At 70.1% G+C, this 57671-nt stretch carries 42 protein-coding genes (1 of these 42 only partly in view); 24 read left to right on the forward strand and 18 right to left on the reverse strand.

Features of this window, described 5'->3' with window-relative positions; all coding sequences use genetic code 11:
* The first annotated feature begins 65 nt into the window (after positions 1-65).
* Positions 66-1829 (forward strand): TIGR03767 family metallophosphoesterase, encoded by a 1764-nt coding sequence (locus VET29_RS02035; RefSeq protein WP_324913750.1) that lies wholly within the window; start codon positions 66-68, stop codon positions 1827-1829.
* Positions 1830-1895: 66 nt separating this feature from the next.
* Here the strand turns inward: VET29_RS02035 and VET29_RS02040 are convergent, their stop codons facing one another.
* Positions 1896-2735, reverse strand: a complete 840-nt coding sequence (locus VET29_RS02040) for an oxidoreductase (RefSeq protein WP_324913752.1) — start codon at positions 2733-2735, stop codon at positions 1896-1898.
* Between the two features lie 116 nt (positions 2736-2851).
* On the opposite strand from VET29_RS02040, the gene VET29_RS02045 reads away from it, so the two are divergent.
* Together VET29_RS02045 and VET29_RS02050 are read left to right on the forward strand one after the other, a co-directional pair.
* Positions 2852-3748, forward strand: coding sequence for a LysR family transcriptional regulator (locus VET29_RS02045; protein WP_324913864.1), 897 nt, complete (start codon positions 2852-2854; stop codon positions 3746-3748).
* A gap of 62 nt (positions 3749-3810) precedes the next feature.
* Positions 3811-4452 (forward strand): trimeric intracellular cation channel family protein, encoded by a 642-nt coding sequence (locus VET29_RS02050; RefSeq protein ID WP_324913754.1) that lies wholly within the window; start codon positions 3811-3813, stop codon positions 4450-4452.
* Between the two features lie 74 nt (positions 4453-4526).
* Here VET29_RS02050 and VET29_RS02055 read toward each other — a convergent pair whose 3' ends face one another.
* The 3 genes from VET29_RS02055 to VET29_RS02065 form a co-directional block, all read right to left on the reverse strand.
* The gene (locus VET29_RS02055; RefSeq protein WP_324913756.1) at positions 4527-5291 is read right to left on the reverse strand and encodes a sigma 54 modulation/S30EA ribosomal C-terminal domain-containing protein; all 765 of its coding nucleotides are present in this window, start codon (positions 5289-5291) and stop codon (positions 4527-4529) included.
* Between the two features lie 181 nt (positions 5292-5472).
* Positions 5473-5910, reverse strand: coding sequence for a CPBP family intramembrane glutamic endopeptidase (locus VET29_RS02060; RefSeq protein WP_324913866.1), 438 nt, complete (start codon positions 5908-5910; stop codon positions 5473-5475).
* Positions 5801-6403: a hypothetical protein gene (locus VET29_RS02065; RefSeq protein ID WP_324913869.1), complete on the reverse strand. Its 603-nt coding sequence runs from the start codon at positions 6401-6403 to the stop codon at positions 5801-5803. Before VET29_RS02065 ends, VET29_RS02060 begins: the two co-directional genes overlap by 110 nt.
* A gap of 162 nt (positions 6404-6565) precedes the next feature.
* Here VET29_RS02065 and VET29_RS02070 point away from each other — a divergent pair, with 162 nt between their 5' ends.
* The 6 genes from VET29_RS02070 (at position 6566) to VET29_RS02095 (ending at position 16032) form a co-directional block, all read left to right on the forward strand.
* Entirely contained in the window at positions 6566-7324 is a 759-nt protein-coding gene (locus VET29_RS02070) for an MBL fold metallo-hydrolase (RefSeq protein ID WP_324913758.1), read from the forward strand.
* 794 nt (positions 7325-8118) lie between these two features.
* Entirely contained in the window at positions 8119-9330 is a 1212-nt protein-coding gene (locus VET29_RS02075; protein ID WP_324913760.1) for a helix-turn-helix transcriptional regulator, read from the forward strand.
* Positions 9331-9681: 351 nt separating this feature from the next.
* Positions 9682-11760, forward strand: coding sequence for an ABC transporter substrate-binding protein (locus VET29_RS02080; protein ID WP_324913762.1), 2079 nt, complete (start codon positions 9682-9684; stop codon positions 11758-11760).
* Between the two features lie 10 nt (positions 11761-11770).
* Positions 11771-12757, forward strand: a complete 987-nt coding sequence (locus VET29_RS02085; RefSeq protein ID WP_324913764.1) for an ABC transporter permease — start codon at positions 11771-11773, stop codon at positions 12755-12757.
* Positions 12747-13859, forward strand: a complete 1113-nt coding sequence (locus tag VET29_RS02090; protein ID WP_324913766.1) for an ABC transporter permease — start codon at positions 12747-12749, stop codon at positions 13857-13859. The genes VET29_RS02085 and VET29_RS02090 overlap by 11 nt, the downstream gene beginning before the upstream one ends.
* Before the next feature lie 22 nt (positions 13860-13881).
* On the forward strand, positions 13882-16032 hold the full coding sequence (locus tag VET29_RS02095; RefSeq protein ID WP_324913769.1) for an ABC transporter ATP-binding protein: 2151 nt from the start codon (positions 13882-13884) through the stop codon (positions 16030-16032).
* Positions 16033-16102: 70 nt separating this feature from the next.
* On the opposite strand, the gene VET29_RS02100 is transcribed toward VET29_RS02095, so the two are convergent.
* The 3 genes from VET29_RS02100 to VET29_RS02110 all read right to left on the reverse strand — a co-directional run bounded on the left by VET29_RS02100 (position 16103) and on the right by VET29_RS02110 (position 22748).
* Complete coding sequence (locus VET29_RS02100) at positions 16103-16822, reverse strand: YcnI family protein (protein WP_324913771.1); 720 nt, start codon at positions 16820-16822, stop codon at positions 16103-16105.
* A gap of 22 nt (positions 16823-16844) precedes the next feature.
* Entirely contained in the window at positions 16845-21974 is a 5130-nt protein-coding gene (locus VET29_RS02105) for a hypothetical protein (RefSeq protein ID WP_324913773.1), read from the reverse strand.
* Positions 21975-22187: 213 nt separating this feature from the next.
* The gene (locus tag VET29_RS02110; protein WP_324913775.1) at positions 22188-22748 is read right to left on the reverse strand and encodes a DUF4352 domain-containing protein; all 561 of its coding nucleotides are present in this window, start codon (positions 22746-22748) and stop codon (positions 22188-22190) included.
* A 230-nt stretch (positions 22749-22978) separates the two neighbouring features.
* On the opposite strand from VET29_RS02110, the gene VET29_RS02115 reads away from it, so the two are divergent.
* Positions 22979-24166: an MFS transporter gene (locus VET29_RS02115; protein WP_324913777.1), complete on the forward strand. Its 1188-nt coding sequence runs from the start codon at positions 22979-22981 to the stop codon at positions 24164-24166.
* A gap of 8 nt (positions 24167-24174) precedes the next feature.
* On the opposite strand, the gene VET29_RS02120 is transcribed toward VET29_RS02115, so the two are convergent.
* The 3 genes from VET29_RS02120 to VET29_RS02130 all read right to left on the reverse strand — a co-directional run bounded on the left by VET29_RS02120 (position 24175) and on the right by VET29_RS02130 (position 27373).
* Positions 24175-24945, reverse strand: coding sequence for a hypothetical protein (locus VET29_RS02120; RefSeq protein ID WP_324913779.1), 771 nt, complete (start codon positions 24943-24945; stop codon positions 24175-24177).
* Between the two features lie 18 nt (positions 24946-24963).
* Positions 24964-26073 carry an LLM class flavin-dependent oxidoreductase gene (locus VET29_RS02125; protein ID WP_324913781.1) on the reverse strand — a complete coding sequence of 370 codons (1110 nt, stop codon included), beginning with the start codon at positions 26071-26073 and terminating at the stop codon, positions 24964-24966.
* Between the two features lie 586 nt (positions 26074-26659).
* The gene (locus VET29_RS02130; protein ID WP_324913784.1) at positions 26660-27373 is read right to left on the reverse strand and encodes a nitroreductase; all 714 of its coding nucleotides are present in this window, start codon (positions 27371-27373) and stop codon (positions 26660-26662) included.
* Positions 27374-27456: 83 nt separating this feature from the next.
* On the opposite strand from VET29_RS02130, the gene VET29_RS02135 reads away from it, so the two are divergent.
* Both VET29_RS02135 and VET29_RS02140 read left to right on the forward strand, forming a co-directional pair.
* On the forward strand, positions 27457-28929 hold the full coding sequence (locus tag VET29_RS02135; protein ID WP_324913786.1) for a type I 3-dehydroquinate dehydratase: 1473 nt from the start codon (positions 27457-27459) through the stop codon (positions 28927-28929).
* Positions 28926-30116 carry an acyl-CoA dehydrogenase family protein gene (locus VET29_RS02140; protein ID WP_324913788.1) on the forward strand — a complete coding sequence of 397 codons (1191 nt, stop codon included), beginning with the start codon at positions 28926-28928 and terminating at the stop codon, positions 30114-30116. The genes VET29_RS02135 and VET29_RS02140 overlap by 4 nt, the downstream gene beginning before the upstream one ends.
* A 362-nt stretch (positions 30117-30478) precedes the next feature.
* Here the strand turns inward: VET29_RS02140 and VET29_RS02145 are convergent, their stop codons facing one another.
* Both VET29_RS02145 and VET29_RS02150 read right to left on the reverse strand, forming a co-directional pair.
* Positions 30479-32173 carry a copper resistance CopC/CopD family protein gene (locus tag VET29_RS02145; protein WP_324913789.1) on the reverse strand — a complete coding sequence of 565 codons (1695 nt, stop codon included), beginning with the start codon at positions 32171-32173 and terminating at the stop codon, positions 30479-30481.
* A 16-nt stretch (positions 32174-32189) separates the two neighbouring features.
* On the reverse strand, positions 32190-33458 hold the full coding sequence (locus VET29_RS02150) for a LuxR C-terminal-related transcriptional regulator (RefSeq protein WP_324913791.1): 1269 nt from the start codon (positions 33456-33458) through the stop codon (positions 32190-32192).
* Positions 33459-34056: 598 nt separating this feature from the next.
* Here VET29_RS02150 and VET29_RS02155 point away from each other — a divergent pair.
* Both VET29_RS02155 and VET29_RS02160 read left to right on the forward strand, forming a co-directional pair.
* A complete protein-coding gene (locus VET29_RS02155; protein WP_324913793.1) occupies positions 34057-34503 on the forward strand; it encodes a hypothetical protein in 447 nt (148 codons plus the stop codon).
* Positions 34493-35218 (forward strand): cytochrome b/b6 domain-containing protein, encoded by a 726-nt coding sequence (locus VET29_RS02160; RefSeq protein WP_324913795.1) that lies wholly within the window; start codon positions 34493-34495, stop codon positions 35216-35218. The genes VET29_RS02155 and VET29_RS02160 overlap by 11 nt, the downstream gene beginning before the upstream one ends.
* A 204-nt stretch (positions 35219-35422) precedes the next feature.
* Here the strand turns inward: VET29_RS02160 and VET29_RS02165 are convergent, their stop codons facing one another.
* The 3 genes from VET29_RS02165 to VET29_RS02175 form a co-directional block, all read right to left on the reverse strand.
* Positions 35423-35965 carry a cupin domain-containing protein gene (locus tag VET29_RS02165; RefSeq protein ID WP_324913797.1) on the reverse strand — a complete coding sequence of 181 codons (543 nt, stop codon included), beginning with the start codon at positions 35963-35965 and terminating at the stop codon, positions 35423-35425.
* A gap of 23 nt (positions 35966-35988) precedes the next feature.
* A complete protein-coding gene (locus tag VET29_RS02170) occupies positions 35989-37620 on the reverse strand; it encodes a long-chain fatty acid--CoA ligase (protein ID WP_324913799.1) in 1632 nt (543 codons plus the stop codon).
* Between the two features lie 112 nt (positions 37621-37732).
* Positions 37733-38401 carry a TetR/AcrR family transcriptional regulator gene (locus tag VET29_RS02175; protein WP_324913801.1) on the reverse strand — a complete coding sequence of 223 codons (669 nt, stop codon included), beginning with the start codon at positions 38399-38401 and terminating at the stop codon, positions 37733-37735.
* A 134-nt stretch (positions 38402-38535) separates the two neighbouring features.
* Here VET29_RS02175 and VET29_RS02180 point away from each other — a divergent pair, with 134 nt between their 5' ends.
* Positions 38536-39576, forward strand: coding sequence for an LLM class flavin-dependent oxidoreductase (locus VET29_RS02180; RefSeq protein ID WP_324913803.1), 1041 nt, complete (start codon positions 38536-38538; stop codon positions 39574-39576).
* Between the two features lie 61 nt (positions 39577-39637).
* Here VET29_RS02180 and VET29_RS02185 read toward each other — a convergent pair whose 3' ends face one another.
* Complete coding sequence (locus tag VET29_RS02185) at positions 39638-40321, reverse strand: TetR/AcrR family transcriptional regulator (RefSeq protein ID WP_324913805.1); 684 nt, start codon at positions 40319-40321, stop codon at positions 39638-39640.
* Between the two features lie 101 nt (positions 40322-40422).
* Here VET29_RS02185 and VET29_RS02190 point away from each other — a divergent pair, with 101 nt between their 5' ends.
* The 7 genes from VET29_RS02190 to VET29_RS02220 all read left to right on the forward strand — a co-directional run bounded on the left by VET29_RS02190 (position 40423) and on the right by VET29_RS02220 (position 52239).
* Positions 40423-41445 carry a sugar ABC transporter substrate-binding protein gene (locus VET29_RS02190; protein WP_324913807.1) on the forward strand — a complete coding sequence of 341 codons (1023 nt, stop codon included), beginning with the start codon at positions 40423-40425 and terminating at the stop codon, positions 41443-41445.
* Positions 41442-42965, forward strand: coding sequence for a sugar ABC transporter ATP-binding protein (locus VET29_RS02195; protein ID WP_324913809.1), 1524 nt, complete (start codon positions 41442-41444; stop codon positions 42963-42965). The genes VET29_RS02190 and VET29_RS02195 overlap by 4 nt, the downstream gene beginning before the upstream one ends.
* Positions 42962-43987, forward strand: coding sequence for an ABC transporter permease (locus tag VET29_RS02200; protein WP_324913811.1), 1026 nt, complete (start codon positions 42962-42964; stop codon positions 43985-43987). Before VET29_RS02195 ends, VET29_RS02200 begins: the two co-directional genes overlap by 4 nt.
* Positions 43988-44019: 32 nt before the next feature.
* Entirely contained in the window at positions 44020-44994 is a 975-nt protein-coding gene (locus tag VET29_RS02205; RefSeq protein WP_324913813.1) for an ABC transporter permease, read from the forward strand.
* A 219-nt stretch (positions 44995-45213) separates the two neighbouring features.
* Positions 45214-48708, forward strand: a complete 3495-nt coding sequence (locus tag VET29_RS02210) for a S8 family serine peptidase (RefSeq protein WP_324913815.1) — start codon at positions 45214-45216, stop codon at positions 48706-48708.
* A 178-nt stretch (positions 48709-48886) separates the two neighbouring features.
* A complete protein-coding gene (locus tag VET29_RS02215) occupies positions 48887-49837 on the forward strand; it encodes an NADP-dependent oxidoreductase (RefSeq protein ID WP_324913817.1) in 951 nt (316 codons plus the stop codon).
* A gap of 287 nt (positions 49838-50124) precedes the next feature.
* Positions 50125-52239, forward strand: coding sequence for a putative bifunctional diguanylate cyclase/phosphodiesterase (locus VET29_RS02220; RefSeq protein WP_324913819.1), 2115 nt, complete (start codon positions 50125-50127; stop codon positions 52237-52239).
* 41 nt (positions 52240-52280) lie between these two features.
* Here the strand turns inward: VET29_RS02220 and VET29_RS02225 are convergent, their stop codons facing one another.
* A complete protein-coding gene (locus tag VET29_RS02225; protein ID WP_324913821.1) occupies positions 52281-54302 on the reverse strand; it encodes an EAL domain-containing protein in 2022 nt (673 codons plus the stop codon).
* A gap of 281 nt (positions 54303-54583) precedes the next feature.
* Positions 54584-55549, reverse strand: coding sequence for a pentapeptide repeat-containing protein (locus VET29_RS02230; RefSeq protein WP_324913823.1), 966 nt, complete (start codon positions 55547-55549; stop codon positions 54584-54586).
* Between the two features lie 271 nt (positions 55550-55820).
* Here VET29_RS02230 and VET29_RS02235 point away from each other — a divergent pair, with 271 nt between their 5' ends.
* Both VET29_RS02235 and VET29_RS02240 read left to right on the forward strand, forming a co-directional pair.
* Complete coding sequence (locus VET29_RS02235; RefSeq protein WP_324913825.1) at positions 55821-56606, forward strand: helix-turn-helix transcriptional regulator; 786 nt, start codon at positions 55821-55823, stop codon at positions 56604-56606.
* A gap of 136 nt (positions 56607-56742) precedes the next feature.
* Positions 56743-57671, forward strand: the 5' portion of a protein-coding gene (locus tag VET29_RS02240; protein WP_324913827.1) for a 4-hydroxybenzoate 3-monooxygenase. 223 nt of this gene lie beyond the right edge of the window; the window shows 929 of its 1152 coding nt (coding positions 1-929); it begins with the start codon at positions 56743-56745; its stop codon lies off the right edge, out of view.

Genomic DNA, 57671 nt, shown 5'->3' on the forward strand with positions numbered 1-57671 from the left:
ACCGGGCGCCCTTCCGGGGCGTTCAATGCTCGGCATTCGTGACTCCTGTCCGGGCGGAGTGGGCAATGGTGCTGAATCGACGGGATGCTCTGCGTGCGGGCGCGCTCGGGGCCGCCGTGGCGGCGACGGGTGGGCTGGCCGGGACGGCGTACGCGGACCCCCGGCGACCACATCCGGAGCACACCACCCTGGACCGGACGCTCCTGCTCGGGACACCCGGCGCGGGTGGCTACCGGCCGATCGTGAGCGGGGCGGGCGAACCGCACCTGGTGCGGGACGAGCTGCTGGTCACCAAGGCCGACCGCCACGGCGGACACCAGGGACGAGGCCGCGCGCTGCTCGCGTTCGGCCAGCTCACCGACATCCACGCGATGGACACCCAGTCGCCGGCCAGGGTGGAGTTCCTCGACCGGTACAACGATCCCGACTCGCCGTTCGCCGGGCTGTTGCCGTTCGAGTCGTCCTACCGCGCGCACGAGTTCCTGTCCGCTCAGATCAGCGACGCGATGGTGCGCGCGGTCAACCGGGTCGGCCGTGGCCCTGCCACGGGGCGGCGGCTGTCGTTCACCATCGCCACCGGCGACAACGTGGACAACGTCCAGCACAACGAGCTGCGGTGGTACATCGACCTGCTCGACGGCCGGCGCGTGCGACCGGACTCCGGTGACCTGACGCGGTACGAGGGCGTCGCCGACCACGCGGCCTACGACGTCCGCTACTGGCACCCGGACGGCACGCCGGCGGGGCAGGCCGACGACCTGCCGCGTGCGCGGTTCGGCTTCCCCGTCGTGCCCGGCCTGCTCGACGCGGCACGCCGCCCGTTCCGCGCCGCCGGCCTGGACATGCCGTGGCTCACCGCGTACGGCAACCACGACGGTCTGATCCAGGGCAACCTGCCGCCGATCCCCGCGCTGGCGCCGCTGGCGGTCGGCGACCGCAAGATCGTCGGCCTGCCGCCGGGGACCGACATCATCACGCTCGCACAGCAGCTTCAGACGCTGGATCCCCGCGGTATCGCCACCCTGTTGTCCGGCCCGGTGCGCACCGTCACGCCCGACCCGGACCGGCGGTTCGTCAGCCGGGTCGAGACCATCCGCGAACACTTCACCACGACGTCCTCGCCGAGGGGACACGGCTTCGGCCGCTGGAACCTGGCGACCGGCAACGCCTACTACGCGTTCGACCAGGGTGTGGTGCGTGGCATCGTGCTCGACACGGTCAACCCCAACGGCGGCTCCGAGGGCTCGATCGACGCCGCGCAGTACGCCTGGCTCGAGCGTGAGCTGACCGCCGGCAGCAGCCGCTACCGCGACGCGTCGGGCCGCCGGTGCCGGGACCGGCTCTTCGTCGTGTTCAGCCACCACACCATCGGCTCGATGGACAACGTCGTCGGCGAGCCGGGCCGCGTCGACGGCGCCGGCGTCCGCGACCTGCTGCTGCGCTTCCCGAACGTCGTGCTGTGGGTGAACGGCCACACGCACCGCAACACCGTGCTGCCGCACCGAGCACCTGGCGGCGGCGGTTTCTGGGAGGTCAACACCGCGGCACACATCGACTGGCCGCAACAGTCCCGAGTCCTCGAACTGGTCGACAACGCCGACGGCACCCTGTCGATCTTCGCGACGATCCTGGACATGGCCGCCCCGGCCACGAGCGGCGGCCGGCTCGACTCCCCGACGGCACTCGCCGCACTGGCCCGCGAACTGGCCGGCAACGACTGGCAGTCCCGCGCCCGCCCCGTCCCGGGCGAGGACGGCCGCCGAGGCGCGGTCGCGGACCGCAACGTCGAGTTGCTCCTGCCGTCCCCGTTCCGCGTCGGCGCGGCCTAGCCGCCGGTCGGCAAAGGGCGTCGAGACGCCGGTGGCTCGACGACCCACCGGCCGCGAGAGTAGGGCTCAGTGCTCCAGCTCCAGGGAGCGGCTGAGCTTCTCCCAACGGGTCAGGTCGGCGCGCAGCAGCTCGTGATGGGCGGCGATGCTGTCGACGGCGTCGTTGCCCATCGCCAGTCGCAGCGGCGGGTCGGGGCTGTCGAGGACCGTCAGCACGGCCTGGGCCGCCTTGCGCGGGTCGCCCGGCTGGGTGCCGTCCATGGCGTCCACCGCGGCGCGGGTCGTGCCGGTCGAGACCGCGTACGCGTCGATGGTCCGCGACCGGTGCATCCGCTCCCCGCCGAACCCGGTGCGGAACGCCCCGGGCTCCGCGATCAACACCCGGATGCCGAACGGCGCGACCTCCGCGGCGAGTGCTTCGGACAGACCTTCCAGCGCGAACTTCGCCGCGCAGTACGCCCCGAAGCCCGGCATGCTCAGCTGGCCGCCCATCGAGCTGATCTGGACGATCGCCCCGCCGCCCTGTGCGCGCAGGTGCGGCAGGACGGCCTTGGTCACCGCGACGGCACCGAAGAACATGACGTCCATCAGTGCCCGCAGGTCCGCGAGTTCGAGCTCCTCGACGGCGCCGACGCTGCCGTGCCCGGCGTTGTTGACCGCCACGTCCACCCGGCCGAACTCGGCGAGCGTCCGCGCGACCGCGGCGGACACCTGCTCCGGGTCGGTGACGTCCAACGGCGCGGTCCGCACCCGCTCTCCGCCCGCCGCGACGAGCTCGGCGAGCTGGTGCGGCCGCCGGGCGGTCGCCATCACCCGGTCGCCGGCGGCCAACGCCGCCAGCGCCAGCTCCCGACCGAACCCCGCCGAACAACCGGTGATCAACCACACCCGGCCAGTCCCTGTCATCGTCGCTCGCACTTCCGTTCCGCGTCCCTCGTGAGCAGTGCCCCCACCCTGACCGATCACGTCGGGACCAGGCCAACACAGGCTTTCTCCCGCGGTTACAGTCTGAGGCTGTGACCATGGAGCTGCGTCAGCTGCGGTACTTCGTCGCTGTCGCCGAGCACCTCGGCTTCAGCCGTGCCGCCAGGCATCTGCACCTCGCCCAGCAGTCGCTGTCGCAGCAGATCGGCGCGCTCGAACGCGGTCTCGGGGTCCGGCTGTTCGACCGCGACACTCGCGGCACCCGTCTCACCGGCGCGGGACAGGAGTTCCTGCCGGCGGCGCGCGCCGTCCTCGCCAGTGCCGACGACGCCGTCGCCGTCGTGCAGCGCGCCGGCCGCGGCGAGATCGGCCACCTCGACCTGGCGTTTCTCGCCTCCACGGCCAACTACATGCTGCCGCCGGTGGTGCGCGCCCTGCGGGAACGCCTCCCCGGCATCGAGGTCACGACCCACAACGAGCAGATCGGCGAGCTGGTCGCCGGGCTGCGAGACGGGCGGTTCGACGCGGCGTTCACCCGGCCACCCCTGGTCGCCGACCTGGCCACCCGGACGCTGGCCACGGAACCGGTGTGCGCGGTACTGCCAGCCGGACACCCGCTCGCCACCCGGACCCAGCTCCGCCTCGCCGACCTGGCCGGCGAGGACTGGGTACTCACCCCGCGGGAGTCGTGGCCGCCATGGCACGAGAAGTACGACCGGGACTTCACCGCCGCCGGCTTCACGCCGAGGGTCGTCCAGCGGGCCGGCGGGGTTTCGAACCTGCTCGGCCTCGTCGCCGCCGGCGTCGGCGTGACCCGCCTCGCCCACTCGGCGAGCAGCATCCGCCGCACCGGCGTGGTGTTCGTTCCGCTGGCCGGCGACCAGGCCGAGACCGTCGTCGCGTGGCTGCCGGGCCGCGACGAACCGGTACTGCGCAACCTGCTCGACCTCGCCGCCGGCCTCGCCGTCGCCCCCGACCTCACCCGCTGGGGCTGACATCGAGCCGCACTCGGCACGGCCGGCCCGCCGCGCGGCGGGCGAGGGGTAGACAGGCCGCCATGACGACGACCGAGCAGCCATTGTTGTTGCTGGTGCTGGATCTCATCGGCACCTTCGCGTTCGGACTCAACGGCGCGCTGACGGCGGTCCGGGCCGTCCGGCTCGACATCGTCGGGGTGGTCACGCTCGGGGTGATCACCGCGCTGGGTGGGGGCATCATCCGTGACGTCCTGATCGGTGACGTGCCGCCGGCCGCCTTCCGTGACTGGCGCTACCTGGCGTTGGCCATCGGCGGTGGGCTGCTGGCGTTCGCGCTCAGCCAGCGGCTGGACCGGCTGGAGCTGCCGATCAACGTGCTGGACGCGGTCGGGTTGAGCGTCTTCGCGGTGATCGGCGCCAGCAAGGCCGTCGCGTTCGGTCTCGGGGTGGGGCCGGCGATCATCCTGGGCGCCGTGACCGGGGTCGGCGGGGGCACGATCCGCGACACTCTCGTGCGGCAGGTTCCCTCGGTGCTGCACAGCAACCTGTACGCGATCCCGGCCCTGACCGCCGCCGCGCTCACGGTGCTGGCCGTCCAGGTCGGCATCTACGGCCTGCCCGCCGCGCTGGGTGCGGCCGCGATCTGCTTCGCCATCCGGATGCTCGGCGTCATCCTCGGGCTCAACGCGCCGCGTCCGCCCGGCGTGCCGGAGGACCGCTGAGCCCGACCGGAAGTGCGTCCCGGAACCGTGAACGGGTTACCCGGTGGGGCGCAACTGTGTGTCCCAGGTGTGGCTCATCGGCCACCCGTGGTCGGCGTGATCAACCCGTAGTGGCCGTCGTGGCGCCGGTACAACACCGTGCCCCGGCCGGAGGTCCGGTCGCGGAAGAACCGGTAGGGCATCTCCGTCGCGTCCAGCCGCGCCACCGCCTCCTCGGCGGTGAGCTCCGGCGTCGGACGCGGGTCGATCGTCAGCGGTGTCACCGAAGCGGGTGGAGGCGGGAGGGGCCGCATGCGGGAGAGCCGGTACCCGGTGGGGCCGACGCGATAGATGAGGCTGTCCTGCCCGCTGCCGGCGTCGACGAACAGGTGGCAGTCGTAGTCCATGACATCCATCGTCAGCGCCGCGCGGTCCGGCGTGGTGCGGGCCAACGGGTAGGACTTGTGACGCACGATCCTGCGTGCGCCCGCCGGGACGGCCACCGGTTCCGGTGCCCGTCTCGCCGTGGGCCACGGGCGGGGTTGGTCCGGGTTGGTCAGCCGCGCCACCTGCTCGGCCAGCCGCGCCCGCAGCGACTGGCTGGCCTCGTGCACGAACGCCGCGGCCACCTGCGCGCGGATGAGGGCCTCGCCGATGTCCAGGTTCGCCTGCGCGAGCACCGGACAGCGCCCGCTCGACCGCGTTGCCACGGTGAGTTTGACCCGGGCGGACCGCACCTGTGACCGCGCGGGAAGCCGAGACTGGAGTCGCTGCACGACGTCGGTGACCTGCCGGCGCGCGTACTCGCGTGCACCGTCCACGATCTCCCCCACGGTCTGCACCACCACACCGTCGAACATGGGGGAGATTTTCAACCGGGCCGGCCGGGCCGGCACAGGGACGAAGGTCCCGGTCGACCAGAGCCTTCCGTAACGCGAGCGAGCCGGGCCGTGGTACGTCCGCGGTTGTGCCACCGTCCGGTGGGCAGGCGCCGCGGCGGAAGCGGATGCGGGCGAAACACGCGGAACGCGGTCAATCGGGTTACGAGATGACAATGGTGAGGGTGATCGCGGCGAAGGTGATGCTCTGGGCGGAGTGCACGATGATTCCCATCCATGCGGATCGGAAGCGTCGGGTTGGATAGGCGAAGAGGAAGACGCCGGCCAGCACGCCCGAGGGGATGGACCATGGTTGGTGCAGGTGGTAGAGGCCCATGAGGGCACCGTTGACGATCCAGTCTGCTCTGCCGAAGGCGCCCCGCATCCGGGGCAGCAGCAGCCCGCGGGAGAGCAGTTCCTCACCGAGCACGGTGTTGAACAGGAACAAGATCAGGATCAGGGCGAACAGCCACCAGTTGCCGTGCAGGGTGTCATGGCCGCCGGCCGAGGTGAGGAACTTTGCCGAAGTCGTGACTGGACGGTCCGGACAGACCGAACGGGATGAGTTGAAGCACGGCGAAGCCGAGGATGAACGGCACAGCCCACAACCACAACCGGCCGCCGCGCCGCCCGGTCGAGTCTGATGGCGGTGTGAGCCACAACGCGCCACGCACCACGGGCCGGCGCGGGGTTCGCTGTTCGCGGGCGACCAGTACCAGCACCAGCACACACTGCCAGATCACCCCACCGGTCAGGGCAGCGATCAGGGTCACCGTGAACCGCGCTTCGGTGGCGCCACGACCGGCCACGGCCGGGGTCACCTTCCAGGCAAGTACTCCCATCGGCACCGCCGCCGCCAGCCAGATGCCCAGGACCGCCGCGCGGGAATACTGGCGAACGGCGACGCCGGTTCCGTCGACAGGTGCAGCGCCCACGTCCGTCTCCCTCGAATGCGCGCTCAGACAGCGTCGATGATGACCGCGCCGCCCATCATGTTCGCTCCGGCAGAGCCCCGGAAAACAGGTGAGGCCAGCCCTACCGCCCAACACTGGCGCCACGGCATCGACCACCCGATCGTCGCGGGCGTTGACCATCGCCGGTGGTTCTCCCCGGATCGGCGGCCGCCGCGACGCTCCGGCAGTCCAGGCCTGGCGGGTTGGCAACAGCCACGGTTCACACACCCGCCACGACGGCGCACCTGATCAGCCTGAACCCGCCGAGCCGCCCGTGTCGGAGAGGCCTGACATAGTGGGCCGATGTTGCGTCAGGTGGCCGATGGTGTGTGGGTTCGGCAGAGCGAGTGGGTCTGGAGCAATGCGATCGTGGTGCGGGGGGAGGGTGGGCTGGTCCTGGTCGATCCCGGTATCGGCGGTTCGGAGCTGAGCGGGCTCGCCGATGACGTGGACCGGCTCGGGGTTCCGGTGGTGGCCGGGTTCGCCACCCACCCGCACTGGGACCATCTGCTCTGGCACTCCCGGTTCGGTGACGTGCCGCGCTACGCCACGGCCGCCTGTGCGCAGGTTGCCGGGGAGGCCCGGGAACGGGCACAACGGATGGCGGCGGAGAGCGCGTCGGGCGTCCCCCTCGAACTGGTCGGGCTCCTCACCCCGCTGCCCGCGGACGGGGGACCGGTGCCGGGTGAGATCGTCGAGCACGACGCGCACGCCGTCGGTCACGCCGCGGTCCTGCTCGCGGATCGTGGTGTCCTGCTCGCCGGGGACATGCTCTCCGACGTCCTGATCCCGCTCCTCGACGCTCGCCGCCCGGGGCAGGTGGATGCCTACGATTCGGCGCTCGACCGGCTGGCTGAGGGTGCCCGGCACGTCGATGTCCTGGTTCCCGGCCATGGTGCGGTCGCCGAGGGTCCCGAGGTGGCGGCCCGTCTCGCCGCCGACCGTGCCTACCTCGACGCGCTGCGGCGCGGCGTGGAACCGGTCGACGCGCGGCTGGATCAGGACTGGCTTTCCGGCCCCCACCAGTCGAACCAGGCGCAGGCCCGGCACTCGGCCGGATGACTCGGGCGCCATCGCCACCGGTGCGCCGGCGATCGAGGCCGGACTGTCCGGGCGCGACCGGAGCCAGAGTGGTTCAACCGGACAGTTCCTCGACGCGGGTGTGGCAGGCCGAAAATCCCCGTGCCCAAATTGACGGAAGGCCCGATAGTAGTTGCCTAATCAATTAGGTAGTTGCCTGCTCAATCTCTTTCGCGTCAGGCGGGTCATTCTCCTTGTTGGGGTATACAGTATTCGCGTCCACCGGAACCCCCAAGGCCGCGCCCGCCAGGCTGTTCGCCCACGAGAGTCCATCTCGTTTGTGCAGCTGACGATAGGTGTTCGTGAACGCTACTTCATCGGGAGTCGGTCTCCGTCTGGGATTCACCGCGTCCACTCCTAGTGCAGAGATACTGGGTTGATTCGAGCCGGTTACCCTATTCGGGCTACCGTCGCCCCCGGACCAGCAGGGTTGCCCCTGATGGGTATGGAGTCCGAGTCGGGTAGGTCAGAGCGCCGCTACCATATTCAGCTGCTTCGGCCAGTCGTAACACCAGTCATACTACGACCGGCGGATCCTGTCGACTACAACAATCCGCCGCACTATCGAAATTCTATCCGCCTACCACGGCGATCATGATTCCTGCCCGGACGGACCGGACCCGGTTCCCGGTGGTGAAGCCGCTCCCCCGCGGAGTCCGTGCCGGTACGGGCCCCGACGCGGCGGCCGCGCGGGCTTGCCGGTCTCCGGCGCGCGGTTACGCCGGACGGGCGGGAAAACATAACATGGGCGTACTCACTGTGCAGCGAGGTGCGACATGACGACGACAGAGGCCGGTTTACCGCCAGGTGAGCGAATTCGATTATTCCGCAGACGGATGGGGCTGACCCAGGAACAGTGTGCGCAGCTGAAGGGCTGCACGGTGTCGGCGTGGCGCAAGTGGGAGTCGGGGGAGCGGCAGGTCGCGTCGTTCTCGGACTGGATCGAGATCGCCAGGATCCTGCGGGTGCGCGACCTGTACAACCTGACCGGACTGCCGGTCGGCGAGATGCCGGAAGGTCCGGGGGAGCACGACACGGTGCCCGCGATCCGCGCGGCGATGGTGTCGTTCAACCCGCGGCTGACCGACGAGCCCAACGTGCGTCAGCTGTGCACCGCGGTGGAGACCGCCTGGGACATCTGGCAGGAGCGCAGGCCGTTCCAACAGGTCGGCATGATGCTGCCCGGGTTGATCACCGAGACGCGGGCGACCATCCCGCTGGTCGACGGGCCGGAACGCGGCGAGCTGTTGCGTACCGCGTCCATGCTGTACTTCCTCACCAGGGCGTTCACCACGCGGGTCGGCGCGCACGACGTGTCGATGCTGTCCGCCGACCGCGCGATGGCCGCGGCCATCAAGGCGGACGACCTGGACTACCGCGCGGCCGCGGCGTGGAACGTGGGCATGATCCTCACCGGACAGGGGCACACCGAGGTGGTGGCCGAGCTCGCGGCCGACGCCGCGGCCATGCTGGAGCCGACACTGGCCGACGCGACGCCGCAACGGATGAGCGTCTACGGCGCCCTGCACCTGTTGCGCGCCACGCAGTTCGCCCGGATGGGGGATGAGCACGGCGCCGCGAGGGCGTTGGAGACAGCCGAGCAGGTCGCCGCGAAGGTGGGCGAGCGCAACGACTTCCGCACGGTGTTCGGGCCGACGAACGTCGGCATCTACCGGGTGTGGCTCGCTGTTGAACTGTCCAAGCCGGGCGAGGCGATCCGCGCGGCGCAGCACTGCGAGGTCAGCGGGCTGCCCAGTGTGGAGCGGCGGTTCTCCTACTTCGTCGAGCTGGCCAGGGCATACAGCATACGAGGCGAGGATGTCGCCGCGGTGCACATGTTGCAGAGGGCCGAGCGGGAGTCGGCCGAGGAGCTGCGGTTGAACGTGGAGAGTCGGGCCGTCGTGTGTGAGCAGCTCCGCAGGGAGAACTCGCTGACCCGCTCGGAACTTCGTCCGCTCGCCGACCGGATGGGTGTGCTGAGCCACTAGGAGGGTCGCGTCGTGGTTCGGCGCGGGTCTACATCGGCCGGGTGACACTCGGGGGGACGGTGCCACACGTGGTGGTGCTTGGGCGTACCACGGCTCGTGGCGGCTGCTCCTAGGTGTGTCGTCTATATTCGGTCCTGCCGATCATCTCAGGGGGATTTAGCTGGTTGGCAACCGTTTACACGGGTGAAAGGGACGATCGGCGGCTCGTCGCTCGGTAAGCGTGTGCACGGTGTTTCTTTTGGTCGGGGCCGAACGGAAAAGACCGGTTTCGCGCGATCAGCGCACCGAACCAATGCGACCTGTGTGGGACTCCGCTTCCCGACTTCGCCCGATGTGAGGAAAGGTCAGGTAATGACCGGCAGCGATTACACGCGACGGCGTTTTCTGCGCGATGCCGTTCTGGCGAGCGGCGGCACCTGGTTACTCGGCGCGTGTTCGTCGACACCGGTAGTGTCGACGGACACGGCCGCCGCCGGCGGCCGCGGTGGTGCGGCACAGGCGGGCCTGCCCGCCATCGAGGGCGCCCAGCTGGTCACCGATCCGGCGCGGATGCCCAAGAAGTTCCGGGAAGCGCCCGAGTTCGCCAAGCTCGTGTCGGAAGGAAAGCTGCCACCGGTCGCCGAGCGCGTCGGGTCCGCGCCGCTGGTGCTCAAGCCGGTCCACTCGGCCGGCGGCTACGGCGGCGAGATTCGCCGCGGCTTCGTCGGACAGGGCGACTTCCAGAACGCCGTGCGGTTCTGTTCCGGACCGGACAGCCTGCTGTACTGGGACTTCCGGTTCGAGAAGGTAGTGCCCAACGTCGCCGCCGCGTACGAGCTGAGCGACAACGACCGGGTCCTCACCCTGCACCTGCGCAAGGGGATGCGGTGGTCGGACGGCAGTCCGTTCACCGCGGACGATCTCCTGTTCTGGCGCGAGGACGTCAGTCTGTCCCCCGAGCTCGGCAGCGGCTCGTCGTCGATGCGGATCGGCGGTGTGGAGGTCGAGCTGGAGAAGGTCGACGACCTCACCGTGCGCTATGTGTCCAAGACACCCAACCCGACACTGCCCGAACGGCTCGCCGGGTGGACCGATCTGGCCGGAATGGCCGCCAACGCGCATCTCGGCGGGGGCGGGTTCCTGCCCAAACACTACCTTTCGCAGTTCCATCCCAAGTACACCTCGGTGGACGCGGCCAACAAGCTCGCCACCGACGCCGGGTTCAAGGGATGGGCGGCGCACTTCCGCAGTCTGGCCTCCTGGCACCAGAACCCGAAGCTGCCGACGGTCACGCCGTGGGTGCTCACCCGTCCGATCAACAACCCGCCGTGGGAGTTCGGACCGAACCCGTACAGCATCTGGGTGGACGACAAGGGAAACCAGCTCCCGTACATCGGCCGGATCACGATGGGCAACGTGGAGAACACCGAGGTGCTCGCGTTGCGTGCGGCCGCGGGCGAGTACGACGTGCAGGACCGCCACCTCGTCGTGACGAACCTGCCCGTGCTCATCAAGAACGAGAAGCGCGGCTCGTACAAGATCCACCGGGCGCCGAACACCGAAGTGGACTGTGGCATCCGGCTGAACCTGGCCTACGACACCGACCACGAGCTCGGTGAGCTGATCCGCACCGTCGAGTTCCGCCGGGCGCTGTCGCTGGGCATCGACCGGGGCCAGATCAACGAGGCGTTCTTCCTCGGCACCTGTACGCCGACGGCGACGATGGCCGCCAGGGGCAGCATCTACGACCCGGGCCCGGAGTGGCACACCAAGTGGGCGACGCACGACCCGGCGAAGGCCAACAAGCTGCTCGACCGGATCGGACTGACCACGAAGGACAGTGCCGGCTATCGCATGCGAAAGGACGGCGCCGGCCGGATCATCCTCGACTACCAGGCGTTTCCGAGCATCGCCGACTTCATCGGGATCGGCGAGATGGTCAAGCGGCAGTGGCAGCGGATCGGCATCGACGTCAACGTCGCGTCCGCCGAGGCCAACCTGCTCACCCAGCGAGCCACGGCCAACCAGCTGATGCTGTCCGGCCAGTCCGTCGGCACCGACGACCCGTTCCTCAAGGCCGACACGTTCCTGCCGACGGTCACCAACAACTACCCCGGGATGATCGGCATCCCCTACGCCAAGTGGTTCGCCTCCGGGGGAAAGCAGGGCACCGAGCCACCGGACTCGCTCAAGCTCCTCAAGGACGCGATGGCGCTCTACGCGAAGGGGCTGTCCGAACCGGACGACGACGAGCGGGTGCGCATGGGCAAGAAGCTCTACATGATGCACGCCGACCAGGTGTGGTCGATCGGCATCGCCGGGTTCGGTCTCGCGGTCAACGGCGTCTACCTGACCAACAACCGGTTGCGCAACGTGCCGGCCAGGGTCGTGAACTCGTTGCAGATGAAGAGCATGAACAACACCTATCCGATCACGTTCTACTACGAGTGACGGTGACGCCGTGCTGAGCTACGTCGGCAGGCGGCTCGCGCTCGGACTGTTCACGGTCTGGGCGGTGTCGGTGCTGAGCTTCCTCATCATCCAGCTCCCGCAGGGGGACTTCGTCACGACGCACATGACCGAGCTCGCCGACAGCGGAAACTCCTCCGCCGTCTACGAAGCGGAGCGGTTGCGTGCCGAGTACGGTTTGGACCAGCCGATCTTCGTCCAGTACTTCGACTGGATCGGCGGGGTCGTCCGCGGCGAGTTCGGCATGTCCTTCGACTGGAACCGGCCGGTGGCCGACGTGATCGGCGACCGGCTGGTGCTCAGCATGGTGGTCTCCGTCGCCGCGATCATCTTCACCTGGGCGGTGGCGCTGCCGATCGGTGTGTACTCCGCCGTCCGGCGCTACTCCATCGGCGACTACACGCTGACGTTCCTCGGCTTCCTCGGTCTCGCGGTGCCGAACTTCCTGCTGGCGCTCGTTCTCATGTACATCGGGTTCGCCGTGTTCGGCACCGACGTCGGCGGCCTGTTCTCCGCGCCGTACGAGAACGCGGGGTGGAGCTTCGCCAAGGCATGGGATCTGCTGAAACATCTGGTGATCCCGGCGATCGTACTCGGCACGGCGGGCGCCGCGCAGCTGATCCGCATCATGCGCGCCAACCTGCTCGACGAGCTCAGGAAGCCCTACGTCATCACGGCGCGGGCCAAGGGGCTTCCCGAACGCCGCGTCGTCACCAAGTATCCGGTTCGGGTCGCGCTCAACCCGTTCGCCAGCTCCATCGGGTTCCTCTTCCCCCAGATGGTGTCCGGCTCCATCGTGGTGTCGATCGTGCTCAGCCTGCCGACGGTCGGGCCACTGCTGTTGCGGGCGCTCCAGGCCCAGGACATGTTCCTGGCCGGCGCGATCGTGTTGCTGCTGGGGGTGATGACCGTGATCGGCACGCTGGTCTCCGACCTCGTGCTCATGTGGTTGGACCCGAGGATCCGTCATGCCACGTGACGCCGTCGTCGACGAGGAACGGATCTCCGTCGCGAGCCAGCGCCAGCTGATCTGGTGGCGGTTCCGCAAGCACCGGCTGGCGATGGCCGGCGCCATCATCGTGTTGTTCTTCTACTTCGTGGCGCTCTTCGGCGACTTCCTGTCCACTTCGGACCCGCAGGCGTCCGAGGGCCAGCGGTCGCTGATGCCCCCGCAGGCCGTGCACCTGTTCGAGGGCGCCTCGCTGTCGCCACACGTCTACGCGGTGGTGGGGCAGCGCGATCCGGACACGTTGCAGCGTTCCTACGCCGTCGACCCCACCAGGCGGATCCCGGTCCGGCTCTTCGCGCACGGCTACGAGTACAAGTTCCTCGGCCTGTTCACCACCGACATCCATCTGATCGGCACGGAGGGCACCCCGGCCGAGCGGTCGCTGTTCCTGCTCGGCACGGACCAGCAGGGTCGGGACATCTACTCCCGGCTGGTCCTCGCCACCCGCACCTCGATGCTGATCGGCCTGACCGGGGTGGCGCTGAGCATCGTGTTCGGGGTGACGCTCGGCGGGATCTCGGGCTACTACGGCGGTGTGGTCGACACCGTCATCCAGCGCGTCATCGAGGTGCTGCGGTCCATCCCGGTCATCCCGCTGTGGATGGGGCTGGCCGCGGCGATGCCGAAGGACTGGAGCGTCACCCAGGTCTACTTCGCGCTCACGGTCATCCTGTCGGTCATCGGCTGGACCGAGCTCGGCCGAGTGGTCCGCGGGCGGATGATGCAGATCCGCCGCGAGGACTTCGTGACCGCGGCGGAGCTGGTGGGCAGCCGCCCCCGGCGGGTGATCTTCGTGCACATGGTGCCGCTGTTCGCGAGCCACATCATCGCGGCGACGACACTCGCGCTGCCCCTGATGATCGTCGCGGAGACGTCGCTGAGCTTCCTCGGGCTCGGACTGCGACCTCCCTCGATCTCCTGGGGCGTGATGCTCCAACAAGCTCAGAACGTGCAGGCCGTCGCGCTCTCACCGTGGATGCTGGTTCCGGTCATCCCGGTGGTCGTGGTGATCCTCGCGTTCAACTTCCTCGGCGACGGCCTGCGAGATGCGGCGGATCCTTATGACCTCTAGACACTTACCCGAGCCGGCGAGCGTGGCACCGGTTCCGGACGACACCACCCTGGTCTCGGTACGCAACCTGAAGACGCACTTCCTCGCCGACGAGGGCACCACCCGTGCCGTCGACGGCGTGAGCTTCGACGTCTCCGCCGGGAGGACGCTCGGCGTGGTCGGCGAGAGCGGCTGCGGCAAGAGCATCACGGCCCGCTCACTGCTCGGCATCGTCTCACCGCCGGGCAGGATCATCGAGGGTGAGATCCTGCTGCGGCGCGAGGGCCCCGAGGGTGGCTGGGTGGACCTCGCCAAGCTGCCGCCCGACGGACCGGAGATCCGGCGGGTCCGCGGCGGCGACATCGGACTGGTGTTCCAGGAGCCGATGAGCTCGTTCAGCCCGGTGCACACCGTCGGCGACCAGATCGTCGAGGCCGTCCGGCTGCACTGCGCGATGTCCAGGCAGCAGGCCGAGGAGCGGGCCGTCGAGCTGTTCAGGCTGGTCGGCATCCCGCGCGCGGAGGGGGTGTTGAAGGAGTACTCCTGGCAGCTGTCCGGCGGCCTGCGCCAGCGCGCGATGATCGCCATGGCGCTGGCGGGCCGGCCGAGGCTGCTGATCGCCGACGAGCCGACGACCGCGCTGGACGTCACCACCCAGGCGCAGATCCTCCAGCTGATCCGCGACCTGAAGCGCGACACCGACATGGCGGTCATGCTGATCACCCACGACCTCGGCGTGATCGCGGAGATGGCCGACGAGGTGCTGGTGGTGTACCTGGGCCGGGTGGTCGAACGCGGCCCGGTCGAGGAGATCTTCAACGCGCCGCGGCACCCCTACACCCGGGCGTTGCTCGACTCGATCCCGAGCATGCAGTCCGTGGCACGCAAGAGGTTGCCGAGCATCAGCGGCTCGGTGCCGCATCCGTTCAACCGGCCGTCCGGCTGCGCGTTCAACCCGAGGTGCCGGCACGCGATCGCCGAGCTGTGCGAGAACGTGGAGCCGGACGTCCACCGGCTCGCCCCGCGCCACGAGGTGACCTGCCACCTGTACGACGACAGGGTCACCAAGGGGAACCGGATCGACCTGCCGCTGCTGGTGCCGCGGTTCGCCGACGCGCCCGACCAGATCGACGAGATCGACGCGATCGAGGAGATCGGCGACCGGGTGGCGCCGGCGAGCGAGGACGATCCGGTCCTGCTCCAGGTGCGGCGGCTGACCAAGTTCTTCCCGATCCGCTCCAGGCTGTTCGGCCGCGTGCGGGCCAGGGTGCGGGCGGTGGACGAGGTCTCGTTCGACCTGCGGCAGGGCGAGACCCTGTCGCTGGTCGGGGAGAGCGGATCCGGCAAGACCACCGCCGCCCGGGCCATCCTGCGCGCGCTCGACCCCGACTCCGGGCAGATCCTGTTCCACCGCCTCGACGGCGAGGTGGTGGACCTGGCGGCGCTGTCCCGTCAGCAGGTGCGTCCGCTGCGCGCCGAGCTGCAGATGGTGTTCCAGGACCCGTACTCGTCGCTGAACCCGCGGATGACCGTGCTCGACATCGTCGGCGAGCCGTTGAAGGTCAACGGGATCGGCACCAGGCAGGACCGCGTCGACCAGGTCGTGAAGCTGCTCGAGCTGGTCGGGTTGCGCCCGGAGTACCTGCACCGGTTCCCGCACGCGTTCAGCGGCGGGCAGCGGCAACGCATCGGCATCGCCAGGGCACTGGCACTCAACCCGCGGTTGGTGGTGGCCGACGAGCCGGTCTCGGCGCTGGACGTCTCCGTGCAGGCGCAGATCCTCAACCTGCTGGTCGAGCTGCAGGACCGGCTCGGCCTGACCTACCTGTTCGTCTCGCACGACCTCAGCGTCGTCAAGCACATCAGCGACCGGATCGCCGTCATGTACGTCGGCCAGGTGGTGGAGCTGGGCAGCCGCGACGACGTTCTGTTCACCCCACGACACCCGTACACGGCGACCCTGCTGGCCGCCGTGCCCCGACCCGACCCGACCACGCGGCTCACGTTCACCCCGCCGCGCGGCGAGATCGCCGACCCCACGAACCCGCCGAGCGGCTGCTACTTCCACCCGCGCTGCCCGTTCGCGATCGAAAGGTGCCGCACGGAGCGCCCCGTGTGGCACGAGATCACCCCGAACCGCCGGGTCCGCTGCCACCGCGCCGAGGAACTGGAACTGCGCGGCATAGCGGTCTGAGCCACCCGCCGACGTGTCCAGACCCCGGGTCGGCAGTGCCGGCCCGGGGTCTGGACACCTGTCTGACGGGTCAGGCTTCCGGCGTATCACCTCCTCTGCGGCGGCCGGCCGGCAGGGCGATGACCACTGCGACCAGCGCGACGCCCAGGGCCAGGAGGGCGACGGCCATCGCGGTCCACCAGGCGGCCTGGGACGGCGCGGCGGGAGTGCTGCTCATCATGATCATCGAGCCGTTGTCGTCCCCGTCCGCCCCGGCGGCGGACAGGGCCAGCACCGGAGCCGGGTGCGCCGGCTCCGGCTCACCCGACACGGGCTCGTCGATCCACCGCTGCACCTGGCCGTCGTCGTAGGTCTGGACGACCTTGAAGACCATCCGCTCGGTCCTGGGCAGCATGCCCGCGGCGATCCGGAACACCTCGTACTCGCCCGGCTTGATGCCCGGGCCGGTCGCGTGCCATTCGACCGCGCTGACGACCTCGGACACCTCGCTCCCATGGGCGGCCTCCACCGAAGCCGGTGGCGCCGTCCTGGTGACCTGGTACGTCCAGCCCGCGAGGGGGAGGACCGCCACCTCGGCGATCGGAGCGTCCGCCGGGAACGCCACCGCCACCGTGACGGTGCTCGAGGTGTCGGTCTCCGTCGGCACCCGGAACGAGATCTCCGCGGAACCGCCCTGCATCGCCTCGTCCGCGTGGACGCTCACGTGTGCGACGGCGACCGAGCCGCCTCCCGCGACGAGTGCCACCGCGGCGGTCAGGACGACGCCGAGCCGGGCGAGCAACCGGGACATTCGCGATTCTCCTTCCGAGTTCCTAGAGAGCGGCCAGCCCAGACGACCCGGCGGGGAGCACCCGGAAGATGCCCCACATCCCGGCCTCGGTGAACGGTTGGCGCATGTCGCCGTACAGGTAGTCGCCGGTGGCACGCGTGGTACCACCCGCACCGCCGACCAGCTCGACCTCGGCCGTCTCACCGGCGGTCAACGACCGCGCCGGCAGCAGCTGCGACCGCTGGTCGCTGCCGCCGTTCCACATGTGCGGCTCCTGCGGGAAGACGTGCCCGCCGACGCCGAACACATGGAACTGGTCGGAGGCGCCGATCGACAGCCGCACCACGACCGGGTCGCCGGCGATCGCCCGGAACACCGGGGTGGCCGGATCGCCGAACCGCGTCGAGCTGAACGCGAACTCCCATGCGGGATCCGAGTTCGGCGGTGACGAGGTCAACCCCAGCCGGGTGGTGAGCGGTGCGCTCGAGTAGTTGATCTGGCTGTACACCGGGGCGTTCGCGACCGGCTGGTTGAACAGCGGGAACTGGCTGTTCACCCCCGTACCGGCGATCACGTCCTGGTACTGGTTGACGCTCTGCGCGTAGTGCATGTCGTTCGTCCCCATGCTGACCGAGAACTCGCGGAAGTTCCCGCTCGCGGCGCGGATGATCGCCTGGCCGCTGGTCCTCGTCGCACCGAGCTGTGCACCGTCGGCGCTGTTGAACCACGTCGACCCGGCCGGCTCGACGATCACCTGGCCGTAGGCGCCGTGCCGCATGGACGCCGGGCTGCCCAGGTTCTGGAAGACCGACGTGCCGAGCAGCTTGTCGGCCGCGAACCGGTAGGTGAACGTCTGCCCCGCGGCCACCGTCGTGTCGGGGTTGAGCCCGACCGCGCTGCCCGCCGAGGTCTGCGGGTTGAACAGCAGCTTCCCGAGATCGAACCCGGCTCGCGTGCCACCGTACTGAGTGCCGGCGGCGATCTCGTTGTGCAGTGTCACCTGTAGACAGTCACCCTGGTTCACCCGCAGCACCAACGGTTCCGGCCGTTTCGTGCCCGCCTTGATGGCGGCCGCGTCGGAGGTCAGCGAGTAGACGATGCCGTTCGTGTCGGCCTGGGGGGCCGTCGGCAGCGTCTGGTCGAAGACCGACACGTCGTAGGCACGCACCGGAGCGCTTGCCGCGCAAGGGCTCGCCGTGGAGGAGACCACGCCGCTCGACGTCGCCGCCGGGTTCGGCCCAGGCGTCGCCTGGGTGTTCCCGGTCGCCGGTGTCAGGATCGGGAACCCGGCGCCACTCGGTGGAGCGGTCCGGTCCGGCAGTGCCTTCAGGTCCGATCTCAGGTGGTCGTGCACCCGGAAGATGCCCCACCCGCCTGACTCGAAGACGAAGTTGCGGCTGCTGTAGTACAGGTAGTCGCCCGCCATCTGCCGTGGACCGCCCGCACCACCGTCGAGCACGTAGTCGAAGCGCTCCGAAATACCGGTCGTCGCGGCGTCGACCAACTCGCCGTCGGCGTTGAACCGTTCCCTGGCGAACCGGTGTCCCTGGATCCGCAGCGCCTCGACCCGGTCGTTCAACCCGATCGTGCGGACCACCACGGGATCCCCGGCGTAGGCACGCAGGAGCGGCGTGGTCGGGTCGCCGTACTTGACCGAGGAGAACACGTACGGATCCACCGCGGTCACCGTCGCGGCCACGGTGTTGGCCGCCGTCGGGTCGTTGACCCGGCTGGTCGCGTTGCGGCAGACGATCCCGCCGTTGAACTCCTGTCTCTGTTGGGTGCCCGACCCCGGCGGCGTCCGTTCTCCGATGGGCGCCGCTCTCAGGTTGATCGAGCTCTCCTCACACTCCTGACCGGCGTTTCGGTCGATCCGCCCGACGGTGGCCTGATCCGCTGTCAGCTCTGCCCTCCCGCGGCGCCCGGCCCCGAGGAAGATCATGAACTCCCGGAACGAGCCACGCACACCGGCACCGACGGTGCTGCTGGTGTGGATGTCGACGATCGTGCCGCTGCGGACCTCGGCACCGGTCCTCGGGTCGTGGTAGGTCGAGCCGCGCGGCTCGATGATGTGGGCGCCGAACAGGCCGTGTGCCCAGGACTGGATCCCGTTCACGTGGTCGTGCCAGAACACCGTGCCACTGTCCACATCGGAGTACCAGCGGTACTGCACGAACTCGACCGACACCGGCTCACCGGTCGCGTGCGCGTTCGAGAGCGCACGGTCGAAGGTCAGTGTGGTGCCGCTGATCGCCGTGATCCGCCGGATCTCGATGTTGGCCTTCCCGCTGCCGACGGCGATGGAGATGCCCGGTCGCAGATTGTCCACATTGGACAGTGTGACCGTGGTGGCACCCGTCGCCGTCCCAGAGGTGATCGTGTGCGGTTGCAGCGAGTTGGTGTACACCGACTGCTCGAAGGACATCCCGGAGATCACCCCGTCGGAGCTCTGCGGGTCGAACTGCACGAAGTGCGAGTGCATGTTGACCTTCGGCTGCTGCGCCGGGTCCATCTCGTTCGTCAGCGTGATCGCCACGCAGTCACCGACATTCGACCGGATCACCAGCGGATCGGGCGACTTCACCCCACTCCGCGCGTCCGAGAGCACCTTGTCCTTGTCCTCGTTGAGGACGAAGACAGTCCCGTGCTCGTCCCGCTCACGCACGGTCTCCTGGATCGGCACACTGATCCCGGTGACGTTGTACGTCCGGACCGGCGCGTTCGCCGGACAGATGCCGTCCGGCCGGGTCGACGAGCCGGTCTCGCCGAGCCACGCGGCACCCGAGTGGCCGTTCGGCGCGAACGGCGGCCGCAGGCCGAGATGCGGTCTCAGCAGCGGCCAGGCCGGACGGCCGTTGGTGGGGTTGAACATGATCGGATTTCGCTGTCCCGGTGTCGGCGACTGGTAGTCCGGCCACACCTCGGTGGTCTCGGGTTCGCCGTTGTACAGCGGTGCGGCCGTCGTGCCCGCCTTCTGCCAGTCCCACACCGTCGCGTCGTTGTTGTCACGCCGTACTCCCTGTGGTGGGAGCTGGCGCTCGACGAGGTCGGAGAGCAGGACCTGGCTGCTCGTCGGGGTGCCGGACGCGATCACCGTCCTGCCTTCGACGGTCCTGCCGACGAGCCCCTGCGAGGTCACCGCGGTCGGCGGCGCCGACCGGCCGGGAACCACCGCCAGGTCGGGCTGTCTGGTGTCGAACACCCGCCAGAACGACCACATGCCCGCGATGTAGTGGTGAGCGATGTGGCAGTGCCACAGGAAGTCGCCCGCCGCCTGCTGGCAGCCGCCCGCGCCGCACTCGATCCGGTTGTTGTAGCTCTCGCCCGGGCCGAGGGTCTGGGAGTCGAGCATGATCGAGGAGGCGTCGTTGGGCGGGTTCTTCTCCAACCCGCCGGCGAAGTTGTTCGCCACCGCGTTGGGGTTCTGCGGCCAGCGGTCGCCGCCGCCGTGCAGGTGGTGCACGTGCAGCTGCTCGCCACCGGCGTGCGCGATCCGAACCATGGTCGGCTCACCCAGGTAGGAGCGCGGCATCGGGGTCGCCGGATCGCCGTTGTTGTACGAGCCGTAGATCAGCGACTCGGCCGCGTGCACCGACTCGTCGGTCTGGAGGCCCCGGCGCGTCTGCAGCTCGAGCCGCCGGTAGAACGGCTCACTGCGGTAGTTCAGCCCCCGGCCGCCCGGCCGGTAGCTCAGGGTGCCGTACCCACAGTTCGCGCTCACCCCCTCGTCCCGCATGGCGAACGGATCGCCGACCCCGAGCCCGTCGGTCTCCGCGATACAGCTGACCGGGGTGCCACTCTCGCGCGGCGGCCGCCGCAGGTTGAACATCTCGTCGCCGATCTCGTGGTACAGGATCACGAACTCGCGGAACGAGGTGCCGCTGCCCGGCCGGATGATCGCGGCGAAACTGTTGAACGTCCGGTCGGACGTGCGGTCGGCGCCGGTGTCCGGGTCCAGGAAGGTCGACCCGGCCGGCTCGGCCACGAGCGCGCCGAACAGGCCGTGCAGGGTCAGCTGGGTGGAGTCGCCGCCGCTGTGGAACACCCGGACGCCCTCGCCCATGAGCGGGTCGAGGAAGTAGCGGTAGGTGTAGCTCGCGCCGGGCGGCACCATCACGTTGGTCGGGTTGTTGCCGACCGCCTGGCCACCGCCGCCGGCCGCGGCGTCGTAGGAGACGCCGGGAATGTCGATGGAGACCGAGGGCACCCCACCGGGCTGGGTGATCAGTGGCACGGCGGTGAACCCGGGACCGCCGCGCGGTGCGGCGGTCAGCTGGTTGGTGAGGTTGATCTGCACGCACTCGCCCAGCCGGGCACGCAGGACCAGCGGCTGGATCGGGTCCTGGCCGAGGCCGTTGGACACCTTCGCGCCGCTGCCGTCCGAGCCGACCGCGGCGTTGGCCTTGAGTGCCGCCTCCTGCGCCCGTACCGCGCTCAGCTTCTCGGCCTGCACGTACATGAACCCGAACGGGTCGTGGTCCCCGAACCGGTCGATGGTGATGTCGACGTTGATGGCCACCACGTTGAAGGTCCGGGTCGCCACACCGCTGCCGCCGCACCCGCCGACATGCGTGGTGGGCGCGACGTCGTCCGCGGTGGCGGACGGCGCGGCGTACGACGCCGGCACCAGGAAGATCCCGGCGACCAGCACCACGACGGCCGACACCGTGCACGCGACGTGTGCCGGATGCCGGTGGACGGCCGGCGGGGCGATGGCGAGCCGGTCGACCCACCCCGCGAGGAGGGTCAGCGTCGCCAGGCCGGCGACCAGGACCACCGGTTGGACCGCGACGGCGTTCTGCAGGCCGTGGTCGGCGAGGCTCGCCACGTCGAGGGCGGTCGCGTGGTGGGCGGCGTGTGCTTCCCCGCCCGCCACACCCGCCAGCTGGTGCAACGGCGTCAGCAGCGCGGCAAGCGGCGCGAACAGCGGGACGAAGTACAGCGACAGCAGTGCCGCCCTGCCCACGTACGCCGTGGGGCGCCGCGCGGTCATGCCGAACAGGGAGGCGGTCCGGCCGGCCAGCCACACGGCGGCCCCGGCCACGGGGACGGTCAGCATGGCGTCCAGCAGGACACCGAGGAGATGGTCGGTCTGTGCGATGCCCCCGGACGGCACCGCCCCGGCGTGGCGCGACAGGGTGACCGCCACGGCGACGACCACCGCCAGAACCACGCCGCCTTCCTGGCCCGTGCGGGCGGAAAGCGGCGTGGTCGGATCGGCGTCGTGTGTCCACGACGGACGGCTGCCGGGTCTCCGGCCGCCAGCGGGTGGCACAACGTCCCTGTGGACGTTGTGGCGGGACGTGAACATGAACTCCCCTTTCCATTTGACGATGACGCAGGATGCGTCGACAAAACCGGTGTCGACGCACCCGGATGAATTAGGTCAGGGATTGTGTGAATGGCTCGGGCCGGCGCTGACGCCATCCATCGGAATGGCGAGCCTATTGGCGCTGTCTCCGTGCGTCCACTCGATCCACGCCGCCGAGGCGGTCAACTCGGCGGGCGGGAGGTCGAAGAACAGAGTTCCCTCGACCGTGTTGTGTGGGGCGAGCCGGGGTAACTCGCCGAACGTGTCCGAGTGTGGCGTCCATCGCCGGCCCTGTTCGCCGGCGTGCAGCGCGAACTCCTTGCCGGGTCGCAACGGCCGGGTGCCGTCCCCGGTGTTGACCACGGTGACGGCGACGGCGAGACGTTCTTCGCCGTTCTTCGGCATGCCGGGCATCATCGCCGGCGGCATCTGGTATCCCGGTGCGTCACCGGACATGTCGTGATCCATCACGATCCATTCCGCCGTGACGACGCGAGTGCTCAGACTGTCCACAGTGGCCTGGAGGTCCACGGTCGCGGGAGTGGCCAGCGAGGCGGCGAGCCGGGCGACACCAAGTGCCGCGACCGCGAATGCCGCCGCTATGACGATCACGACCCGCGCTCGTAACAGGGGCATGAGAACTCACCTCTATATCCGGTAACCGGCAACCGGTAACCGGACGATTTGTGTGCACTGAATGTCACCTGCCCGAACTGGGGGTAATGTGGGACAGGCGATATGGGGCCTTAACGGTGAAGCAGGGGTACTTCGACAATAGATCACGTTGGGATAAAGCGGGAGTAGCAGTAACTCCTAGGGAACAGAAGTACCTAAGGACCTTCACCTAAGTACGGATTGGCACGTAGATGAATCACGACGTTGTGCGCGCACTGCCGCGCGACCTTTACCTCGCAGCAGGCGCCAGGGCGGCCTCCATCCTCTGCAACGTGGTCGCCGTCACCGCCCTTTTGCTCGCCTTCCACGACCGCGGCACCGGGGCGTGGGCGGTCGCCGCCCTGCTCGCCGCGGGGGCGCTGCCGATCGTCCTGCTCGCCCCGGTGGCCGGGTTGGTGGTCGACAGGTTCGACAGCCGTTCGGTGCTCGTGGTGAGCAGCCTGTGGCAGGCCGCCGCCTGTGCGTTGCTGGGGTTCGTCGACCAACCGCAGGTGGTGCTCGCGCTGGCCGCCGTGAACGCGTGCGGCACGGCGGTGACCAACCCGATCTTCCTCGCGCTGATCAGCGTCATGGTGCCGAGTGGGCAGCTGGCTTCCGCCAACAGCGTGCAGCAGGTCGCGGTCACCATCGCCACGATGGTCGGACCGGCCGTCGGCGGCATGGTCACCGGCCTCACCGGCGGCCCCCGGGTTCCCCTGATGCTCGACGCGGTCGTCTTCGTCATGATCGCCGGCATGAGCATGCTGATCGGCACCCGCCGCCAGCCGGCCCCGGACCAGCCGAGGTCGAACGCGCGTGCGGGGATCATGATGGTGTTCAACGACCGGGCCCTCACCGCCGTGGTGGCGCTGGCGGTCATGCTGCCACTGGTGGTCCACCTCATCTATGTGGCGCAGGTGTTCCTGGTCCGCGACACGTTCGGCGCGAGCGCGCTGGCGTTCGGCCTGCTCCAGGCGACACAGACGGTCGGCCTGCTGGTCGGCGCGGTGCTGGCGAGCCAGCTGAACACGGTGCGCCGGATCGTCCTCGGCACCCCGCTCGCGGCCGCGGTGATGTCCGTCGCCATCGCCATGGTGGGGCTGGTCGGGTCCCTGCCCGCCACGTTCGTGTTGTACGCGGTGGCCGGGGTGTGCATGAGCCTGGTGTCCGTCACGATGGGCACGATGCTGCTGTTGCGCATCCCGGAGCCGGCGATGGGTCGGGTGACGGCCAGCGTCACCGGGATCCACCGAACCGCCGGTCTGGTCGCGTACGGCATCGGCGGTCTGATCGTGGGGCTGCTGCGACCCGAGGCGGTGTACCTGCTCTCGGGCACGGCCGCACTGGGCATCGTGCTCGTGCTGGCACCGGTGTTCCGCCGGGCGCTGGCACTGATCTGACACCCCGGCTACGACCGCGGAACGAAGAACTCCCGGCAGAAGGTGTTGGCCGGGTCCTCGTCCTTCCGCCGGAGGAACGCGGCGATGATGACGATGTCCTTGCCGGTGTTCCCGGCGAGCGCGGCCTGGACGGTGCCCAGGTCGTACTCGGCGTGGAAGGCGGGGTCACCAGCGGCGTCCAGGTAGGTCGTGACCTCGGTCTCGCCCCAGTCGAGCGGCTCGCTCGCGCCCTGGACGCGCAGGCGCGTCGTGTCCCCGTCGTCGGTGCAGGTGAATCCCTTGATCCACCTGGTGTTGGCATTGGTGTTGACCCAGTCGCCGACCAGGAAACGGCGGCCGGTCCTGACCTCGCGGCCGGCCGGCGCCACGGTGGACCGGTAGAAGAACTCACGCGAGAACTGGCTCAGCCGGTCGCTGCCGTCATGGAACGACGTGTAGGTCTGGATCACCAGGATGCCCATCTTCACGTTGGCCGCGATCTCGACCCTGGTGCCGTCGAAGGCGTACCGCGCGTGGAAGCCGGCCACCTCGTTCGTGCCGGTGAAGGCGTGCGGAACGGCCTCCGCCGGTCCCCAGTCGACCGGTTCGGCCGACGATCCGTACAGCCGGACGACCAGCGCGTCGTCCCGCTCGGTCACCACCAGCGACGCGATGTGGTCGGTGACCCGCTTGGCGTTGAACCAGGTGCCGATCAACGGCCCCACGTCCATCGTCGCGCCCACCAACGACTTCGCGTCCGCCCGCATCGTCTGCGCCGCCGCACTGACCGTCTGCACCATTGGACTCTCCCGGCTGGTTCAACCGATTCCCGTGCTCACACCCTCGGTGAGCTCCTCCCGCTGCCTGATCTTCGGCAGGATGCTGGTGCCGAAGAACTCCAGGGTAGGCAGGTCCGGCCGCGCCTGGAACAGGAACTGGGTGACGCCGAGCCGCCGGTACTCGAAAATCGCCTCGACGATCTCGTCCGGGCCGCCGATCAGGGAGATCGACATCGGGCCCATGTAGGGCACCAGTCCCGTCCACAGGTACGGCGTGAGCCAGCTCGACCCGTCCTCGGCCAACCGGTAGATCTCCTCGAAGCCGACCGACTCCGTGGTCTTTCCACGCCATTCGGCGACCGCCGCCCTGCCGCGGTCGCCGGCGTTCTCGATCAGCGACTGCCCCGCCCGCACGGCGTCGTCGTGGGTTTCTCCGACGACCAGGTTGGTGATGATCCCGACCTCGATGCCGGCCGCCAGCACGGGTTCGATCTTCGGGCGCAACTGTTCCGGCGCCTCGACGACCCGCAGCAGGCAGTCCGCGTGCTTGATCGCGAGCCGCGTGGCCTGGTCCGAGCTGCCACCCAGGTAGACGTACGGCCGGTGCCGGTCCGGCGAGACGAACGGCTGGTTGATGCGCGCGCCTTCGACGCTGATGAACCGTCCCGTGAAGTCGACCGGGAACTCCCGCCGCCACAGCGCGTGGCAGATCGTCCAGAACTCGTCGGTGCGCTGGTAGCGCTCGTCGTGGGTGGAGAAGTCGCCGTAGTAGCGAAGCTCGTTCGAACCCTGACCGGACACCACGTTGATCGCGATCCGGCCGCCCGTGAACGCGGACACGGCGTTGACCTGCTGGACGAAGTGCGTCGGGGAGATGACCGCCGCGCGGGACGCCGGCATCAGGTTGACGCGTTTGGTGGCCAGGCCGAACGCGGTGGCCAGGACGATCGGATCGGCACGCTGGAACCCGATGGGCAGCAGCAGCGTGTCCAGGCCCAACTCGTCGGCCCGCACACAGAAGTCGCGCTGCTGGTCCAGGCCCTCGAGCTGGTTGATCTCGGTCCTGAAACGGGCGCCTCTGCGCCGGTCGGCGACACCGGACGACGGCAGGCTCCAGTGGAAGCGCATCCGCCGGGCGTTGGCTTGCATGTCCCACCCCGAGATAGTCCTTTTGACACGACGGTAGATACCGCCCCCCGCCGGGACCATGGCAGTTTCCCCCTAGGTGTGGGCGTACCCCTAGGGGTACGTGAGCATTATTTGTGCGGTCCTGTCGGCGTCGGGTAACGTCTCGTCAGTGACGGTATGAAGGTGTCCCATCACTCTCAGCGACGAAGGGTTCATCGTCACCGACAACTCCATCACTCGCGTGTGCGTGGTTGGGTGAGCACGTGCCGCGCGTTGCTACGCCTGATTCCCCTGTGTAATAGGAGATAACGTTGACGCGCGCGCGAAACGCCGGCCTCGGCATGCCCGGACCCGGCGTTGGCTACCTTGTTTGGCACACCCCCCGCAGCGGGCCTGCGAAGGCGAACTCGGCCGCGCTGCTGCCGATGACGAACGGACCCGTCAGAGGTTTAGGCCTCCGCACACCGGCGCCTGCGCCGGGTGGACGGGTCCACCGGCTCGACGGCCGTGACGTCGCCGATCCGGCAGGCGCCGATCGTCCGTCCTCTGTGGACCGTGCGAGCCGGCTCCAGGTGCTGGTGCGACGGCGACTCGGAGAGATCGCCCGTCAGCGCGGACCGGTCGTCGCGAGTGGCGGCTGATCATGCCACTGCACGTAGTCCGCCAGGTCGGCCCGGCCGGGGCGGAACCGGTTCACCGGTACGGACTCGTCCGGATACCCGACCGCGAGTCCGCACACGACGAGGCGGTCGGCATCGAGCCCCAGCTCCGCACGGATGACGTCCGGATAGCCCGCCACGCTGAACTGCGGGCAGCTGCCGAGGCCGCAGGCGACCAGCGCCAGCATGACGTTCTGCAGGAAGAAGCCCATCTCGAGGAACTGGCCCGGCATCGCGTCCGCGGGCAGGTGGAAGATCATCTCGACGGGCGCGCCGTAGAACCCGAGGTTGTCCCGCAGGTGGGCGCGGCGCGCGGTCCGGTCGTTCCCGCCGTGCCCCTTGGCGAGCAGCACGCCGGTGCTGGCCTGGCGAGCCCGGCCGTCGGCCGTCTCGTCGACCCGGGCCGACCGGTACTCGAAGTCCGGTCGCGGCGTGACACCGCGGTCGAACTCCGCGCACAACCGGCGAGCGAGTCGGTCCTTGCGTTTCTCGGTCACCACGGCGACCTGCCACGGCTGACCATTGCGTGTCGACGGGGCGTGCGCCGCCGACCGCAGCACGTTCTCGAGGAGGTCGCGCGGCACCGGTTCCACCAGAAAGGCGCGCTTGCTCTGCCGTCCATCGAGGACAGCTCGGAAATTCGTCCACGCAGAGATGTCCATGACAGAGGATTGTCGTCATGATAAGGAATTTGTCCAGTCCCCGGTTGAAATCCAATGGATCGGCGCGCGGGAATTGCGCGATCGTGGCGACGCTGACCACGGCCGTGTGGCGAGAACGCCGCGATCTTCAGGCACTGCGGGGAACAGCGAGTGGCCTGCAGGTACGCGCCGACCTCACCGGCGGTTCCGATGTGGACCTGCTGCGCTCCCTGTTCGACGGCGAGCTCATCTACAGCCTGCGCAGCCCCGAGTACGGCGGTGCCTTCGTCGGCAGCGCGGCCGAGCGGCGGCACTGCCTCCTCGCCGCCGCCCGGTCCTACGACGCCGTGGAACTGGAGGTGGACCGGGACCTCACGCCGGAGCTCCTGGCCGCCGTTCCGCCGCACCGCAGGCGCATCTGCTGGTACGGGGGGCCGCTCGACCCGGCCGGCTTCGACGCGATCTTCGAACGCATGCGGGAAACCCCCGCGCGCCTGTACCTGCTGGCCTCCGAGGCGAAGACGGTCGAAGAGGCGATGGCCCCGCTGCGGTTCCTCGCCCGGCTCGGCCGGTCCGACGTCACCGCCCTCGCCACCGGGGACCTCGGCCTCTTCACCCGGTTGCTCGCACCGTGGTTCGGCGCTCCCGTGGTCTTCGGCGGGCTCGGCCAGGACGTCGCGTGGGGCGTGCCACCCGTGGCGCACCTGCTGGCCGACTACCCCTTCCCCGCCCTGCCGCCGCTGGAGCGGGTGTTCGGCATCGTGAGCCGGCCCATGCGGGGATCGCAGTCCCCACGCCTGCACAACGCCGCCTACCGGGCGCTCGGCCTCCCGGCGCTGTACCTGCCGTTGCCCGTGAAGGAGTTCGCCGGCTCGTGGCAGGCCCTGTGCACCGGGTTCGACCAGCTCGGTCTCGCGTTCGGCGGGGCGACCGTGGTCTCACCGTTCAAGGAGGAGGCGTTGCGGCTGTCCGACACCGCGAGCGAGGCCGCCCGGCACACGGACGCGGCCAACCTGTTGGTGCGCGACAAAAGCAGCTGGCGGGCCTACACGACCGACCCCGTGGGCATCGTCGGTGCCCTGCGACGTGCCGGCGTGGAGCTGGCCGGCCGCAAGGCCGCCGTGGTCGGCTGCGGCGGCGCGGGGCGCGGCGCGGCGATCGGCCTTTCGGCGGCGGGTGTCGTCCCCACCATCGTGAACCGCGGGCTGGCACGCGCTCGTTACGCGGCGGACCTGCTCGGCGTCGACCACCTGCCGCTCGCCCGGTTCGCGCCGGAGAACTACTCGCTCATCGTGCACGCGACGCCGGTGCGCGACGAGCCCCCGTTCGACGTCGACCGGATCGCGCCGGGCACCGTGGTCGTCGACCTCACCTACGGTCCGGGGGAGACCCCACTGGCCGCCGCCGTGCGCGCGCGCCACGAGGTCGTCGTCGACGGCTGGCAGGTGCTCGCCGTCGAGGTCGAGGAGCAGTTCCGCCTGCTGACCGGCAAGTCCGTATCAGGAGGGCCGGAACGTCTCGACAGCGCCGACATTCCGGTTCCGGCCGTCCCAGCGCAGAGGGAGTTCATCAGATGACCGTCCACATCGACCACCACACCAGCCGTCTCGCGGAGCTGTCGGCGCTGGCCGAGACCTTCGCCCAGCGCGCCGACGGTTACGACCGCACGGCGACCTTTCCGGTGGCGGACTTCGACGACCTGTTCGCCGCCGGCCTGCATGCCCCGACCGTGCCGGTTTCCCACGGTGGCATGGGAATCGGGCCGCTGCGCGGCGACACCCTCGCGCTGTGGCTGATGACCGAGCGGCTGGCCGCGGCCGACCTCTCCCTCGCCCGGTGTTGGGAAGGGCACACGAACTCGATGGTGCTCATCGACGCGCTCGGCTCGGCGGCGCAGAAGTCGCGGTGGTTCGACGGAGTGGTGCGCAAGGGCGAGCGGTGGGTGGCGTGGAGCGGCGAGCCCCGCGCGGCCAAGCCCGGCGAGACCAAGTCCTTCGGCACGACCGTGCGGCGGGAGGGTGACGGGTGGATCATCGACGGCACCAAGGTGTTCGCGACCAGTGCCACCGGCGCCGACTGGGCGATCCTGCTGGTCGACATGGCCGGCCCCGGCGGTGCCAGGAACAGCACGTCCGAAGGTGGCGCGGGCGTGCTGATGCTCGCCTGCGAGCTCGCCGATCCCTCCGTGTCCGTGGACGCCTCGTGGTGGGACCCGATCGGCATGCGGGCGACGGTCAGCCACCTCGTCCACTTCGACCACACCTTCATCCCGGACTCGCAGCGCATCGGCGAGGCGGGGGACTACCTGCGCCAGGGGTGGCAGACGGCGTTCATCCCCCACTACGCGGCGAGTTTCCTCGGCGCGGCGGACGCCGCCTACGAGTACGCCCTCGAGTACGTCATGCGTCAACACAAGAACACGGATCCCTATGTGCAGCAACGAGTGGGGGCGATGGCCGTCGCGGTGGAGACCGGTCGGCTGTGGTTGCGGCACGTCGCGGAGCTGTGGGACTCCGGACGCGGGACGGAGGCGCGCATGGTTGGCTCCCGGGCGCGTCACCTCGTGGAGCACCTCGCCCTGGACACCGTCGACCACTGCGTGCGCGCCTGTGGCGCCCGCTGCCTCGTCAGGCCGAGCCCGGTGGAGCGGATACAGCGAGATCTGTTGTTCTACGTGCGACACGACAATGACGACCACATTCTGGCCACCATTGGCCGGAGTGTACTCGGCGAGGTCCACGATCCCTCTTTCTACAAACCGTAGGACGGACGCGTGATACTTGAGGGGTTTTGACCGACTACTAGGGATTTCTGACTATTACTGTGGGATGCGTGTGTTGGTATGTTCTAACCATTCGGGTAACGCAAACGCGCCACCGGAAGGAGCCGCCCCACGTGCGAGGCGGGCCGACCTGATCGCGTCGAAGAAAGATTCTCCATACCGGTCCGGAAAGTGCGTACCGTCACGAGCCGGGCCGGTATGGCTCACCCAGGAATCCCCCTCGACGAGTCAGGAGCCCGTGCTGTCGCACGTGGTGCGTGGGAGAGCCGTCCTGTACCGCCTGTCAGGGCAGGGCGGCTCTCCCCACCGGCGGTTCGCCGTCCGTCCTCGGTGGACGGAGCCGGTCACCGCATGCTGATCCTGGTGTCCACCGCGATCTCGTCGAACTCCGTCGTACGCACGTGCAGATCGAGGGTCCAGTTGCCCGCGACGGGGACGACGACGTCGGCCGCGACGAACTGACCGGGACCCGTTCTGGCGAGCGACAGCGGCACCGGGTCGATGCCGGCCTCCCGCAACCGGAGCTGTGCCCGGACTTCCGGGACGTCCCGGTTGATCCCGCGCTCGTCCCGGACGTTCAGCACGATCTGGTTGTCGCCGGTACGCGCCGGGTCGACCCACACCTGAACGTCGCCGGAGCCGGGCAGGGCGAGCGAGGAGAGGAAGGGGCCCGCCGGGCCGGCAGCCGCACTCGGACCGTGGTCGTGACCACCGGGTGGCACGGCCACGAGGGCCGCGGTGATGCCGAGCACCACCACCGCCACGCCGCCTTCCCATGCGACCGACCGGCGGAGCCTGGCGAGCACGTCCTGCCGCGCCAGCCGGTCGGCGGCCCGGCGGGGTGCGGGGACCGACAGCCGCCGCCGCACGAACGACCGGGACAGCGAGGCCAGCCAGAGCAACAGGCCGAACACGGCGACCTTGAAGATCAGCAGCGTGAGGTACTCGGTGCCCGGCCCGAACTCGGCGAGCTCGCGCCAGGCCTGGAGCAGACCGGTGGCGCCGAGTACCGCCACCGCCGCGCCGGCCGTGCGTGAGAACCGGGACACGGCGGCCGTGGCCTCCTCCTCCCGCCCCCGGCCGCGCCCGGCGAGGGTGCACGACGCCAGAACGGCCAGGCCGCCGAGCCAGACCGCCATCGCCGTCAGGTGCGCCGCGTCGACGAGCAACGCGAACCACGACAGCAGGCCGGCGTTCGCGTGCCCGGTTCCGCTCCAGGTCAGCGTGAGCGAGTAGCCGAGGACGGCCATGAGCACGACCGTCCCCCGGGACACGGTGCTCAGCCGCGCCAGCAGCCACCCGGCCAGCACGAGCAGCGTGATCCTGGCGAGCAGCAGGATCCCGAAGGTCGTCCGGGCGGTGTCGGCCAGCAGCGCCGGGTCCACGACGCTCGCGAGCGACGAGCCGGCCGCGTTGGGGCCCTGCAGGAGCAACAGCGCGACCGCCGATACCAGCGAGGCGGCCCACGCCGAGGCGATCAACCGGCGTACCCGGGGATCCGGCAGCCCGGGCCGCCAGCACACGACGACGTAGGACGCGCCCCCGACCAGCAGGGCCAGGCTCGCGAAGGACAACAGCCGGAACAGCCAGAACGCGGCCTCGACGAGGCGATCCGAGCCGGCCTGCGCGCCGGCGTCGGCGAGCGGGGCCGCCCGCACGTCACCGACGCTGAACACGAACGCGCCGTGCACCGGGTGCGAGTCCGAGGAGAGCACCCGCCAGTTGACGACGTAGACCCCGTCGCCGAGGTTGGCGGGCAGCGACATGCTGACCCGTGTGGCGTCGCCGGACACTCCGTGGGCCGCCGGCTCGGCGATCGTCGCGCCGCTGTCGTCGAGCAGCCTGAACCCACCCCGGACCGGCAGGACCGACTCGGTGAACCGGAGCACCACCTGTCGTGGCGCCGTGTCGAGATGCGCACCGTTGGCCGGTGTGGTCTCGATCAGTTCGGCGTGGGCCCACGCCTGTCCGCTCGACAGGAGGAGCAGTACCACCGTCATCGAGGCGACGGCGAGGGCGGCACGTATCCGGGTGTCCACGGGGGTCCTCCGCTCCTCACTCGTCGAGCAGGCCGAGATCGTGCGCGGCGACCAGTGCCGCCGCTCTGCTGTGCACACGCAGCTTCCTGAACAGATTGCTTTGCAGGTTCTCCACCGTGCGGATGGAGATCCCGAGCTGCCGCGCGGTCTGCTTGGTGGCGTGCCCCCGGCTGACGGAGATCAGGATCTCCTTCTCCCGCGGGGTGAGCGCGAGCTCCCACCGCCGCCAACCTTCCGTGGAGTCGGACCGGGTCGGTCCGAACAGGGCACGGATGTAGGTCGAGTTCGCCAGCACGTAGCCGTGTCCCGCGGCACGAACCGCGGGCACCAGCAGGTCGTCGACCCGGGACGCCGGGACGGTCGAGATGCCGCTCGCCAACGACCTGGTGATCTGGGAATGCCGTAGCTCCCGGCTTTCGACGAAGACGTGCCGGCCGTTGCGCCTGCCCTCCAACGAGGATCCTTCCGGCTCTCTCGGGTCGATCAGGACGGTGATGAGGGTGTTGTTGTCGGCATCGTTGACCTGTTGACCGTCGGCGCCGCCGAGCACCGGGATGCGTTGCTCGCTGAGGATCTCGCGAACGCGGTCGGCGAGCCGGCCGGCGGGAGCGCCGAGCACGACCCGAAGACCGCGCCGTCGCTTGGACGTGCGGGACTCGCCTCGTTGCAGTGGGACAGCGGGCGGCCGAAGGCCGAGGCGGACGGCGCTCGCGGCGGCATGCGCCTGGTTGTGGACGTCGAGCTTGGCGAAGATCTGTTTCTTGTGGTGTTCCACCGTGTGCAGGCTGATGCCCAACTCGACCGCGACCACCTTCGGCGGGAACCCGGCGCTGATCAGGTAGAGCACCTGCGTCTCCCGCTCGGTAAGCGCTTGCCCGTTGGTTCCTGTCTGGCGGGCGATCTCCACCGGCAACGACGGAGTCCTGATCGCGTCGAGCAACGCGTCGAGACCGGCCGAGTAGGAGACCATCGCGCCGATACCCGCCTGGTAGGCGCGGATGACGTACGCGGCCGGCAACGCGTCGTGCACACCGACCATGCGCATCGGACTGCTGCCCTGCAGCAGCAGCTTGACCAGACGTTCGTTGCTCCACCGCGGTGCGTCGGCCTCGAACACCACGACGGTTGGTCTTCGAATCCTGCAGAGTTGGACCAACTCCGGCCCCGATGTCGCCGTGCCGGCGACGGTGATGCCCGGTTCACGCGTCAGATGCCTGGCGAGCATCTCACGGATCAGCCGGTTGTCATGCTGGAGGACAACGGTCAACGAAGGCTCATCAGCCACGACGATTCCTCGGTTCATAAATCCTGAACGGGTACCGCGCATGGCACCGTGCTTGTCCCCAGCGCACCACCCCGGTTCCCGCTGACCTGCGATTCACTCCCCTTTAACAGGATCGCACAAGTGTGGTTACGGGGAAAGATCGACCAGCGCAGAACAAAACACGTTTTCCCCTAGGGGTTCCCCCCGCACCCAGGTACGGATCCGCGGGGAGACGGTGCCCTCATTCCGGACGGTGTCGTCCACAGTCCGGACCGATGGTCGCACGACGGACCGGCGTCCGCGTCGCCGGCGCCAGACTTGGTTGTTGGGGCCGGAAATCGTTCCTCACCTTGCTTTATCGTTCGTCCACATCGACCTTCGCGAGTGTCCACATCGGAGCGATGAGTAGGTGTTCCCGACGCCGGCGCCCGGCCGCCGGCCCGGTCGGGGGGTTGCTTCCGACACCGGAATCGATTCCGTTGCAAACCGAAATCCTTGGGGCCGTGAACCCTTATCCCGACTGCCGCGTAGTGCCTGGTGCACGGATCCACCTGTCGAGAGGAGGACACTGATGGCGAGGTTGAACAAACGGCTCAGGATATCGGCGACTCTCGCCGCGATGCTGCTGGTCGGGGCGACTGGTTGCGGCAGTGATGCCGCCGGCGCGGGCAGTGGCGGCAGCGGGCAGAAGGTCACGATCAAAGAGCCGACCGACGGATCGTCGATCTCGATCCCGTTCACGTTGCGCCTCGATTCGAGCGTGGAACTGGGACCGACGGAGTCCGGGAAACATCACGTGCATCTGTACTTTGACGGTGACGACAGCAAATACGAGGTAATCGAGTCCGACAACGTCAAGGTCACCGACGCGTCGCCGGCGCTCGCCGGTCTCAAGGCCGGCGAGCACGAGCTGGACATCTCGCTGCGCAACGCCGACCATTCGCCCGCCGGGTTCGACACCAGCATCAAGGTGCAGACCGGCGGTGGCGGCGGGGGACAGCCGACGGACGACGGCGGGACGGACGACGGCGGGACGGACGACGGCGGGACGGGCGGTGGCTACTGAGCGAGAACGGAAGGCGCCGCCGGAGTTCGTGCGGCGCAACAACACCAGGACCCGTTGGTTCCACGCCGGCACATACCTGACCGTGCTGTTGTTGTCGTTCACCGGCTGGTGGCTCACGCTCGGCGCTGAGGGTGACCCCAGTGTCGTGTCCCGACTGACGCACGTGTCGGACACCGAGCTGCACACGTGGACCGGTTGGGGCCTCGCCGGCCTGGCGGTGTTGGGCGTGGTGCTGGGCCGGCGGGCGGTACGGACCCTGCTGGTCGACTCGGCGCGGTTCCGCCGAACGGATCTGCGCTGGTTCCTCCGTTGGCCGGGCGCGGTGTTCACCGGGCGCTTCCCACGCCACGAAGGCCACTTCGACCCGGGCCAGCGGGTCATGAACCTGGTGATGATCCTGTTGCTGGTGGCGCTCGTCGTCAGCGGTGTCGGGCTCGTCCTGGTGTCCGGCGGCCCGGAGTTCGTCTGGTTCAACCGGATTCACCGGTGGTCCACGTATCTGCTCACGCCCGTGCTCATCGGCCACATCGTCATCGCCGCCGGCCTGCTCCCCGGCTACCGCGGCGTCTGGCGTGCCATGCACCTCGGCGGCCGGCTGCGCACGCGGGTCGCGGAGCGGTTGTGGCCGGCCTGGCTTGAACGGGAACGGGCGAAGTCCGTGCCTCCCAGGTCCGGTCGGCCACGGGTACGAGCGCATCGCAGGCCGCCCAGGTGACCGGCGCCGCAAGGGATCGCGCCTCCCCGAGCTACCCAGGGGAGGCGTCCCCCTGGCGGCATGGGCTGATGCACCGTCGTTCGACCGTGCGTCCGGTTCGGCCTGTCGCGCGAACGCTCGCCGCACTCGTGCTGATCGGTGAAACCACCGATCAGCACCGCGCGACAACGCGAGAGTCCGTGGATGCGCTGTGTACGCGCCGTGTCAGGAGGTTCGTTCGGCGCCGACGAGGACGTAACACATGAGCGCGGGCTTGTCGCTGCGGTTGTGCCAGGCGTGGCGGGTTCCCTGTTGGACGACACAGGCCCCGGGAGTGAGCTTGATTTCCTTGCCGTTGTCGAGCTCCAGGTGCAGCTCGCCTTCGAGGCAGATGCCGTAGTCGACCGAGTCGGTGGTGTGCATACCCGGACTGTCCGGCTCGAACACCTCCATCAGACCGGGAAGCTTCTCGTCGGCCTCGGCGGCGAGCTGGTCGGGGTCACCGAGTTGCTCCGGCGCCGAGGACTCCGGGGCCCAGCGGAGGAACAGGATCCTGGTGCCGCCGGCGCCGGGGAAGAAGGGGACCAACCTGGGCTGCCGTGGTTCCGTGCCGACGGTGGCGGTGCCGTCCTCGGTGCCCCACAGCAGGTAGAACTCGGAGCCGGGGATGGCTCCGACGATGACGGGCTGGCCCGGTTCGTCGGTGACGAACACCGAGGTGCCGTCGGCCTCGCGGCCGGTGACGATGAGACGCGGCTGGATCGCCATTGATCGTGGCTCCTTCGTGTCGGTTACTGGTCGGTCCGGGGACCGGTGTCCTCGCGGTGGCGGGCGCGCAGGGTCTGTTTGGAGAACTTCCCGGTGGCGGTCTTGGGGATCTCGGGGAGGAACTCGACCTTCTCCGGGATCCACCACTGCGCGACCCGGTCGCGGAGGTGTTCGCGGATGTCGTCCGCGGTGAGCTGGGTTTCCGGTCGCGGCACGACATAGGCGAGTGGTCGTTCACCCCACCGCGGATCGTCGACCCCGATGACGGCCGCCTCGACCACGTGCGGGTGCGACATGATCGCGTTCTCCAGGTCGACCGAGGAGATCCACTCGCCGCCGGACTTCACGAGGTCCTTCGAGCGGTCCACGATGCGCACGTAGCCGAGCTGGTCGATGGTGGCGACGTCCCCGGTGCGCAGCCAGCCGTCCGGGGTGAACGCCTCCGGCGCCGGCTGGGCACCGAAGTACCCCGAGGCGATGGTCGCCCCCGCCGCCTGTAGCTCGCCCGGTGTGGTGCCGTCCCACGGCACCTCCGCGCCGCCGTCGTCGACGATCCGCAGTTCGGTGAGCGGAACCGGCGGGCCGGGCGTGCCGACCAGTTCGCGCTGCTGTTCCGGCGTCAGATGATCGTGCGCGGTGGACACCCGCGAGACGGTCACCACCGGGCTGGTTTCGGTCATTCCCCAGGCGTTGGTCATCGGCAGGCCGAGAAGCCGTTGGTACGCCTCGGACAGCGCCTCGTCGACCGCGCCGCCGCCGCACACGACCATCCGCAGGGCCGACAGGTCGTGCTGGTCCAGCTCGGGCAGCAGGCCACGCCAGATCGTGGCCACCGCACCGCCGAAGGTCACGCGGTGCCGCGCCATCTGGGCGGCGAGGGCCGGTGGCCGCATCATCGGTCCGGGCAGCACGAGGTCCGCGCCGCACACCATCGCCGCGTACGGCAGCCCCCACGCGTTCACGTGGAACATCGGCACGATCGGCATCACCACGTCACGCTCGCCGAGTGCGAACGTGTCGGTCATCGTCAGCAGCAACGCGTGCAGCACGATCGAGCGGTGGCTGTAGAGCACGCCCTTCGGGTTGCCGGTGGTGCCCGAGGTGTAACACAGCGCGGCGGCGCGGTTCTCGTCCTCGACGGCGAAGCCGCCGGGTCGCGGCGCCTCCTCGGCGAGCAGCCGCTCGTAGTCCAGCACCCGCGGGTCGTCCGGTACCGGCGTCGGGTCGCCGTCGTCCATCACGACGATGTGGCGGACCGTGGGGAAGTCGTCCACCAGCGGCCAGATCGTGGCCAGGATGGACCGGTCGACGAACAGGACGTCGTCGGCCGCGTCGTTGACGATGTAGCGGAGCTGCTCGCCGAACAGGCGGTGGTTGATCGTGTGCAGGACACGGCCCGAGCACGGCACCGCCAGGTAGAGCTCGACGTGTCGGCGGCTGTTCCAGGCGAACGTGCCCACCCGCGCGTCCCCGGGCACGCCGAGGCGGTCGAGTACCTGGGCCAGTGCGCGAGCGCGCCCGCACACCTCTCCCCAGCTCGCGGTGGTCTCGCCGGCGATGTCGGCGCTGACGACCCGCTTGTGCGCGAACACCTGCTCCACCCTGCTGACGAGCATCGGCAGCGACAGCGGGCGATCCTGCATCAGACCCAGCATCCGGTGACACCTTCGTCCCCTGGCAGACAAAGCTTACTAAGCGCATAGTCATCAAGGCGTGAGCGGTTGTCAACCGGAGGAGGCCGGCGGCGAGGAACTCGGCCGGTGACGGTCAGGCCGTGGCGGCTCGGGGGCTGTCGGTCATGCGGATGGCGAGGTCGGCGTAGAACTCGCCGAGCCAGCTCGGGGAGTCCGCGCCGTCGATCCGGTACCAGCGCACGAGATCGACGCCGAGCGAAAGGATCGCGCGCGCCACCCGGTTGACGTCCTGGTCGGTGAAACGCCGGGGGTCCACCCGCCGGTGCACGGCGTCCCGGAACACGGCGTTGATCTGGCCCCGCAGGTCCAGCACCTGCGCGTAGTGCTCCGGTTCCAGCTGGCTGAGCTCGTACTGGCAGATCCGGCCCACCGTGTGGTGGGTCGCGTGCCATGCGACGAAACGTGCGACCAGCCAACGCAGTCGTGCGTCGGCGTTTCCCGTGGGGGGCGCGGATTCGAGCTCCTCCAGCACGCGGGCGTGGCCGCTTCGCGCGATCTCGAACAGCACCTCCTCCTTCGAGCTGAAGTGCACGTACAGCGCGCCAGGGGTGAGGCCGATCGCGGTCGTGATGTCCCGGGTGGTCGTGCCGTGGAAACCCTTGTCGGCGAAGCAGTCCACGGCCGAGCTGAGCAGCGCCTTGGCCACGTCCGCAAGGTCGTCGTCCCACAGGCGGTCGGAACCGTTCCTGGGCGGTGTGATCGCGGGGACGCCGCCACGACGCGGCCCCCTCTTTGTGGCCATCCCCAGCCCTTCGCCTCGATCCTGCGTGCGGACTCTACCTGTCGAGCCAGGCGTGGGTGCCCGGGCCTTGACGCCCTCGAACACCTCAGTAACTATGCGCTTAGTACACCATACTCAACGATGAGGAGTACCCCATGCGGAAAGGCGTCGTCGTCACCGCGCGGCCCGGAGTCGAAGAGCTCGCCGTGCGGGCCGAGGAGCTCGGGTTCAACAGTTTCTGGGTCTACGACACCCCCATGGTGAACGGTGATCCCTTCGTCGGGCTCGCCCTGTGTGCCAAGGCCACCAGCCGTATCAAGCTCGGCATCGGGGTGACCTCCCCGTTCCTGCGCGCCGCGCCGGCCGCCGCGGCGGGGGTCGCGAGCCTCAACGCACTGGCGCCCGGCCGGATCATCTGTGGTGTCGGCACAGGGAACACCGCGCGGCGCACGCTGGGCATGAAACCGGCGAAGATGGCCGAGCTGGACCGCTTCACCCGCCAGCTCCAGGAACTGCTCGCGGGCGGCACCACCGAGTACCGGGAAGGCGAGCGGGCACGGGACGTCCGGTTCCTGCACATCGGCCCCTACGTGAACATCGAGGACCCGGTGGAGTTCGTGGTGGCCGCCTTCGGTCTGAAGGCGGCCGAGATCGCCGGGCGCCGAGGCGCGGGCACCATCTCCTTCGGCCTGCTCGACCCCGACGCCTGGTCGGCCTTCACCGCCACCCGCGAGGCCGCCGCCGAGAAGGCGGGTCACGAGCGTCGGTCCGAGTCCTACGTCATGACCTCCCTGCACGTGCTCGACGACGGCGAGGCCCGCGACAGCGACCTGTCCCGGGACTCGATGGGACACGTCGCGATGGCGCTGCTCACCTTCGCGGCCGACAACCCGTCCTTCGCCGAGAGCCTGACCGAGGACGAACGCGACGCGGTCCAGCGCCTCCTGGACCGGCGGGGCACCACCGCCACGGCGGACGACCGGCACTTCAGCCTGTACACCAACTACCTCGGCCGGATCTTCGCCGAGGACCGGGACCTCGTCGTGCCGTCCCTCGTCGACAAGCTCGGACTCGTCGGGACCAGGGACGAGCTCACCCAGCGCATCGCGACGCTCGAGAAGTCCGGCATCGACGAGATCGTCATCCAGCCCGTCGTCGACCCGGAGCGGGAACTGGCCGAATGGGCGGGCCTGTGAGCCGCGGACGCGGCCCCCGCCCGGCCGGACGGGTCCGGCGGGCGGATGACTAAGCGCACAATCAGTCGAGGACGGCCGCGGTGCCGGCGCGGGTGACCATCGCCAGCGCGAGGTCGGCGTAGAACTCGCCGAGCTGCTGGGGTGAGTCCGTGCCCTCGAGCCGGTACCAGCGGACCAGGTCGATGGACAGCGACAGGATCGCGCGGGTGACCCGCTCGACGTCGACCGGCGCGAACGACCCGTCGGCGACGCCGTGGGCGACGGCGTCCCGGAAGAGACCGTTGGTCCGGTGGCGCAGCTCGAGCACCTCGTCGTAGTGCTCCCGCGTGAGACCGCCCAGCTCGTACTGGCAGACCCGCGCCGCCACGTGGTGATGCGCATGCCACTCGGTGTGCCGCGACACGATCGCGCGCAGCCGGTCCGCCGAGGTCGCCGAGGCCAGGACCTCGGGATCGCGGGTGTGGGTCAGCGCCCGCTCGTGACCGGTGCGGATGATCTCGAACAGGACGAGCTCCTTGGCCGGGAAGTGCACGTAGAGCGCGCCGGGGGTGAGGTTCACGCCTTCGCAGATGTCACGGGTGGTCGTGGCGTGGAAGCCGTTCGAGGCGAAACACCGCACGGCCGAGGACAGCAGGCCGCGCGGCACCTCCCCGAGCGCCTCGTTCCACAGGTCGGCGGAATGGTCCTGTAACCAGGGGTTCTCCGCCAGGTCCCGCATGGTGAAGCGGGCTTGCCGTCTGGCCATTCGCGTGATCGTCCTCTTCGTCAGGTCGACGTTGAGCCTTGACACCGGCACCCTACCGAATAACTATGCGCTTAGTCAGTAGCCGGCTCAAAGGAGAGCGCATGTTCCGTATCGGCCCGCTTCGTCGCGCACTACTCACCGGAGCCCTCGGGCTGACGTTGTTGCTCACCACCGCCTGTGGCGGGAACGCGGGTAGCTCCTCGTCACCGGGCGGTGGCTCCTCGTCATTACAAGGCAAGACGATCGCCCTCGTCGGCTACGGCAGCACCAACCCGTGGGGCGCGTACTTCAACAAGGTGTTCACCGACCAGCTGGCGTCGACCGGGGTCAAGATCACCGACATGACGACCATGGACCCGGGCACGCAGGTCCAGAAGTTCAACCAGGCCGTCGCCCAGCGGCCGGACCTCCTCGTCGTGGCCGTCCTGGACACCCAGGCGATGGCCGTGCCGATCAAGAAGGCGAGGACCGCCGGGATCCCGGTGCTCGCCGTCGACGGCAAGACCGACCCGTCGGTGGCGGGGGACGTCATGGGGGTGCTGTCGGACAACACGAAGCTCGGCGAGTTCGCCGCCCAGAACATCATCGAGGGCCTGAAGGCCCAGGGCCGCGAATCCGGCAAGATCATCGTCCTCACCGGCACGAAGTCGATGCTCGTCACCCAGGACCGCATGACGGGCTTCGACCGGGTGATGGCGACCGCACCGCAGTACCAGGTCATCGAGGAACGGGACGCCAACTGGGACCCGAAGCTGTCCGGCGACATCGCCCAGCAGCTCCTGGCCAAGTACGGCCGGGACGGCGTCCAGGCGGCGTACGGCATGGCGGACTACATGGCCCTGCCGATCGTCCAGGCCGCCAAGCAGGCAGGGTTCCCGGTCGGCGGCAAGAACGGCCTGGTGGTCACCAGCAGCAACTGCTTCAAGGCGGGGATCGACGCCGTCAAGGCGGGCGAGCTGTACGGCACGGCCACCGAGGACCCCGGCACGATCGCGGAACAGTCCGCCGACTACGCGACGCGGTTCCTGAAGGGCGAGAACCCGCCGAGGACCGAGACGGTCAAGGAGGAGCGCGTGACGGCCGCGAACGTGGACCAGTTCGCCGAGCAGTGCAGCCACGCGTGAGCGCACCCGAGCCCGGTCAGTCCCGCGACGCCTTCCTCCGCGTCGAGGGACTGGCCAGGAGTTTCAACGGGGTGCCCGCGGTGCGGGACGTCTCCTTCACGGTCGGGGCCGGCGAGATCCACGCCCTGTGCGGTCACAACGGAGCCGGCAAGAGCACCGTGGTGAAGATGCTGTCCGGGCAGCTGGCGCCGGACGGCGGGCGCATCGTCATCGACGGCGCGGTGGTGGAGCCGCACAGCAGGCGGGCCGCGCAGCGGATGGGTGTCGCGCTCGTCGACCAGGAGCTCTCAGTCGTGCCGGCGTTGACCGTCCTGGAGAACATGCTCCTCGGGGACGTCGCCGCGCCGTTCGTCAACCGCAGGCGGGCGGCCGTGGCGCGGTGCCGGCGGGTCCTCGACGACATGGGCCTGGCCCACATCGACCCGGACCAGCCGCTCGCGGCGCTCGGCATCGGCGAGCGCCAGCTCGTGGAGATCGCGAAGGCGCTGAGCCAGGACGCGCGCCTGGTGATCCTCGACGAGCCGACGGCGACCCTCAGCGATGCCGAGACCGAGCACGTGTTCGCCGCGATCCGGCGGGTCGCCGGCCTGGGCTGCTCGGTCATCTTCGTGTCCCACCGGTTGTCCGAGGTGCTGGAGCTGTGTGACTCCGTGACCGTCCTGCGCGACGGCCGCACCGTCGCCACGAGCCCGGCCAGGGACCTGACGGTCGACGAGCTGATCGTGCGGATGCTCGGCGCGGCGCCCCGTCGGCTGTCGGTCACGCGCGAGCCCGACCGGGAACACGACCGTGCACTGCGGATCGAGCATCTGCACGTGCCGGGGCGGCTGGTGGACTTCACGCTCACCGCGCCCGCCGGCCGGGTCCACGCGCTGGCCGGGCAGCTCGGCAGCGGGGCCTCCGACGTCCTGCGCGCGCTCGCCGGGTTGCAGTCGAAGGCGACCGGTGCCGTCGAGCTGAACGACCGGCCCGTTCCGCTTCGCGACCCGGTGCGCGCCACGCGTGCCGGCCTCGCCTTCGTGTCCAACGACCGCAAGTCCGAGGGACTCTTCCTCGGCATGTCGGTCGAACGGAACCTCCTCGCCACCCGCCTGCCCGGCCTCGCGCGGGCCGGGGTCGTGCGGCCACGCCGGGAGCGCCGCGCCGCGCTGTCACTGGCCCAGGAGTCGGGACTGCCGGGGCAGCGGCTCGACGCCGAGGTGCTGGCGCTGAGCGGGGGAAACCAGCAGAAGGTCCTCGTCGGCCGGTGTCTCGGCCGGGCGGACGTCCACGTCCTCCTGCTGGACGAGCCCACCCGCGGGGTGGACGTCGGTGGCCGCGCGGAGATCCACCGGCTGCTCCGCGAGGCGGCCGAACGCGGGCTCGTCGTGATCTTCGCGTCCACGGAGCTCGACGAGCTGCTCGAGCTGGGCGACGTGATCGTCACCATGCGGGACGGCCAGGTGGTCGGCCGGTACGAGGGCGACGTCGACGGGGCGCTCCTGATGCGTGACATGACCCGTGAGGCGGACGGAACATGAGCACTCGCAACGATTCCTCGCGCGATGCGGCGACTGCGGCGACCGCGTCGCCGCCGCCGGGCGACGCCGAACCGCGACCGTCCCCGCCGCGAGCCCGCCGGCGGCCGACCGTGGCCGGCGTGGGGCTCGCCGTCCTGCTGCTGGCGCTCGTCGTACTGGCCGTGACGACCCCCCGGTTCGCGACCGTCGACAACGTGCGCGCGATCCTCGCCTCGACCGCGTTCGTGGGCATCACGGCCATCGGCGCGACGCTCGTGATGATCGCCGGGTCCGTGGTGTCACTGGCCACCGCCCAGACCGCGACCGTGGTGGCGATGCTGTTCCTCGCCACGCAGGACCTCGGCCTGTGGGTCGCGGCGCTGATCGCCGTCGCGGCCGGTGTCGCGGTCACCGCGTTGCAGGGTGCGGTCGTGGGTTACTGGAACGCGAACCCGATCGTGCTCACCATCGCCACCGGGTTCGCGATCGGTGGGGGCGCCACCTGGTTCAGCGGCGGGACCCCGGTCTACCCGAGCGGGAACGCGTTCGACGTCCTCAACGCCACCCCGCTCGGCCTGCCGCTGTCGGTGTACGTGCTGCTGGTGACCGCCGTGGTGGCCCAGTGGGTGCTGACCCGCACGACCGCCGGCCGGCAGCTGTACCTGGTGGGGGAGAACCGGCCGGCGGCGACCGCGGCCGGGTTGCCCGTTGGCCGGGTGACGGTGCTGGCGTGGGCGTTCTTCGGCGCGTGTGCCGCGATCACGGGGGTCTTCCTGGCGTCGTTCAACACCTCCGCGACCGTCACCCTGGGCGGCACCCTCACGCTCGACGCCATCGCCGCGGTTCTCGTGGGCGGTACCGCGATCGCCGGTGGGCACGGCTCGGCGATGCGGACGCTGGGCGGCGCCCTGCTCATCTCCGCCATCTCCGACGTGCTGCTGCTGCGTGGGTTCTCGACCGGGGTGCAGATCCTCACGAAGGGAGTTCTCGTGCTGGTCGTCGTCATCACCGTGCACGTCCGCACCACGAGGAGCTCACGATGATCCGGCGGCGACTGTCTCGACCGGACCGTCTCATGCCGACTGTCTCGCTCGTGCTCGTCCTGGTGGCCTTCCTGTGCAGTCCCGCGCTCAGCGGCCGACCACTGGCGGTGTTCGACGTCTACAACGCGTTGCAGGGCTTCGCGCAGCTCGGCCTGCTGGCCCTCGCGATCGGGATCACGATGATCGCGGGCGAGTTCGACCTGTCGGTCGTGGGCACCTACGCGTTGGGCGGCATGCTCGCCGTGGAGTTCGGCCAGACCTCCCCGGTCCTGGGCGTCCTGGTCGCCATGGCGGGCGGCGCCGCGGTCGGGATCGCGCAGGGCGGCCTGATCGCCTGGCTGCGCATCCCCTCCATGCCGGTCACGCTGGCGACCTACATCGCGCTCCTGGGGCTGACGTACGCGCTGTCGGGCGGGTTGAGCAAGACCTACCCCAACAGCGACGCGACGCTGTGGGTCGACCAGACGGTCGCCGGCGTCTTCTCGCCGAGGAGCCTGCTGACGCTCGCGGCCTTCGTCATGGCCGCGCTCCTGCTCGGCTTCACGAAGCTGGGGCGTGAGCTGCGCGCGATCGGCGGCGACCGCCGGGCCGCCCGGGTGGCGGGCGTCGGCGTCGAGCGACGGCTCGTCGGGATCTTCACCACGTCGGGCACGCTGGCCGCGCTGGGTGGGGCCCTGCTCAGTTACAGCTTCGCGTCGGCCAACCCGGATCCCGGCCTCCAGCCGCTGATCCTCGCCGCGGTCGCCGCGCTGCTCGGCGGCGTCTCGCTGGCCGGCGGTCGCGGCACGCCGACCGGTCTGCTGGCTGGGACCCTGTCGGTGGCACTGCTCGCGCAGATCGTCGCCGTCACCGCCATTCCCGACTACTCGACCCAGCTCCTCTACGCCGCACTGCTGGCCGTGATCGTGGCCATCGAGAGTCCCGGTTTGCACCAGACGCTGTCGCGCGGGTTCAGGAACCGTCGGGCCGCCCCGCGAACGCCCGCCGCCACCACCGGAGAAGAATGACGGCGACGACGTCCACAGTGGCCGAGGCGTAGCGGCGCTGTTCGTCCGCGCCGCACTTCCGGGCGGGCTCGCGCACGGCCGAGTCCCTTCCGATGGTCCCGTGCCGCGTGGAGATCTCCTTCGTGGAACCGGCCGGCGATCAGTGCCGCGTGCCGGCAACCCGTGCGCACATCGGGCGCGTAAGTAGTCCGGGGGATCCACGAACGGAAGGACGCTTACGTGCGTACACGCGTGTCAGCCTGCGTGCTGACCCTGCTGGCCGGGTTGGTCGTCGCGGCCTCGCCACCGGTGGTGGCCGCGGCGCCGGCCACGGCCGAGCCGTCCGGCGGGCGGGTCACGTTGATCACCGGGGACGTCGTCACCGCCGACCTCGCCATCACGCCCGCGGCGCGGGAACACCCCGTGCCGTACACGACGATGACCCGCGACGGCGACGAGTACGTGATCCCGGGCGATGCCGAGCCGCTGGTGGCCGGCGGCCGGCTCGACCGTGAGCTGTTCAACGTCACCGGTCTGCTGCGGCAGGGCTACGACGACGCACACACCGACGCCACGCCGTTGCTCGTCGAGAAGACGGCCGGCCTGCGGGCCGAGCGGAAGCTCGACCAGCTCGGCCTCGCGTCGGTGCGGGCGCCGAAGAAGACCCAGTCCTGGCGGCAGCTGACCGGGACCGGCGGAAAGATCTGGCTCAACGCCAAGCTTTCCGCGTCCCTGGACGTCAGCGTGCCGCAGATCGGCGCCCCGGCCGCGTGGCAGGCCGGGCTCACCGGGGAGGGCGTGACGGTCGCCGTGCTGGACTCCGGGGTGGACGCCGGCCATCCGGACCTGGCCGGAAAGGTGGCGGTGGCAAGGAACTTCTCCGACACCCCGGACACCGACGACCAGGACGGCCACGGCACGCACGTGGCGTCGACCATCGCCAGCGTCGACGGCACGTACCGCGGTGTCGCGCCGGGTGCGCGGCTCGCGATCGGCAAGGTGCTCGACGACACCGGCTCCGGCCAGCTCGACGACATCATCGCGGGCATGCGCTGGGCGGCGGCCGACCAGCACGCCAGGATCGTCAACATGAGCCTCGGCGGCGGCGTCGACAGCGATGGCACCGACCCGGTCTCCCAGGCGGTGAACGAGCTCTCCGCCACCTACGGCACCCTGTTCGTCGTCGCGGCCGGCAACTCGGGTACCAGGTCCGGGATGGGCGGCCCCGCCGCCGCGGACGCGGCGCTCACGGTCGCCAGCACGACCAAGACCGGTGCGGTGTCGGACTTCTCCACCCGTGGTCCGCGGGCGGTGGACGCCGCCATGAAGCCGGAGATCGCGGCACCCGGCAGTGACATCGTCGCCGCACAGGCCCACGGGACACATGTGAGCATGTCCGGCACGTCGATGGCGTCCCCGCACGTCGCCGGCGCCGCGGCCATCCTCGCCGAGCAGCATCGGGACTGGACCGGCGCCCAGCTCAAGGCCGCGCTGGTGTCCACGGCGGCCGATGTCGACGCCGGTGCGTACGAGGTCGGCGCCGGCCGGGTCGACATCGCGCATGCCATCTCGTCGCCCGTGCTGGTGTCGCCCTCGGCCGTGAGCGCCAACCTGACGTGGCCGGACACCGACCCACACGCGGACGTGGTGACCTACCGGAACACCGGCACCGACGCGATCACGCTGTCCCTCGCTCTGGACCTCCCTGGCGCGCCCGCCGGCCTGGCCACGTTGTCGACGAACGAGCTGACCATCGCCGCGGGGCAGAGCGCGCCGGTGACGATCACGACGACCCCGAGGTCCGCGCGGCCCGGGCGGTACGGCGGCGTGCTCACCGCGACCGCGGCGGACGGCCGCGCCACCCGGACGCCGGTGTCCGTGCAGGACGAGGGCGAGAGCTACGACCTGGACATCTCGGTGCTCGACCAAACCGGCGCCCCGACCACGGACTACGAGATCTCCCTGGTGAACCAGGAGACCACCGAGAGGCTGTGGCCCCGGCCCGGTGCCCCGCTCCGGCTGCCCCGGGGCAGGTACTCGTTCTGGGTGTCCTTCGCCAACGCGTCCGGTGAGGTGGTGCTGCTGGCCCAGCCGGTGGTGGAGCTGACCCGGGACACCGCGGTGCGCCTGGACGCGCGGCAGGCGCGACGGGTGTCGGTGGCCGTGGACCAGCCGGCGGTCCGGGCGGGCCTGTGGGACACCAGTGTCTCCGTGCAGAACCCCGGCAGTACCGACAGGTCGGGCACGGTCTTCCCACAGGATCCGAGGTTCAGCACCATGTACGTCTACTCGCCGCCCGGCGTGACCTCCCCGGCGTTCCACTACCGTGACTCCTACCGGCTGGAAGACCCGGCGATGGAGATGTTCACCGAGACCACCCCACGCGTCGAGATCCCGGTGACCTGGTGGGCCACCCAGCCGTCGTACGGCACCCGCCGGGAGCAGGTCGTGGACGGCGGACGCGGCACGCCGGAGGATCTGTCCGGTGTGGACACCGCGGGGAAGATGGTCCTCCTCCGGGTGAGCAAGGACGACGAGGTCGAGGACATCGACCAGCGAATCGCGGCGGTGGCGGCATCCGGGGCGGCCTCGGTGGCGGTCACCCTGTCCTCGTCGGGCAAGGCGCGCGGGCGCAGCGGCTTTCCCGTGTTGTACGTCCATCCCAGGTACACCGACCGGCTCCTGGCGCTGGCGAAGGACGGCGGCGAGGTCACCTGGACGTCGCGGGAAGGCGGGACGGAACGCTACGAGCTCACCTACCCCAGCGACGGCGCCATCCCGGCGGATGTCGCCCGCACCGTGCGCACCGCGGACCTCGCGTCCGTGCGGACCCGCTACTACGGGCAGCCGGAGCACACGACGATGCAGGTCACCGCGTCCTACGTCACCCCGCTCGAACCCGTCGGGCTGACGTGGAGCTCCCCTGTCACCCCGGGCCGGGAACGCGTCGAGCACTTCACGCCGGGCACCTGGACCCTGCGCGTCCACAACGGTCTCGACGGGCGGGAGACGCAGGTCACCGTGGCGGCGGGCAGTACGACACAGCTGTCGTGGGATCGCGTTGTGCTCAGCCCGGGCTTCACCGGCGGGACGAGTGACCCGCTGTTCGGTGACCACCCGTGGGCCTTCCGCCGCAACGACATGGTGGACGTGACCGTGCCGTTCTTCACCGACGCGGACGGCCATGCCTCGGCGCCCGAACTGGAGGAGACGAGCTCCGGGTTCACCACGATCTACCAGGACGGCAAGCTGCTCGGTACCCAGCAGGTGGCCGGCAGGGGAACGTTCTGGGTCGGCCAGAACACGCACGACTACCGACTCGTGACCGAGGTGGCCAGGGAGCAGCCCTGGTGGCCGCTGTCCACGAAGGTCAGTGCGGAGTGGACGTTCGAGTCCGGTTACCGGCAGGGTCCGTTCAACGTCCCGCTGCCGTTGCTGTCGGTCCGTGCCGAACCGCCGGTGGACATCACCAACCGGGTGCCGTCCGGCCAGGTGGTCGTCCCGCTCACGGTCAGCAGGCAGGACGGCCAGGCGACGATCAGCACCGTGATGCTGGAGTTCTCCACGGACGACGGCGCGACCTGGCGCCAGGCGACGGTTTCCCGCGCCGGCGACCGGTGGCGGGCACTGCTCGACAACCCGGCGGACGGCTTCGTCTCGTTGCGCACCAGGGCGGCCGACACGGACGGGAACACCGTCGCGATGACCGTGGTCCGTGCCTACGAGGTCGGCTGATGCCGGGTAGGGCCCCGCGCACGTAGCGCGGCTCGTGACCCGCACCCGGCGTGCTCCCCGGCACGTCAGGCGATCGCACCGTGGGTGCGGGTCACGGGCCCGGTGGCGTGCGCGACGCGCGGTGCCGGCGCCCGGCTAACCTGTCGTCGACGACGGACCTCCAGGGGAGACGGTGTTCATGCGTGCGATCGGTCTGACCGAGTTCGGTGGACCCGAGGTGTTGCGGGTGCTGGAGTTGCCCGTGCCGGAGCCGGGTGCCGGCGAGGTGCGTGTTCGCGTCCACGCCGCGGCGGTCAACCCCACCGACACCGTGTTGCGTGCCGGGCTCGTGCGCGCCGCGTTCGGCGGCCGTCCGGGTCCCTACGTGCCGGGCATGGACGCGGCGGGCGTCGTCGACGCGATCGGTCCGGACACCGACACCTCGCTCCGTCCTGGGGACCCGGTGGTCGCGATCGTGCGTGCCTACGGCCCGCGCGGGGGTGCCTACGCCGAGCACGTGGTGGTACCGGCGGAATCGGTGGTGCCGATGCCGTCCGGTGTGGACTTCCCCGCCGCCTCCACACTGCTGATGAACGCCCTCACCGCCCGGATCGCCCTGGACCTGCTGGCCGTGCCCGCCGGCGGCACCGTCGCGGTGACCGGCGCGGCCGGTGCCTTCGGCGGGTACGCCGTGCAGCTGGCCAGGACCGACAAGCTGCGCGTGCTCGCCGACGCCTCGGCCGCCGACACGCGGCTGGTGACCTCGTTGGGCGCGGACGAGGTCGTGCCACGCGGCGACGACGTCGCCAACCGGTTCCGCGCGCTCGCGTCGGACGGAGTGGACGCCGTGCTCGACGGGGCGATGCTGCACGAGCTGGTGCTCCCGGCGATCCGGGACGGCGGTGGGCTGGCCGTCATCCGCGGTTGGCGGGGTCCGGTCGACCGCGGCATCCACCTGCACCCGGTCTCGGTCAGCGACGGGGCCACCGACCACGCTCGCCTGCTTCGCCTGCGGGACCAGGCAAGTACGGGCGAACTGACACTGCGCGTGGCCGACGTGCTACCGGCCGACCAGGCCGCCGAGGCGCACCGGCGGCTGGCCGAGGGCGGCGTGCGTGGCCGTCTCGTGCTGGATTTCACGGCCTTCTGAGCCTGTTGTCGAGTGCGCCACGGCCGCGGAAGGTAGGGTGCCGGCCGGCGGCTTGGGGGTTCGTGGCCTTCCGGAGCCGTCCCGCGAGGTTCGCGGGTGTCCGCGGCGGGTAGTCCGGGACGGTGGAGTTCGGCCGGTCGGGTGTGTTCGGCCGTTGTGCTGGTGCGGTCGCGTCCCGGCGGTTAGTGTCCCGCCTGCCGGTGTTGTGGCTGGAGTGGAGAAGACCCGTCGTGTCCCCAGGTTCCTCAGGTGACGATGTGGACCTCGGGCTGCGACGAACCCGTCGGTTGACCGAGTTCTTCGCCTGGTTCACGGCCGTCGCCGCGGTCGGCGCGGTGCTCGGTTCGCCAGGGCCGGTGGCGGGACGCGCCGTCGAGGCCACGGTACTGCTGGTGACACTGGGCTGGTGGGCGTCCCGGCGGGCGGTCGGCTCGTGGTGGCTCGTGGCGATCGAGGCGTTGGCGGTCACGCTGGGGTGTTTCGTGCTGCCGACACCGGAGCCGATGCTGGGGTTCCTGTTCGGCGCCACCACCCGGCGTGCGGCGGCGGGCCGGCTCGGGCCGTACGCGTCGCGTGCCGCGCCCGCGTTCACCGGCTACCTGGTCGGCGCGCTGTGGGCGCTGCTTGTGGACAACGGCGGCGAGGTCGACCCGCAGCGGCTCGGGCCGAGCCTGACTCCCCTGTTAGGACTGGTGATCGGGACACTGGCGCTCGGCGACACCGTGTCCGCCGTAGGCACCGCGAGGGCCGCGTTGCGGACCACCGAGGCGGCGGGCGCGCGGCTGGACGCGATCCTGCGGAACAGCCCGGTCGCGCTGGTCGTCCTGGATCCCGCCGACTCGGTCGAGCGGTGCAACGACAAGGCCCGCGCCCTGTTCGAGTGGACCGGCGTGCACCACGAGATGCCGTGTCCACACCACCCCGACGCCGCGCGGTGTCCGCACGGGTGTCTGGACCGGATCCGGGAACAACGGACCGGCGAGTGGGTCTACCGCCCGGCCGACGGCCAGACCCGTACGGTCACCGTGGAGGCCGGGGAGATGCCCGCGACCGCGTCGGTGACCGCCGAGCGCGGACTCCTGCTGGCGTTCGTGGACATCAGTGAGCGCAAGGCGCTGGAAGACAAGCTGCGTGACCGGGCCGAACGGGACGACCTCACCGGGGTGGGCAGCCGGGCGCACCTCACCGGCCTGCTCGGGGCCGCGCTGGCCCGGGCGAAGGCCGGGTTGCTGCTCATCGACCTGGACGACTTCAAGGACGTCAACGACACCCACGGCCACCCGACCGGCGACGACTGCCTCATCGCCGTGGCCAAGCAGATCGAGCGCGCGGTCGCCGACGCGGGCGTGGTGGGCAGGCTGGGCGGCGACGAGTTCGCCGTGCTCGTCGAGACCGCGGACGAGGCGACCCTGATCGGCCTGGGCGAACGGGTTCTGGCGACGCTGGGGGAGACCGTCCCGGTGGCGGGCCGCCAGACCGTGGTCAGGGCCAGCATCGGCGCGGCACTCGCCGGCGGCGACGACCGCTCGACCGCCGCGATCCTCCTGCGCGACGCCGACACGGCCATGTACGTGGCGAAACGGGCGGGCGGCAACCGCGTCGAGCTGTTCCACCAGGGCCTGCGGACCGCGTTGCTGGCACGGCAGCAGGCCGAGGCCGACCTGCGCCAGGCGCTGGCCGAGGAGCAGTTCGTGCTGTTCTACCAACCGATCGTCGACCTGCACACCGGCCGGGTCGTCAGCGCGGAGGCCCTGATTCGCTGGCACCATCCAGAGAAGGGCCTGCTGCCGCCGGGTCCGGTGGTGGAGGTCGCGGAGGAGACGGGTCTCATCGTGCCGCTCGGCGACTGGGCCCTCGTGCGTGCGTGCCATCAGGCCGCGGAGTGGGCGACGGAGGGCTTCACCGTCCGGGTCAGCGTGAACGTCTCCGCGCGGCAGCTGCACACCGTCGACTTCGTCGACTCGGTCGCGGCCGCCCTGCACGAGTCCGGCCTCCTTCCCGACCGGCTCACGCTGGAGCTGACCGAGTCGGCGCTGATCCGGCCCGCCGCACTGACGTTGCTGCGGCAGGTCAGGGAGCTGGGCGTCCATGTCGCGCTGGACGACTTCGGCACCGGGTACTCGTCACTGAGCTACCTCCAGCGCCACCCGTTCGACCTGATCAAGATCGACCGGTCGTTCATCGGTCAGCTGGGCACCGCGCCGACCGCGGAGGGCATCGTCGAGTGCGTTCTGCAGCTGGCCGCCGTGCTGGACACGCCCGTGGTGGCCGAGGGCGTCGAAACCCAGTCACAGGCCGACTTCCTCGCCGGCGCGGGCTGCCCGCTGGCGCAGGGCTACCACTTCAGCAGGCCGGTACCGGCGGTCGAGCTCCGGACTCTCCTGCACACCACGAACAAGTAGCCGCCGGTGCTGGTCCGTCCCGGTCAGGACGGTCAGGACGGTCAGGACGGTCCGGTTCGCAGCAGGGTGTGGATCTCCTCCCCGGTGAGCAGCTCGCCGTAGTGCGGGCCGAGACCGGCGACGACGCCGAGCCGGGCGAGGGTCTCCGCCTGGTCCGCGGTGGTCACGCCCTCGGCGTAGACGTCCATGCCCAGGTTGTGGTTGGCCCACTTGAGCATGCCGACGGCGGCGGAGCGCACCACCGGGTCCGCGCCTTCGGCGAGCGCGCCGACCACCGTGCTGTCGACCTTGATGCCCGCCAGCCGCACGCCGGAACCGGCCAGCGCGTCGAACCGGCCGCCGCCGCGTTGCTCCCGGACCACGGTGACCCCGCCGGCGACGAGGTTCTCCAGCTCCTCCCGCTGGTCCTCGTCCATCGCCATCAGCACGTCGTCCCCGACCAGCAGCTGGAGGCGAACGGGCGGTAGTCCCGCCCGGTCGAGCACCCGCCGGACCGACGCCGCCAGCTCGGGTTCCTTGGACTGCCGGTGGCTCAGCCGCACGGCCACGACGGGCGCCCGCTCGCCGAACTCGGCCAGCCAGCGCCCACCCGCCGCGCACGCGTCGTCGAGGACGAGATAGCCGAGGCGAAGGGTGCTGCCGGTGGTCTCGGCCAGTTCGCGGAACTGCGCCGGGGTCAGCGGGCCGCGCTCCGGGTGGTTCCACCGCAACGCCGCCTCGACCGCCACCACCTCGGGAGCGGCCAGGGAGAACACCGGCGTGTAGCAGACCTCGATCTCACCTTCCCCCATCGCGCCGGCCACGGTGGCGGCGACGGTGAACCGGTCCCGCTCACGGGCATCCCGCGCTGGGTCGTACAGGGTCCAGCGGGCGCGACCGTCCTCGCGGCTCCACCGGGCGGCCACCTCCGCGGTGCGCGCCAGCTCGGTCGGCGAGGCACCGACGACCCGGCACACGCTGATGCCGGTGCTGACCGTCAACCCGATCCCGGCGTCGTCGAGGTACACGGGCTCGGCCAGCAACGCGTCGACCTCCTCGACCAGGCGGACCAACGCGAGCGTGTTCTCCGGGGTCTCGACCAGCACGGTGAACTCGTCACCACCGGTGCGAGCGACCCGGCCGAGCCCCTCGCACGCGTCGCTGAGCCGGTGACCCACCGACCGCAGTACCCGGTCGCCCACATCGTGCCCGAGCGCATCGTTGACCACGTGGAAGCCATCGACGTCGAAGTGCACCAACCCGACCGTGCCCGCACCCCCGCCGGCGCACGCCCGTTCGAGCCAGGCGGTGAACTGCTGGCGGTTGGGCAGTCCGGTCACCACGTCGCCGAGGCTCTGCCGGATCAGCGCGTCGGTCAGCGAGCGGGTGTCGGCGACGTTCACCGTGACGAGCGCCCGTTGCGTCGGACCGAGTGGCGTCACCTCGAGCAGCACGGCCGTCGACTCGCCGTCGTCGCCGGCCAACCGTGCCTCGGTGCGGACGACGCGCCCACCGCAGAGACCCTCGACAGCCGGTCCGTCCGCGACGAACAATGCCGCGACGCCGCTGCCGCGCAGCTCTCCGGCGGTGCGGCCGGCCAGCGCGCACAGGCTGGGATTCACCCGCAGGACCGTGCCCTCGTCGTCGACCAGGGCGAAACCAATGGCGGAGTTGTCGAAGACCGTCGCGAGCGCGTGCGCGGTCGTTGTTTCCCGGTCGAGGTATCCCTCGGTCAGCGCGGCGAGCAGCTGCGCGATTCTGGTCCGCGCGGTGTTTTCGGGAATTGACGGCGGCCGCAGGCCGGCCGCGAGGAACTCCACCGACCGGCGCAGCGCGTCGACGGAAAAACCCAGCTCCGCGAGCTGACGGCCAATGTCGAAGGGGTCGTCGGCGCTGAACGTCGCCGCCTCGGCGCACGCACACAATCGTTCCACCATTGGCACAATTCGCTCCGCCGGCAGATCGGCGCCGGACACCAGATCGGCGACCGCGGCGCGCCACCCGTCGGCGATGGTGGATCTGTCCGCCGGTTTATCCGGGTCGATCTTCCCGGCCGATACCCCGGATAAGTCCCATTTCCCCATGCAACTCTCTTTCCCGAGCGGACCAGCGAGCGGTCGATGATCCTACGGCAGTTCATTCGCGCCATCAATGACATCCCCCGGTCGTGTCTTTCTCGGGAAGAATCCGGTGCGGGATCGGGCGGAAAGAGCACGCCCCGACGGGGACAAAAGTGCTGGCCGCGTCCGCCATGAACTCGTCGGTCACGCTGACGCGCCCCGAATTCCGGGGTCGTCAATTTCCGGCGCCATGCCTGGTCGCGTGATCCTCTACCGCTGTGTGGCCGGCTACCCGATACCGGGCATCACTCGTCCACCGGGTGGGAGGTGGCGTTGGGCAGCAGAAGTCCCGGTGGCGGTGTCTGCCACTCGTCGAACACGGGTGGCGCGGTGTAGTCCTCGATGCTGACCTCGGAGAGGTCGACCTCGCCGCCGGTGAACTTGGCGCCGCGGAAGGTGACCTCACCGCAGTTGAAGGCGGCGCCGTCGAACCGGACGCGGCCGCCGCTGAACTCGGCGTTGTCGAAGTTCACCGTGGCGCCGACGAACTCGGCGCCGCCGAACCAGACCTCGCCGCCGCTGACCCGCATTCCGTCGAACGCGATCCTTCCGGCGGGGAACCGCGCCAGGCTGAAGAGGAGCCGGCCGCCGGTCACCTGGACGTCGGCGAAGTCCGCCGCCCGCAGCACCGCCCGGACCAGGTTGAACTCGTGTCCCTGCCAGCTGACCGGCGCGCCGGGGCGAAGACGGTCGCTGATCACGGCCGTGAGCGAGAGGCGCACCTCGGACTCCTCGTCGTGCTGCCACTGTGAGTCCACCGCGGGTTCATAGGGGAGACGCAGGTAGGCGCACAGCACGTCGATGCAGACCTGACGTTGCTCGACCCACTCGTCGGCGAGGCTGGCCATGGCGTAGATCCCGGCGAGCCTGACGGCCGGCATCTCGTGGCCGATCTGGGAGCACGCGCTGGCGAAGCGCTCGTTCAGGACCTTGACGTGTTCGCGTGCCTCGGCAACCTCGCCGATCCGTTGCTTGCGGTAGGCGACCACCAGCGCCACGACTCCACCGACACCCGCCACCACCGACAACGCGAGCTTGATGATGTTCAGCCTGGTGTCCGGGCTCGGCGCCGCCGGCAGCCCCAACGCCAGCCACAGCGACACCGCGGCCACGGCGAACACGCCGAGCCCGGTCAGGACCACCGCGACGAGGTGTCTCCTGATCGACCACAGTCCGGTGGTCTGGTCACGCCGGGGATTCGTCGAAGCCACCGCGAGATCCTAGTGTCCCGCGCCGGGAATGCGGTGATTAAGTCGGTGGATCCAGGTTTCTGCTTGGCAAGGCGCCGGTGCGTTCTCGTACCGGGTCGTACCTGGGCGAACCGGCAACGCCGCCAGCGGGAAGCTGGGCCGCCGAACTGGTTGCCTGATTTCCGGCGCGGACAGTAGATCCACAGGCCCACTCGCCGTCGCGTCTTTCGACGCTCCGACGGCGATGGTTCCGTTGGCGCGGCGTGCCCTACCGCCGGTAGGCTGGCCGCTGATGCAGGAAACCCGCCAGCCTTCCTTTCCGTCCGCGATACCGGACGGGACGACACCGCAGGGCGGCGGCTGGCTCCCGCACGGTTATCACCTGGAAAGCCACTCCCATCCCGACGGGCAGCTGGTGTACGCGGCGGCCGGCGCCTTCGCCACCACGACCGAGTACGGGACGTGGGTGGCGCCCGCCAACCGGGTCACGTGGACGCCGCCGGGTTTCCGGCACTCGCATCGCTTCCACGGCAGGACCGACGCCCGCATCCTCGCCGTCCCGGCCGACGAGTGCGGCGATCTGGTGGGGTATCCCTGCGTGTTCGCGGTGTCTCCACTGCTGCGGGAGGGAATCCTGGCGCTGACCGGCCGTGGCGCGAAGTCCGCCGGCGCCGAACGGCGGTTGCGTGCGGTGGTGCTCGACGAGCTCGGCGAGATTCCCGAGCAGTCGTTGCACCTGCCCGAGCCACGCGACGACCGCCTGCGCACCGTCAGCGATCTCCTGCATGCCGACCCCGGCGACAACACGACCCTGCCCGAGCTGGGGCGGATCGCCGGGACGAGCGAACGCACGCTCAGCCGCCTGTTCCACGCGGAGCTCGGCATGAGCTTTCACCGCTGGCGCACCATCCTGCGCATCCACCACGCGCTGATCCGGCTCACCGACGGCGTTTCCGTGACCGACACCGCGATCACCTGTGGTTGGTCGAACCCGTCGACGTTCATCGAGGCGTTCACCGCCGTCGTGGGGCAGACCCCAGGGCGCTACCAGGCCGATCTACGCGACCGCGCCGAGTAGCACACAAAGTTGGCGGGTTTCCGTTACCGGACGGCTGACTATCGGTGGACGGCAATCTCTGGCGGGCTCACAGTGGTGATCGACAGTTCACCCGTCGGCCTGGTTGTCGACGACCATCTCTTTCCCGAGGAACAACATGACTCAGGCAGACGAGCACGCCACCGTCGTGATCGTGGGCGGCGGGGTCGCCGGGCTCGCGCTCGGCACCTTCCTCCTGCGCAGCGGCATTGGTTGCGTCATCTTGGAAAAGCACAGCCGGGAGTACGTCGAGAACCGGCAGCGAGCCGGGGCGCTCGACGCCCGCGGCGTGCGCATGCTGCACGAATGGGGCGTGGGGGAGGCGGTGGAGGGCCCCAGCCACAGTTCCTCCGACGCCCCGATGCCGCTGATCATCGACGGGGAAAGGCGCGAGTGGCGGATCGACGACGAGGACGCGGCGGGTGGCTTCGTCACGCAGCAGGTCCTCGTCCGGAACCTCATCCGGATCTTCCTGCGCGACGGCGGTGACCTCCGCTTCGCGGCGGAGGACGTCGCACTGGAAGGCCTCGACACCGAGCACCCGCTGGTGCGCTACCGGGACGCTGCGGGCGCGGCCAGGGTCGTCGGCTGTGACCTCGTCGCCGGCAGCGACGGCTACCAGGGCGTCAGCAGGACCTCCGTCCCCGACGGCGTCCTCACCTGCCACACCCACGAGTTCGGGTACGCCTGGCTGGCGGTGCTGACGGACGTGCCGGCCGATCCGCTCGCCGTGATGGCGGTGCACTCCCGGGGTTTCGCCGCACAGATCACCCGCGGGCCGAACGCGAGCCGCGTCTACCTGCAGTGCCCGGTCACCGACGATGCGGGGGACTGGCCGGACGAACGGGTCTGGCGCGAGCTGGAAGCACGGTTCGGCGCACCCGTGCGGCGGGGGCTGATCGCCAGCAAGCAGGTCGTGCCGCTGCGCGGTGTGGTGTTCAGTCCCATGAGCTACGGCAGGCTGCACCTGCTCGGGGACGCGGCGCACCTGATCTCCCCGATGAGCGCGGAGGGGATGAGCCTCGCGCTGCACGACGCCGAGGTGCT

The sequence above is a fragment of the Actinophytocola sp. genome (assembly GCF_035634895.1).
Taxonomy (GTDB): Bacteria; Actinomycetota; Actinomycetes; order Mycobacteriales; family Pseudonocardiaceae; genus Actinophytocola.

Bases quoted from the DNA above. Each gene is read 5' to 3' on its own strand.
- VET29_RS02035 (WP_324913750.1), top strand. From the start codon at position 66: ATGGTGCTGAATCGACGGGATGCTCTGCGTGCGGGCGCGCTCGGGGCC.
- VET29_RS02040 (WP_324913752.1), bottom strand. From the start codon at position 2,735: ATGACAGGGACTGGCCGGGTGTGGTTGATCACCGGTTGTTCGGCGGGG.
- VET29_RS02045 (WP_324913864.1), top strand. From the start codon at position 2,852: ATGGAGCTGCGTCAGCTGCGGTACTTCGTCGCTGTCGCCGAGCACCTC.
- VET29_RS02050 (WP_324913754.1), top strand. From the start codon at position 3,811: ATGACGACGACCGAGCAGCCATTGTTGTTGCTGGTGCTGGATCTCATC.
- VET29_RS02055 (WP_324913756.1), bottom strand. From the start codon at position 5,291: ATGTTCGACGGTGTGGTGGTGCAGACCGTGGGGGAGATCGTGGACGGT.
- VET29_RS02065 (WP_324913869.1), bottom strand. From the start codon at position 6,403: ATGGTCAACGCCCGCGACGATCGGGTGGTCGATGCCGTGGCGCCAGTG.
- VET29_RS02070 (WP_324913758.1), top strand. From the start codon at position 6,566: ATGTTGCGTCAGGTGGCCGATGGTGTGTGGGTTCGGCAGAGCGAGTGG.
- VET29_RS02075 (WP_324913760.1), top strand. From the start codon at position 8,119: ATGACGACGACAGAGGCCGGTTTACCGCCAGGTGAGCGAATTCGATTA.
- VET29_RS02080 (WP_324913762.1), top strand. From the start codon at position 9,682: ATGACCGGCAGCGATTACACGCGACGGCGTTTTCTGCGCGATGCCGTT.
- VET29_RS02090 (WP_324913766.1), top strand. From the start codon at position 12,747: ATGCCACGTGACGCCGTCGTCGACGAGGAACGGATCTCCGTCGCGAGC.
- VET29_RS02100 (WP_324913771.1), bottom strand. From the start codon at position 16,822: ATGTCCCGGTTGCTCGCCCGGCTCGGCGTCGTCCTGACCGCCGCGGTG.
- VET29_RS02110 (WP_324913775.1), bottom strand. From the start codon at position 22,748: ATGCCCCTGTTACGAGCGCGGGTCGTGATCGTCATAGCGGCGGCATTC.
- VET29_RS02115 (WP_324913777.1), top strand. From the start codon at position 22,979: ATGAATCACGACGTTGTGCGCGCACTGCCGCGCGACCTTTACCTCGCA.
- VET29_RS02120 (WP_324913779.1), bottom strand. From the start codon at position 24,945: ATGGTGCAGACGGTCAGTGCGGCGGCGCAGACGATGCGGGCGGACGCG.
- VET29_RS02125 (WP_324913781.1), bottom strand. From the start codon at position 26,073: ATGCAAGCCAACGCCCGGCGGATGCGCTTCCACTGGAGCCTGCCGTCG.
- VET29_RS02130 (WP_324913784.1), bottom strand. From the start codon at position 27,373: ATGGACATCTCTGCGTGGACGAATTTCCGAGCTGTCCTCGATGGACGG.
- VET29_RS02140 (WP_324913788.1), top strand. From the start codon at position 28,926: ATGACCGTCCACATCGACCACCACACCAGCCGTCTCGCGGAGCTGTCG.
- VET29_RS02155 (WP_324913793.1), top strand. From the start codon at position 34,057: ATGCTGCTGGTCGGGGCGACTGGTTGCGGCAGTGATGCCGCCGGCGCG.
- VET29_RS02165 (WP_324913797.1), bottom strand. From the start codon at position 35,965: ATGGCGATCCAGCCGCGTCTCATCGTCACCGGCCGCGAGGCCGACGGC.
- VET29_RS02170 (WP_324913799.1), bottom strand. From the start codon at position 37,620: ATGCTGGGTCTGATGCAGGATCGCCCGCTGTCGCTGCCGATGCTCGTC.
- VET29_RS02175 (WP_324913801.1), bottom strand. From the start codon at position 38,401: ATGGCCACAAAGAGGGGGCCGCGTCGTGGCGGCGTCCCCGCGATCACA.
- VET29_RS02180 (WP_324913803.1), top strand. From the start codon at position 38,536: ATGCGGAAAGGCGTCGTCGTCACCGCGCGGCCCGGAGTCGAAGAGCTC.
- VET29_RS02185 (WP_324913805.1), bottom strand. From the start codon at position 40,321: ATGGCCAGACGGCAAGCCCGCTTCACCATGCGGGACCTGGCGGAGAAC.
- VET29_RS02190 (WP_324913807.1), top strand. From the start codon at position 40,423: ATGTTCCGTATCGGCCCGCTTCGTCGCGCACTACTCACCGGAGCCCTC.
- VET29_RS02200 (WP_324913811.1), top strand. From the start codon at position 42,962: ATGAGCACTCGCAACGATTCCTCGCGCGATGCGGCGACTGCGGCGACC.
- VET29_RS02205 (WP_324913813.1), top strand. From the start codon at position 44,020: ATGCCGACTGTCTCGCTCGTGCTCGTCCTGGTGGCCTTCCTGTGCAGT.
- VET29_RS02215 (WP_324913817.1), top strand. From the start codon at position 48,887: ATGCGTGCGATCGGTCTGACCGAGTTCGGTGGACCCGAGGTGTTGCGG.
- VET29_RS02225 (WP_324913821.1), bottom strand. From the start codon at position 54,302: ATGGGGAAATGGGACTTATCCGGGGTATCGGCCGGGAAGATCGACCCG.
- VET29_RS02235 (WP_324913825.1), top strand. From the start codon at position 55,821: ATGCAGGAAACCCGCCAGCCTTCCTTTCCGTCCGCGATACCGGACGGG.